Origin of the sequence: Luteimonas rhizosphaerae, assembly GCF_002849595.1 — a bacterium.
GTDB lineage: Bacteria > Pseudomonadota > Gammaproteobacteria > Xanthomonadales > Xanthomonadaceae > Luteimonas > Luteimonas cellulosilyticus.
Window position 1 is genome coordinate 1 of the sequence record NZ_NRQR01000012.1, and the last position, 55533, is coordinate 55533.

The following is a 55533-nucleotide window of genomic DNA, read 5'->3' on the forward strand; positions in this document are numbered from 1 at the left end:
TCTGGTCGCGGCGGGCTTCGACGATTACTACGTCATCGCCGAAGGAGAGGACGCCAACGGCGTCGCCCTCGGCCGCTTCGGCAGCGAGGCCGGCGCGACCTCGCGCGCGACCGCGTTGCGCGCAGCGGGTTTCGACGTGCAGAGCGCGCCGCTCGGCAGCACCGTCGTGCGCCACTGGATCGATCTCGCAGTGGCCGACGATGCCGCGATGGCACCGCTGCGCGCCGCGGCGGGCGCCGCGCGGCTGGCGCCCCGGGACTGCAATGCCTCGGGGGATGCGGGTTAGAATGCGCCGCCGCGGACGCGATCCGCGGTTCCGTGCCGGCATAGCTCAGTTGGTAGAGCAACCGCCTTGTAAGCGGTAGGTCCCCAGTTCGAATCCGGGTGCCGGCACCATCCCGATGCAGCTCCCGCGACCCGCGTCCTGTCGGACGCCTCCCTCGGCCGCCGGATGCCCGCCACTGTCGCGGTGCAGCGGCCCGATGGCCAGCCCGCGCTGCGCGTTCCGTCCTCGCAAGGAGCCTTCATGCAGCAGTCGTATCCCCCCGTGTCGATCTTCGGCGTTCCCACCGATGTGGGCGCCGGTCGCCGTGGCGCGTCGATGGGGCCCGAAGGCCTGCGCGTCGCCGGCCTCGTCGAGGCGCTGGCCGCGCGCGGCGTCGACGTCGTCGATCGTGGCGATCTCAAGGGTCCGAAGAATCCCTGGCAGGGTCCGGATGCCGGCTACCGCCATCTCGACGAAGTCGTCGCCTGGAACACCGCGGTGCTCGAGGCATCGGCCGCGGAACTCGCCCAGGGCCGCATGCCGGTGATGCTCGGCGGCGACCGCCGTGGCCCGCCACTGCCGCGCCCAGGGCAAGACGCTGCGCGTGCTGTGGCTCGATGCGCACACCGATTTCAACACCTCGCAGATCACGCCGTCGGGCAACATCCACGGCATGCCGGTCGCCTGCCTGTGCGGCATCGGTCCGGACGTGCTGACCGGGATCGGCGGGCATGTGCCGGCGATCACGCCGGCGCAGATCCGGCAGATCGGCATCCGGTCGGTCGACCAGGACGAGAAGCGCCTGGTGAAGACGCACGGCATCGACATCTACGACATGCGTTACATCGACGAGGTCGGCATGCGCCAGGTGCTGACCCAGGCGCTCGACGGCATGGACGACAATACCCATCTGCACGTGAGCTTCGATGTCGACATCCTCGACCCCAGCATCGCGCCCGGCACCGGCACGCCCGTGCCCGGCGGCATCAACTACCGCGAAGCGCAGCTGGTGATGGAAATGATCGCGGACACCGGCCGGCTCGGTTCGCTGGACATCGTCGAGGTCAACACCGCACTCGACAACGGCAACGCCACCGCGGAGCTCGCCGTGGACCTGGTCGAAAGCCTGTTCGGCAAGTCCACCCTGATGCGCGACTGAGCGCGGCCACAGGGATGAACAGGGAGGCCTTGCCGCGCGCTGACTGCACGTGGCGTTCACAGCCCTGACTCCTATATTCCTCCCCACGGTTGCGACGCAACCCGTCGACCTGACCTCTGGAGAATCCGTATGAAGCGTTTGACCGCCCTGTTGCTGCTGGCCCTGTTCTCGACCGCCACCCTGAGCGCCTGCAACACCATGAAGGGTGCTGGCCAGGATGTGCAGAAGGTGGGCGAAAAGGTCGAAGACAGTGCGAACAGCACCGGTGGCACGACCACCCGTCCCTGATCCGTCCGGACGCACGCGACATCGAAACGGGCCGGCATTGCCGGCCCGTTTTTTTGTGTCTGCGGATCCCGGACAAGCGGAAATGTCAGCAAGCCGATTCGGGAAAATGGCCGCGCCCGATTGGCGATCACGCGTTTCCGACGAAGGTGAATCCCGGCGCGGATGTGAGCGCGCGCCACATGAAAGTTTGACCTGGCATTGATGCAGGCGCGGCGAGAGTGACAGCACGTTCCAACGCACCCGTTACTGCGGTGCCGACGGCACAACTTCCGCTCGACAACAGGATGCATCCAATGAACAAAGACATCATTTCCGGCAAGTGGACCCAGCTCAAGGGCAAGGCGCAGGCGAAGTGGGGCGATCTGACGGACGACGTCTTCGACGTCGCCGCGGGCGACAGCAAGTACCTCGCCGGCAAGCTGCAGGAGAAGTACGGTTGGGAGCGCGACCGCGCCGAAGACGAAGTGCGCGAGTTCGAGAAGACGCTCTGACGTTCGTCGCGCGTATCGACGCCTTCCGCGTCGCGATGTGATGCCCGGACGGGCCGGCGATTGCCGGCCCGTCTGCATTCGGGCTTCAGTCGTGGCCGGGCGGATCGGGCACGAAGGCAGGCGGAAACGCGTGCGGTACGTGCGGCGATCCCATCGGCGGTTGCTGCGGTCCGATGCCCAGCGCCGCCAGCGCTTCGGGGGCGTCGTAACGCAGCTCGACCACCGCGATCGGCGTGCGATGTGCTCGCACGAATGACGTCTGCGACACGGGGGCCCATTCGCGCGGACCGTGGCCGGTGCCCAGGCGCTGGACGGCGCTCTGGGTGGCGTCGCCTCGTGCGTTGGCATCCGACCCGGGCGCGGCCGATGTCGGCATCGGCGGCGATGCAGCTTCCGCTGCGCGGTCGGTACGGGGCATGGGGCGTACCGGCGGCGGCACGCGTTCCTCGAAGACCGCGATGCCGACGGTGCCGACGTTGTCCGGCCGCCCGGTGCGCGCGGCATAGCTGTCGGGCAAGGCGGTGAAGGTGAAGCCGGCGATGTCCGCGTACGACTTGCGCCAGCCCGCGATGTCGGTGCTCTGCCACGCATCCAGCACATAGCCGGTCTGGGCAACGTCGGCGGTCTCGCCGCTGACGGCGTTGACCCCATCGACCGACAGCACCACCAGCACGCGCGCGCCGGTCGTGTTGGTCAGCCGGATCGCATACGGCCGGCCGGGTGCGCCCGCCACCCAGTGCGTACCGCGATGGGTGTAGCGGGGCAGGGCGGCGCCGCTGGCACGGTCGACGAGTTGCAGGTCGACCGGCGTGGTGCGCGGCGACGCGACGCGCAAGGCGGCCACGGGGGTCGACCACGACAGGGTGGTGGCGAGCAGGCAGGCAGTGGACAGCAGGCAGGCGGTACGGGACATGGCGGTTCTCCGGAAGGGACCGACTGTCGAACGCGCCAGGTCGCGGGTCGGGGTTGCGGCCGTCGCCGCGATGCCAGCGGTTAGACTGGCGATCTGTATTGCAGCCGTCCGCAGCCCATGTCCCAGCGTCCCCTCCGCGTCCTGACCGGCATCACCACGTCGGGCACGCCGCACCTCGGCAACTACGTCGGCGCGGTGCGCCCGGCGATCACCGCCAGCCGCGCGCCGAACACCGAGAGCTTCTATTTCCTCGCCGACCTGCACAGCCTGATCAAGGCCCAGGACCCGGCGCGCACCCAGCGCTCGACGCTGGAGATCGCGGCGACGTGGCTCGCGGCCGGGCTCGACCCGTCGAAGGTGTGGTTCTACCGCCAGAGCGACGTGCCGGAGACGACCGAGCTGATGTGGCTGCTGACCTGCGTGGCCGGCAAAGGCATCCTCAACCGTGCGCACGCCTACAAGGCGGCGGTCGACAAGAACCGCGCCGACGGCGAGGACGACGATGCCGCGGTGACGGCCGGTCTTTTCATGTACCCGGTGTTGATGGCCGCCGACATCCTGATCTTCAACGCCGACCGGGTGCCGGTGGGCCGCGACCAGATCCAGCACATCGAGATGGCGCGCGATTTCGCCCAGCGCTTCAACCACGTCTACGGTCGCGACTGGTTCAACCTGCCGGAAGCGGCGATCGACGACAACGTGGCGACGCTGCCGGGCCTCGACGGCCGCAAGATGAGCAAGAGCTACGACAACACCATTCCGCTGTTCGTGCCGCAGGCGCAGCTGAAGAAGCTGGTGTTCTCGATCCTCACCGATTCGAAGATGCCGGGCGAAGCGAAGTCGACCGACGGCTCGGCGCTGTTCCAGCTCTACCAGGCGTTCGCGACGCCGGACGAGACCGCCGGTTTCTTGGCGGCGTTCGCCGACGGCATCGGCTGGGGCGATGCGAAGCAGCAGCTGTTCGATATCGTCGAACGCGAGATCGCGCCGATGCGCGCGCGCTACGAGGACCTGATCGCGCGGCCGGGCGACATCGAGGACGTGCTGCGCGACGGTGGCCGCCGCCTGCGGGAGCGCTACGCGACGCCGCTGCTGCAGCAGCTGCGCGACGCGGTGGGCCTGCGCGATCTCGGCAAGGTGGCCGTGGCGACCGGCGGGACCACGGACGTGGCGCTCGCCGTGCGGCCGCTGGCGGTGTTCAAGCAGTACCGCGAACCCGACGGCAAGTTCTACTTCAAGCTCGTCGACGGTGAACGCGTGCTGCTGCAGAGCCACGCCTTCGATGCCCCGCGCGATGCGGGCCAGGCGATCGCGCGCCTGCGCCGCGGCGAACTCGCGCTCTCAGAGGCTCCTGCCACGCTCGGCGACGGCGTCGATGCGGCCACGGTGCAGGCCGCGCTCGATGCGCTGGCCGCCGCCGATGCCGAGAAGGCGGCGTCGTGAGCCCGGCGGTCGCGGAGAACCTGGCGCTGCTGTTGTTTCTGCCGTGGTTCCTGATCCTCGCGGTGCTGTTCTGGGTCTTCCCGCGCCAGCCGCGCGGCGTGCGCCGGATGGTGTACGACCTCGCGAGCCTGGCGCTGTCGCTGGTCGCGTTCCTGCTGTCGATCCATTGGGCGCACGCGGTCGCCGATCGCGGCCACGGCACGATGTGGGCGCAGATCCTCGCGACCGCGGTGGGCTACGGCGTGTTCCTCGGTGTGCTCGGCATCGCATTCGCGCTGCGCGGCCCCGTGTTGCGATCGCGCGGTTGAGCGGCGTCGACGCAGGCCGCATGCGACGTCGACACCACACGGCCTAGACTGCCCGTCCTGTCCAACGGGAGACGACCGATGCGCGATCCGGATGCGATCACCATCATCGACACCGGCTACGTCCGGCCGCAGCTGTGCGCGGCCTATCTGGTCGAATCCGGCGGGCGTGCCGCGCTGATCGACTGCGGCACCGCGACCTGCGCCCAGCGCGTGCTCGACGCGATCGACACCGCCGGCGTCGCCCTCGATGCGGTCGACTGGCTGATGGTCACGCACGTGCATCTGGACCATGCCGGCGCGGCCGGTCCGTTGATCCAGGCGCTGCCGAACGCGCGGCTGGTCGTGCATCCGCGCGGCGCGCCGCACATGATCGATCCCACCCGGTTGATCGCCGGCGCCAAGGCGGTCTACGGCGAGGCGATGTTCGAGCGCGATCACGCGGGCATGCTGCCGGTCGCGGAGGACCGCGTGGTGATCGCGGACGACGGGCACGTGGTCGATCTCGCGGGCCGCGCACTGCTGTGCATCGACACGCCGGGGCATGCGCTGCATCACTACAGCGTCTGGGACGCGGCCACGCGCAGCTGGTTCGCCGGCGACACCTTCGGCCTGTCCTACCGCGAGTTCGACACGTCGACCGGTGCTTTCGTGGTGCCGACGACGTCGCCGGTGCAGTTCGATCCGCAGCAGATGCACGCCTCGATCGACACGCTGCTGGCGCGCGCGCCCGAGCGTATCCGCATCGCCCATTACGGCGAAGTCGGCGACTGCGTGCGGCTCGGCGCGGATCTGCACGATCAGATCGATGCGATGGTCGGCATCGCACGTGCCGCGCAGGGCCAGGCCGACCGCCACGCGCGCATCGTCGACGGGCTGTCGCGCCTCTACACCGCCCGTGCGCGCGAGCACGGCGTCGACGACGCGCCGGCGCGCGTGGACGCGGTGCTCGGCAACGACATCGAGATCAACGCCCAGGGTCTGGCGGTGTGGCTGGATCGCGCGTCCCGCTGAGCCGGCGACGGCGTGGCGGGAACGCGACGCGCTGCAGCGGGCTAGTCCCAGTGGTTGGTGTGCGGACCGAATGCGTCGCGCTGTGGCCGGATCACGCAGAAGCGGTGCCCGCTGGGTGCCTGCATGACCCACCAGCGTTTGACGAAGCCGATCCTCGTCGCGCCCAGCGCTTCCAGCCGGTCGGCTTCGGCGTCGACGTCGTCGGCTTCGATATCGAGATGGATGCGCGAGGCGTGGTCGACCTTCTGCAGCAGCAGGATCGGCTCGTCGTCGGCGGTCTCGAGCACGGCGTAACGGCCGTCGCCATCCTCGTCCGCGGACGCGACGGGCTTGCCGAGCGCGCGGCTCCAGAATTCGACGTGCGGGGCGAGGTCGTCGACATCGCAGTCGAGGACGAACGTGGACAGGCGGCTGCGATGCGGCATGGCGGTGCTCCCGGGCGAGAGGCGACGGCAGCGGCCGCCGCGGACCGCCATTACACGCCCAGCGACTGCCCGCCGTCGACCGCGAGGATCTGGCCGGTGATCCAGCGTGCCTGCGGCCCGCACAGGAACAGCGCCGCGGATGCGACATCGTCGACGGCGCCGAAGCCGCCGAAGGGAATCGAATCGCGGATGCGCGCGTACAGGTCGGGATCGCTGTCCGCGCGCCGCGCCCACAGGCCGTCGGGAAACTCGATCGAGCCCGGCGCGATCGCGTTGACCCGGATCCGCTCGCGGGCGAGCTCGGCGGCCAGCGTCGTCGTGGGCCGGCGCACGCGGCGTCGGATTCAGCGCGTTGATCGAACTGATGTGGAGGATCGCCGGCGCCTCGCTGCACCGCAGGTGCGGCAGCGCGGCGCGGTTGCCGCGCACGGCGGCCATCAGATCGACCTCGAACCCGGCCTGCCAGGCGGCGTCGCCCTGCGCATGCGACAGCGCGGAGGCGTTGTGGACGACGACGTCGATGCCGCCGAGCGCGGCCGCGGCGGCGTCGATCCAGGCATCGATCTGCGCGGGATCGGCGAGGTCGCACGCCTGCGGATGCACCGGGTGGCCGTGCGTCGCGAGCGCGTCGGCCGCGCGGGCGAGGGCCGTGGTGTCGCGCGCGCACAGCGACACGGCAGCGCCCGCGCGTGCGAACGCGTCGGCGATCGCGAAGCCGATGCCGCGGCTGCCGCCGGCGACGAGGACCCGGCGGCCGGCGAACGCGCGCGTCGCGTCTGCGATGGGCATCGCGTCAGTTCGGCAGCGCGAGATCGTCGATCAGCGCCTTGAGGAAGCGCGCGGCCTCGCCGCCGGTCGCGGCGCGATGGTCGAACGTGACCGACAACGGAATGACCTTGTGCGATTCGAAGCCGCCGATCACCGGGGTGATCTGGTGGCGGCCGCGGCCCGCGGCGACGATCGCCACGCACGGCGGCACGACGACCGGCGTCGCGTAACGGCCGGCGAACATGCCGAAGTTCGACAGCGAGATCGTGTAGCCGCTCAGTTCGCTGGCCGGAATGCTGCGGTCTTCGACCTGGGCGCGCAGGCGGTTGATGCCCTCGCGCACGCCGCGCGCGTCGAGTACGTCGGCATTGCGCAACGCCGGCACGAACAGGCCGTCATCGGTGTCGACCGCGATGCCGATGTCGACGTGCGGGTGCAGGGTGCGGGTGAGCTTGTCGTCGTCGAACCACGCATTGAGCGCCGGCACTGCGCGCGCGGCGGCGCAGATGCCGCGGATCAGGCGGCCGGTGACGTCGTTGCCCGGCGCCCAGGCGTGGATGTCGGCATCGTCGCTGAGGGTGGTCGGCACGACCTTCGCGTGCGCATCGGCCATGACCCGCGCCATGTTGCGACGCACGCCCTTCAGCGGTTCCGGCTGCCCCGACGCCGTGACCGACGGCGGCTGCGTGCGCATCGGCTTGCCGGATGCGGACAGCGCGGTGCGCTGCGCGGCGTCGCGCGTCTGCGTCGGCGCGGACGCCGCGACAGGCGCGCGGGCGGCTTCCGCGCTGCGCGGGACGGGTGCGCCCGGCGCCGCGCTGCCGTCCGCTGCCGCCTGCTTGACGTCGGCCATGGTCACGACGCCGTCGGCGCCGGTGGCGCGCACGCGCGCGATGTCGACCTTGAGCTTGCGTGCGAGCGCGCGTACCGCGGGCATCGCCTTGACGCCGCCGGCCGAACTCGCCTGTTCGCTGTGGACGGTGTCGGAGGACTGCATCGCGCCGACCACCGTGCCGGTATCGGCGCGCGCGCCGCCGGCGTCGGATTTCGCTTCGGGCTGCGCGTCGTCGCTCTCGACGATGGCGCCGCCTTCGGTCGACGCGACCACCCGGTCGTCCGGCGCCGGATCCTGGCTGCCGACGCTGGTCCCGGCCGCCTTCGGCGGACCGTGGTGATGGCCGGTGTCCTGGCCCTCGGCGCGCTGCGGCAGGCTGGGATCGATCTCGAATTCGGCCAGCACCGCGCCGGTCTCGACGATGTCGCCGGCCTCGCCCGCGAGCTTCAGCACCTTGCCCGAGACCGGCGACGGCACGTCGACGACCGCCTTCGCGGTCTCCATCGACACGAGGGCGTCGTCGAGGCGGATGGTGTCGCCGACCTTGACCGCCCATTCGACGATGGTGGCATCGGGCAGGCCTTCACCGAGGTCGGGAAGGCGGAAGGAAGTCGTGTTGGCCATGGTGTCGTTCCGTAGCGCGGGGCGTGGCCCGCGGTCTGAGGGAGTGCCCGACAGGCGGGGCCTGCCGGTGGACTAGCGCGGACCGGTCGGCGACCGGCGCAACGCCTGTGGTGCGGACGTGCCCGCGCAGCTGCTGCGGGCCGAACGCGGGCGCCGACCGGCGCCGTTGGACCACCCGGCCGCCATCGCCCGCTTGGCCGCGGCGACGATCTTCTCGACGCTCGGCAGGTACTTCATTTCCAGGCGGAACAGCGGGATGTGCGTGTCGTAGCCGGTGACGCGCTCGACCGGCGCGACGAGGTCGTACATCGACTCCTCGGCCAGGCGCGCGGCGATCTCGGCGCCGAAGCCGGCGGTCTTCGGCGCCTCGTGCACGATCACGCAGCGGCCCGTGCGCGAGACCGACTCGGCGATCGTCGCGAAGTCCAGCGGCTTGAGCGTGGCGACGTCGATGACCTCGGCGCTGATGCCGTCCCGGGCGAGCGCCTCGGCCGCTTCCAGCGCTTCCTTGACCTGCGCACCCCAGCTGATCAGCGTGACGTCGGTGCCGTCACGCAGCACGTAGCAGACGTCGAGCGGCAGCGCCTCGCCGTCGTCGGGCACGATCTCCTTGTACTGGCGGTAGATGCGCTTGGGCTCGAAGTAGATCACCGGGTCCGGCTCGCGGATCGCGGCCAGCAGCAGGCCGTAGGCGCGCGCCGGCGACGAGGGCATGACCACGCGCAGGCCGGGCACGTTGGTGAAGATCGATTCGTTGGCCTCGCTGTGGTGCTCCGGCGCGCGGATGCCGCCGCCCCACGGCACGCGTAGCACCATCGGGCAGGTCAGGCGGCCGCGGGTGCGGTACCGGAAGCGCGCGGCGTGGCAGATGATGTGGTCGACCATCGGATACATGAAGCCGTCGAACTGGGCTTCGGCGACCGGCTTCATGCCCATCGCGGCCATGCCGACTGTCAGGCCGGCGATCGTGGTCTCGTCGAGCGGCGTGTCGAGCACGCGCTCGGCGCCGAATTGCGCCTGCAGCCCGGCGGTCGCGCGGAACACGCCGCCGTTGACGCCGACGTCCTCGCCGAGCACGACGACCGACTCGTCGGCACGCAGCTCGTAGGCCAGCGCCTGGGTGATCGCTTCGATCAGGGTGATCGCGACGGGCGCGTCGTTCTTCGCGGCGGCGGCCGTGGTCTTGCTGGCGGCGGCGTTCATGCGCGACCCTCCGCGGCGATCGCCTTCGCGCGCTGTTCCAGCAGGTCCGGCGGCGGGTCGGCGTAGAGGTAATCGAACATCGCTTCGACCGGCTGCACCTTCAGTTCCAGATAGGCGTTGATCTCGACGTCGATGCGCTGCGTGCAATCGGCGATCCAGGCGTTCTCCTGCTCGTCGTCCCACAGGTTCTGCGCGGTGAGATACGTCCGCAGGCGGGTCATCGGATCGCGCGTCCAGGCGTCCTTGACCTCGGCCTCGTCGCGGTAGCGGCGCGCATCGTCGGCGGTGGTGTGGTCGTGCAGGCGATAGGTCATGAACTCGATGACGCTGCCGCCTTCGCCGTTGCGGGCACGCTCGAGCGCGCGGCGCATGCCTTCGAGCACGGCGACCGGATCGTTGCCGTCGACCTGCAGGCAGTGCAGGCCACCGGCGAGGCCCTTCTGCGCCAGCGTCTTGGCGCCGGTCTGCGCGTTGCGCGGCACCGAGATCGCCCAGCCGTTGTTGATGATGCATTGCACGAACGGCAGCGCGTAGGCGCCGGCCGAGTTGATCGCGGCGTAGGTGTCGGTCTTCGAGCTGCCGCCGTCGCCGCAGCAGGTCACCGCGACCCGCGGCTCCTTGCGCAGCTTGAACGACAGCGCGGCGCCGGCGGCGTGCAGGCACTGGGTCGCGATCGGCACGCACCACGGGAAATCGTGCTTCTGGTGCTGGAAGTCGTTGCCGCGCTCGTCGCCGCCCCAGTACATCAGGATCTCGCGCAGCTGCACGCCGCGCATGATCTGCGCGCCGTATTCGCGGTAGCTCGGGGCGAACACGTCCTCGGGGCGCATCGCCGCGCCGATGCCGACATGCGTGGCCTCGTGGCCGAGGCACGCGGCATAGGTGCCCAGCTTGCCGGTGCGCTGCAGGGCGATCGCCTTGCTGTCGAAGGTGCGAACGAACAGCATCTGCTTGAACAGCGGCAGCAGCGCGGACGGATCGGAAAAGGCCTCGGGCAGCTCGGCGACGAGGGTGCCGTCCGGGCCGAGGTACTGCAGGTATTCGATATCGAAAGTCGCGACGACGGTCATCGTGCCAACCGGGGGGAAGATAGTTGCGAATGATAACGGTCGGGTCGTTAAGGCCTGTTGCGCGCTGCGGCATGACGGCGACGGGGCGGATGGCGTAAGGGCGAGGCGCTGCGCGAGCCCAGGTGGGAGGCCGCGCCGGCAGCATCTTGGTTCAGGCAGCGGCGGTGCCGCGCCTTGCACGCAGCGAAGACGCCGCTCCGCAACGAACCGGTCCGTCTGCCCGTGCGAGCCGTAGGCCGCGGTGCTCGAAACGGACTGCGACCGCGTCCCGCAGGGCGGCCACGCACAGGGGAGCGACAGCGCTGGCGACATCGATCCCGCGCCGGCAGGATCCGCAACGCAACACCCCGGCCGGAGCCGGGGTGCAGACGTGCCCCGATGCGGGCGAGCGCGATCGGGGCGTGGGCGGCGTGCCGCCCTGCGGTCAGGGCGTGAAGCTCGCCCGGACCGACGTGCGGGCGAAGGCGCGCTCGCCGGTGACGCGGAGGTACCAGGTGCCCGGCTGCGGGACCGCGATCTGCACGGTCTCGTTGTTACCCGGACGCTGCGAGCGCAGCTGGTAATCCGAGCCGGTCGGCACGGCGTCATGGCTGGCGTACAGGGTCACGTCGCCGCTGCCGCCGGCCGTCAGCAGGCGCAGGTTGCGCGCGCCGGCCGGCACGTCGATGCGGAACAACCGCGATTCGCCGGCCTCGCCCGACAGGCCGCTCAGCAGCACGCCGTTGACCAGCGGGGTCGCGGCCGAGGCCGGATCCTCGACGACGGCGACCGTGGCGACGGCGTTGTCGTTGGCCGGCTCGGGATCGCGGGTCTGCGCGCTCGCGGCGACGGTCAGCGACACCGTGTCGCCCACTGCGTCGTCCGGCGCGGTCGCGGTCAGTGCGAACACCGCCTCGCCGTCGACGGCCAGCGTGTCCGCGCTGCACGACACCGTGGTCGTGTCGGCGTCCATCGTCGGCGCATCGCAGCTCCAGCCGGCGGTGGGCGCGATCGCCAGGTCGTCGACGGCGATGTCGAGCACCGCGCCGAAGCCGGGGAAGGCGGCCGCGTCGGGACCGGCGTTCGTCAGCGTGGCGGTGAACGCCAGCGGCTGGCCCGCGATCACCTCGTCTTCGACCGCGTCCGCGGTGACCGCCAGGTCGGCGTCCGTCACCGGCGTCACGCGCAGCAGCAGCACGGTGGGATCGTGGTCGGACAGCCGGGTCGGCGTCGCCGCGTCGTTGCGCGCGATCTCCGGGAAGTCGGCGTTGATGCGCGCATGGCTCACATCGAGCCCGGCGACCAGCGGCGAATCGACGATCGCCTGGTTCACCAGCACGTGGTCGAGCGACTGCGCCTGGTAGTCGAACACGAACGAATAACGTGCCTCGGCATCCGCTTCCAGCGTCATGTTCAGCAGCGACGGGGCGATCAGCACCGCGCCGTCGCCGTCGACCGCGGTCTCGCCGTCGGGCGAAGGCAGGCCGGTAACCGTGCCCATCGCATCGACGTAACCGTCGTTGAACTCGAACGCGTTGAAGTCGCCGAGCACGACGATGTGGCGCCCGGGATCCGCCTGCTGCATGTCGTCGATGATCTCGGCGAGGAACGCCGCCTGCTTCTGCCGCTTGTCGCGGACGCGCTGGCCGCCGGTCGCCCAGCCGTTGCTCCCGGCCTCGTCGGACTCGATGCCGCTCAGCGAACGCTGGTGCACGACGATCGCGGTCAGCGGGAAGCTGCGGCCATCGGCGAAATGCGCGACGGCATCGAGCACCAGCGGCGGGCGGTCGTTGAGCACGCTGGTCGAGCCGTTCGGATTGACCAGCACGGCGTCGGCGCCGACCTGCTCGACCGCGGACACCGCGATGCGGGCGACGCTGCCGACCGAGGCGGTCCTGACCAGGAAGCCGACGTCGATGCCGCCGACGTCGAAGCCCTCTTCCAGATACGCCACGTAGCCCGGATCCGGTTGCCCGGCCGCGACCGCGTCGGCGTTGACGCGCGTCGCGAGCGCCTGCAGCACCGGCAGGTTCTCGACCTCGGTCACGCCGAGGATGTCGGGCGAGTGCAGGAACGCGCGGATGCCGATCGAGGCCTTGGCCATGCGGCGCTCGAGCGCGTCGGCGGTCAGCGTGGGACCGCTGTTGCCGTCGTTCACCGTGTCGAAGAAGCGCTGCAGGTTGTAGGTCGCGAAGGTCACGTGGTCGGGGCCCGGGGCCATCGACGCCCGCGGCTCGCCGGCCCCGCTGCAGTCGCTGGTCAGCGCGGCATCGGGGTAGATCGTGTAGCGGCGGAAGGTGTAGTCCAGCGGCCCGGTCAGCGAGTCGTCGACGATGCGGCAGCCCGCGGCGAGGTCCGCGGTCGGCGCGCCGATGGTGTTGCTGTTGACGGCGATCAGCTCGGGATTGAAGTCCCAGCGCGGAATCGCCGGGGCACTGCTGCCGAGCGGGTCCGGATCCGGAACCGGGATGCCGGGCTCGCGGAACGGTCGCGCGGTGCCGGTGACGACGACGGCGAGGCGGCCGTTGCTGCTGCCGGTGGCCTGCGCCTCGTTGGTGTTGCCGCCGGTCGGGGCGACGACGGTGAAGCTCGGTGCAGTGACGCGCATGCCTTCCAGATGTTCGAGCTGGTCCAGGCCGTCATCGGCGTTGGGCATGTCGGGCGTCAGCGCGATCGGCGCCGGCAGGGCGTGGCCGGTGGACAGCGCCAGCACCGAGGCGTTGGTCAGCTGGGTCAGCGGCAGCTGCTGCGGGTCGGCGGCCGGGATGTATTCCAGCACCGTGCCCTGCACCAGCACGCGGTTGCCGACCGCGGCGTCCGCCGGCGGCGCGCTGCTGGTGAACACGAACAGGCCTTCGGAGGTCGCGGGGTTGCCGTCATCCTCGCCATCCGGCGTCTGGACGAAGAAGCCGTTGTTCTTGCGGCCGGTGACGATGCCGGTGGTCGCGTGGTGACGTCGTCGTTGACGATGGTGACGGTGGCCTGCGCCCTGGCCAGTTCGGCGCCGCTGACGTCGCTGAGCTCGACGGTGAAGGTCTCGTCGGGCTCGACGGTCTCGTCGCCGACGATGTCGATGCTGAGCGTCAGCTCGCGCTGGCCGGGGTCGAAGGTGATCGTGCCGCTGCGCGCGATGTAGTCGTCGTCGGCGTTGGTCGCGGTGCCGTCGGCGGTCGCGTACTGGAAGCGGACGCCATCGGGGCCGGCCGGCTGGTTGAGGCTGACGGTCAGGAACACCGGCGCGGTGCCGCTGTCGCCCTCGGCGCCGCTGGCGTCGCCGATGCTGAGATACACGATGCCGCCACCGCTGCAGACGTTCGGCACGCTGGCGCCGTTGCGCGGCGCGGGCGCCGCGGCGCTGAAGTCGGCGGCGTTGTCGCGCGTGTCGCTGCAGCCGTCGCCGCCACGGAAGGTCGCGGTGGCATTGGTCAGGGCCGGCGCGGGACCGCTGCCGGCGAAGAAGTTGGCGCCGCCGTAACCGACGAGGTCGGCGATCAGCGCGGTCTGGGCCGGGGTGCACGCGGTGCTGCCACCGTTGCAGCCGAGGCTGGTGGTGGTGTCGGCCAGCGCGACTTTTCCGCTCGCGCCCGCCATGTTGATGGTGCCGCTGGCATCGGGGGTGGGCAGCGGGGCGCCGGTCGCGCCGCCGCCCAGACCGATCAGGAAGTAGCCGCCGGCCGGAATCTCGACCTCCGGCAGCACCACGATCTGGCCCGCGCCGGCGCCGAAATTGCCGGTACCGGTCGCGCTGGCGTACTGCAGCGAACGCCCACCGAGGGGTTCGGGCAGGTCGCCCGCATTGAACAGTTCCACGTAATCGGCGTTGTAGGGCGCGCCGCTGTTGCCGCCCCCGCCGTAGACCTGGCTGATGACGACCTGCGCGGACGCCGTGCCGGCGCCGCAACACAGCAGGAGCGCCGGCAGCAGCCGGCCGATACGACTGGTCATGTGTGTCTCCCCGATCCATCCCCGGGCGGTGCGCCCGGCGTCGATTGTGCCCCGGCTATATCGCAGTTGCATGACGCAAGGCGGCACTTCCTGCCGATCGACGTCACCCGGCCATGCGGTAGGCTGCGCGGATGACGATCGACCGCAACCAGCGCCCGCTCGAAGCGGGCATCCACCGCGACCTGTCGGGGCGCGTGACCTACGCCGGCTACCTGCGCCTGGACCTGTTGCTGGCGGCCCAGCAGCCGCTGTCGGACCCGCCGCATCACGACGAGATGCTGTTCGTCGTCCAGCACCAGGTCTCGGAGCTGTGGCTGAAGCTGATGATCCACGAGCTGCGCGCCGCGCTGGCGCACCTGGACCGCGACGAGGTCTGGCGTTGCCGCAAGGTGCTCGCGCGCTGCAAGCAGGTGCTGCGGCAGCTGACCGAGCAGTGGTCGGTGCTCGAGACGATGACGCCGGCCGAATACATGGAATTCCGCGACGTGCTGGGGCCGTCGTCGGGCTTCCAGTCGCTGCAGTACCGCACGGTCGAATTCCTGCTGGGCAACAAGAACGCGCAGATGCTCGACGTGTTCGCCCACGATCCCGAGGGCCAGGCCGGCCTGCGCGAGGTACTCGACGCGCCGGGCCTCTACGACGCCTTCCTGCGCTACCTCGCGCGCTGGGGCCATCCGGTCGATGCGCGCCACCTGGACCGCGACTGGCGCGCGCCGCACGTGTTCGACGATGCGCTGGTGCCGGTGTTCGAGGCGATCTACGAGAACACCGACCGGCACTGGCGCGAGTACGCGCTGTGCGAGGACCTCGTCGACCTGGAGTCGCAGTTCCAGCTCTGGCGCTTCCGCCACATGCGCACGGTGATGCGCATCATCGGCTTCAAGCGCGGCACCGGCGGCTCGAGCGGCGTCGGCTTCCTGCAGCAGGCCCTGCAGCTGACGTTCTTCCCGGAACTGTTCGAGGTGCGCACGCATGTCGGGCCGGGCCAGGGCAGCGCGGCGCCGCCTCCGCCCTGAATCGCCGGGCAGGCCGCCTCCGGAGTTCCCGGAAGACGGTGCGCGTGGTCGCGCCGCCTGTTCCGCGCGGCGTCGCCCGGTATCGGGCGTGTTGCGAGGCCGTGATCCCTCGCGGGTGCCGCGCGGGGGCCCTTCGGGACGTCGCCCTGCAGCGGTCCAGTCGCCGGTGCGCGCACGGCGCGCGACGCGTGCGGCCGATACGGGCGCACGCCGACTGCCGCGCAGACGCGCGCCGCGCGACTGCTAGGATGCCGGGTCGCATGCCTGCAGGGGAGACCGTCGAATGAGCCAGCCCAGTCCCGAGATCGCCGCGCCGCGCGGTGTCGTTGCCCGTTTCCTCGACGCGGTCGAACGGATCGGCAACAAGCTGCCCGATCCGGCGGTGTTGTTCCTCGGCCTGATGCTGGTGGTGTGGGTGGTGTCGGCGCTGCTGGCGAACGTCAGCTTCGCCGAGATCGATCCGCGCAGTGGCGATCCGATCCAGATCCGCAACCTGCTCGCGGGCACCAGCTTCACCACCTTCATGGCGGACATGGTCCGCACCTTCGTGACCTTCGCGCCGCTGGGCGTGGTGCTGGTGGCGATGCTGGGCCTCGGCGTCGCCGAGCACACCGGCTTCATCAACGCCGCGCTGCGCGCGGTGCTGTCGGTGACGCCGAAGATGCTGCTCACCCCGATGCTGATCGCGGTCGGCATCTTCAGCCACGTCGCGGTCGATGCCGGCTACGTGCTGGTGATCCCGCTGGGCGCGGTGATCTTCTACGCCGCCGGGCGGCACCCGCTGGCCGGTATCGCGGCCGCGTTCGCCGGCGTGTCGGGCGGCTTCTCGGCGACGTTCATTCCCTCGAGCCTCGACCCGCTGCTGTCGGGCCTGACCCAGGAAGCGGCGAACCTCATCGACCCGTCGGTGATCGTCAATCCGCTCAACAACTACTACTTCACCACCGCGTCGACAGCGCTGATCGTGCTGGTCGGCTGGTTCCTGACCGACCGCGTCATCGAGCCGCGGCTGCGCGGCACGCCGGTCGACGGCGACGCCAAGGACATGCCGACGATGGAAGCGCTGACCGCGCGCGAGCGTCGCGGCCTGTGGCTGGCGGTGCTGGCGATGGTCGCGGTCGCGGCTGCCGTCGCCGCGACGGCGATCGGCGCGGGCTCGGCCTGGCGCGCGCCGGCGGATGCGCCCACCGGCGCGGGCGAACTGCTGGTCGCGAACGCGCCGCTGATGCAGTCGATCGTGCCGCTGATCTTCATCCTGTTCGTCGTGCCCGGCATCGTCTACGGCTACGCCTCGGGCGCGGTGAAATCGCACCGCGACATCATCGCCGGCATGAGCAAGGCGATGAGCGGCATGGGCTACTACATCGTCATGGCGTTCTTCGCCGCGCAGTTCATCTATGCGTTCGGCCAGAGCAACCTCGGCGCGCTGCTGGCGATCAAGGGCGCGAACGGCCTGCAGGCGCTGGGCCTGCCGACCGGCGTGACCCTGGTCGGCATCGTGCTGCTGTCGGGCTTCGTCAATCTGCTGGTCGGCTCGGCATCGGCGAAGTGGGCGCTCATCGGCGCGATCATGGTGCCGATGCTGATGCAGCTGGGCATCTCGCCCGACCTCACCCAGGCGGCGTACCGCGTCGGCGATTCGAGCACCAATATCATCACGCCGCTGCTGCCGTACTTCCCGCTGATCGTGGTGTTCTGCCAGCGCTACGTGAAGTCGAGCGGCATCGGCACGCTGCTGGCGTTGATGCTGCCGTTCTCGCTGACGCTGCTGGTCGTGTGGTCGGCGTTCCTGCTCGGCTTCTGGGCGCTGGGCCTGCCGCTGGGCGTCGGCGCGAGCTATGTCTACCCCGCGGGCTGAATGCGCGGATGATCTCGACGGGCCGGCGCGTTGCGACGCGCGTCGGCCTGCCGGGGTAGCAATGGTCACTTTCCATGTGGTCCGGGCGCGGCTAAGTTAGCGCGTCGCCCGGGACCGTCCCGGGGCACTCGATCACCGTCAGGAGTCGCCCTACGTGTCAATGAATCCGTACGCCGCCGAGGAACAGAAGACCATCCTCGGCCATCCGCGCGGCCTGTTCGTGCTGTTCTTCGCCGAAATGTGGGAGCGCTTCTCCTACTACGGCATGCGCGCGCTGCTGATCTTCTATCTCGTGCAGCACTGGATGTTCTCGGATTCCGAGGCCTCGGTGATCTACGGCGCGTACACCGCGCTGGTCTACATCGCACCGGTGATCGGCGGCTACCTGGCCGACCATTACCTCGGGCAGCGCAAGGCCGTGGTGTTCGGCGCGGTGCTGCTGACGTTCGGGCACTTCCTGATGGCGTTCGAAGGCGACGGCGGCCAGACCGCGGCCGAGATCAACATCTTCTGGCTGGCGCTATCCTTCATCATCGTCGGCTCGGGCTTCCTCAAGGCCAACATCTCGGTGATGGTCGGCCAGCTGTATCCGCGCACCGACATCCGCCGCGATCCGGCGTACACGATCTTCTACATCGGCATCAATCTGGGTGCGGCGCTCGGCGCGATCATCGCCGGCTGGCTCGGCCAGACCTACGGCTGGGCCTACGGCTTCGGCGCCGCCGGCATCGGCATGCTGCTGGGCCTGGTGGTGTTCGTGCTCGGCAAGCCGCTGCTGATGGGGCGCGGCGAATCGAAGGATCCCGCGCGACTCGACCGCCCGGTCTTCGGCATCAAGTTCGAGTGGCTGCTGTATCTGGTGAGCTTCGTCGCCGTCGGCGTCGTCTGGCTGCTGATCCAGTACCAGGCGCTGGTCGGGTTCCTGCTGATGGGCACCGGCGCGGCGCTGGTGGCCTACGTGCTGTACCAGTCGGTGTTCAAGCTCGAGCGCGAAGAGCGGCACCGCATCTATGCGGCGCTGTACCTGATCTTCGGTTCGATCCTGTTCTGGTCGCTGTTCGAGCAGGCGGGTTCGTCGCTGAACCTGTTCACCGACCGCTCGGTCGACCGCAACATCTTCGGCTTCGAAGTCCAGGCCTCGGTGTTCCAGTCGATCAATTCGATCTACATCGTGACCCTGGGCCCGCTGTTCGCGATCCTGTGGATGTGGCTCGCCAAGCGCGGCTGGGAACCGTCGACGCCGACCAAGTTCGGCCTCGGCGTGGTCCAGGTCGGCCTCGGCTTCCTGGTGCTGGTGGCCGGCACCGCCGCCGCCGGCCCGGGCGCGCTGACGCCGGTACTCTTCATCTTCCTGATCTACCTGCTGCACACGACCGGCGAGTTGTGCCTGTCGCCGGTGGGCCTCTCGGCGATGAACCGCCTGACCCCGGCGCACATGGCCAGCCTGATCATGGGCACCTGGTTCTTCGCCTCGGCGACCGGCAACTTCGCCGCGGGCCTGATCTCGGCCGCCACCGGCGGTGAAGGCGGCGGCGTGGAGCGGGTCATGGAGGTCTACTCCAACGTCGGCTGGCTCGCGGTCGGCGTCGGCGTGCTGATGGTGCTGATCGCGCCGCTGATCCGTCGCCTGATGCACCTCGACACGCTGCAGGACGATGCGCCGTCGCTTGCCGGCCAGCGCGAGATCGGCGAACCGGTCGCGGCCGGCACGCGCCTCGATGAGGAACGTCGCCCGTAACGGGCTGCGGCGACCGCGGAACGAAAAACAGCGCCCCCGGGCGCTGTTTTTTTTGGGCGGATCGCCCGGTGCGTCAGCCGGACGCGGGCAGCCGCACGCTCAGGTCTGCAGCGGCGAATCCAGTTTCGCCATCAGCCGGTCGAGCAGGGCGCGTTCGTCGTCGTCGAGCGAGGCCAGCACGGCGCGCTGGTAATCCAGCGCCAGCGGCACGACCACGTCGTAGACCGCGTAGCCGGCTTCGCTGAGTTCGAGCACCGAGCGGCGGCGGTCGGCGTCGTGCATCTCGCGGGTCAGCAGGTCGCGCTCGAGCAGGCGCGCGACCGCGCGGCTCACCGCGACCTTGTCCATCGCCGTGCGCTCGGCCACGCCGTTCGCCGACAGGCCCGGATACCGGCCCAGCACCGCGATCACCCGCCACTCCGTCACGCTGATCCCGAACCGCTCCGAATAGATCTCCGCCAGCCCGCGGCTGATGCGGTTGGTCAGGACGCTGAGCCGGTAGGGCAGGAACTGCTCGAGATCGAGCGTCGCGTGGCCATGCCCCTCGTGGCGCGCCCCGGGGCGGCCGGTCGTGGGCAGATCGGATGCAGCGGGCTGGGTCATGGTGCGGTGCGCCTTGCCTGTGGTTGCACTTGTAACTATAAAGGAGGTCTGAAGCCGCGCCTTTCCCGCGCTGCCACATCGCCACGGAGTATCCCATGAGCGCTCACGCACACACCGCCCCCAATCTCGGCATGGAAGTGACCACGTTCGAGAACCCGATGGGCATCGACGGCTTCGAGTTCGTCGAGTTCGCCGCGCCTGCGGGCCAGGCCGACTTCATGCACAGCTACTTCCGCAACATGGGCTTCACCGCAGTGCTCAAGCACAAGACGCGGGCGATCACCGTGTACCGGCAGGGCGGGGTGAACTTCCTGCTCAACGAGGATCCGGATTCCTTCGCTGCGGATTTCGCCAGGGCGCACGGTCCGTCGGCCTGCGGCTTCGCGATCCGCTTCCAGCAGCCCGCCGGCGACGTCTACGGCAAGGTGCTCGGGAACGGCGGCGAAGCGATCGGCGACCGCGAATCGACCAAGGCCGTCGACGCGCCGGTGGTCAAGGGCATCGGCGACTGCATGCTGTATCTGGTCGACCGCTACGGCGGCAACGGCTCGATCTACGGCGACGACTACGTCGCGATCGACGGCGTCGACCAGCACCCGACCGGGTTCGGCCTGACCTTCATCGACCACCTCACGCACAACCTCTACTTCGGCAACATGCAGAAGTGGTCGGACTACTACGAGAAGCTGTTCAACTTCCGCGAGATCCGCTACTTCGACATCAAGGGCGCCAAGACCGGCCTGAAGTCGAAGGCGATGACCGCGCCCGACGGCGTGGTGCGCATTCCGCTCAACGAGTCGAACGATCCGAAGTCGCAGATCAACGAGTACCTCGACGCGTACAAGGGCGAGGGCATCCAGCACATCGCCTGCTTCACCGACGACATCTACGTGACGATCGAGCAGATGCGCGAGAAGGGCATTTCCTTCCTCGACACGCCGGAAACCTACTTCGACGTCATCGACCAGCGCATCCCCGAGCACAACGAGGACGTCGAGCGGCTGCGCCGCAACAAGATCCTGATCGACGCCGATCCGGAGACCAAGCAGCGCAAGCTGCTGCAGATCTTCACGACCAACGCGTTCGGTCCGATCTTCTTCGAGATCATCCAGCGCAAGGGCAACGAGGGCTTCGGCGAAGGCAACTTCCAGGCGCTGTTCGAGAGCATCGAACGCGACCAGATGAAGCGCGGCGTGCTCTGAGTCTGCGACGGCGCCGTCTTCGCGTCGACGTGGCGCGAGCCGGCGCAGGCGGCAGGTCTGCAGCCGTGACCCCGGCGATTGCCGGGATGCACGGCGGAACTTCCATTCGGGTGACACCATGAACGCATCGACGGACGACACGGTGACGGCGCTGCCGCTGGGCGACACGCAACTGCGGCACGCGCGCGGGTACATGTCGGGCTTCGGCAACGAATTTGCGACCGAGGCCGAGCCGGGCACGCTGCCGGTGGGGCGCAACTCGCCGCAGCGCGTGGCGCACGGCCTCTACGCCGAGCAGCTGTCGGGCACGGCCTTCACCGCGCCGCGCGGCGAGAACCGGCGCAGCTGGCTGTACCGCATCCGCCCGGCGGCGATGCACGGCACGTTCTCGCCGTACCAGCAGCCACGCTTCCACGACGGTTTCGATCGTGGCCCGGTCCCGCCGGACCAGATGCGCTGGAGCCCGTTGCCGATTCCGGAGACGCCGGTCGATTTCGTCGACGGCCTGTTCTCGATGGCCGGCACCGGCGGCCCCGGCGCGCACGAGGGCGTGGGCATCCACGTCTATGCCGCGAACGCGTCGATGACCGACCGCTTCTTCTACAGCGCCGACGGCGAACTGCTGCTCGTGCCGCAGCAGGGACGCCTGGTGCTGGCGACCGAGTTCGGCGTGCTCGACGTCGAGCCGCAGGAGATCGCGGTGATCCCGCGTGGCGTGCGCTTCCGCGTCGAACTGCCGGATGGCCCGAGCCGCGGCTACGTGTGCGAAAACCAGGGCCACGCGCTGCGCCTGCCTGATCTCGGTCCGATCGGCGCGAACGGTCTGGCCAATCCACGCGACTTCCTCGCGCCCGTGGCCGCGTACGAAGACATCGAGGGCGACTTCACCCTGATCGCCAAGTTCCAGGGCCATCTGTGGCAGGCGCCGATCGACCACTCACCGCTCGACGTCATCGGGTGGCACGGCAACTACGCGCCGTACAAGTACGACCTGCGCCGCTTCAATGCGATCGGCTCGATCAGCTTCGACCATCCCGACCCGAGCATCTTCACCGTGCTCACCTCGCCGAGCGACACGCGCGGCACGGCGAACATGGATTTCGCGATCTTCCCGCCGCGCTGGCTGGTCGCGCAGGATACGTTCCGCCCGCCGTGGTTCCACCGCAATGTCGCCAGCGAGTTCATGGGCCTGGTGCACGGCCAGTACGACGCCAAGGCCGATGGTTTCTCGCCCGGCGCGTGTTCGCTGCACAACTGCATGAGCGGTCACGGCCCGGACGCGGCGACGTTCGAAAAGGCCAGCGCGGCCGATCTGTCGAAGCCGGATGTCATCAGCGGCACGATGGCCTTCATGTTCGAAACGCGTGCGGTGATCCGGCCGACGCGGCAGGCGCTCGATGCCGTGCACCGGCAGGGCGACTACCAGGATTGCTGGGCCGGCCTGCAGCGCAACTTCGTGCCGCCGCGCGGCTGAGCGATGCGCGGTGGCGTCAGGCCACTGCGTCGGCTTCGCCATCGAGGACCAGCGCGGCCAATGCCGGCAGGTGCGGCTCGGGCAACACTTCCGCCACGCGTTCGCGCACGCGCGCGGCATAGCCGGCCTTGGTGAAGGCCGGCAGGCCTGAAATCGCATCGAGGATCGCGGCGATGGTCGCGTCTTCGTCCGACGTGCCGACGAGGCGCGCGCGCAAGGCCTGCGCGGCCGGCGCGCGCTGCAGTTCCAGCATGTCCTGCACGTAGATGCGCGCCGCGCTCAGCGAGCGGCGCCGCGCGGTCGCGGGCTGCGCCGGCTTCGGCGCCACCGCGGGCGCAGATTCGCGTGCCAGCGGCGCCGCGACGGCGTCGAGTGCTTCGAGATAGCCGAGCGCCTGCAGCTGCAGCAGCAGCGCCGGCGTGTCCGCGCCGAGCATGCGCGTGAGGTCGGCGGTCGTGCGCCGTCCGTCGCAGAGGATCAACGCGCGGCGTTGGCGCAGGTCGAGCGAGGCGCCGTGGGTGGTCAATGCGCGATGTGCGAGTTCGGTCTTGCGGGCGGGCACGGACGGCGATTTCCTGCGACAGGCGTGCAGCATGGGAAGCCACGATGAAACGGCCATGACAGGGCGGGCGCCGCGCGTGGCGAGTGCGGGCCACATCCTGTTCACGCGGCCGCGCTAGGCTCGCGCCGGTCCCCTTCCAGGAGCTGTCGCATGATTCTGTCCCGCACCCTGCCGGCTGTCGCCGTGCTCGCCCTCGCGCTCGCCGCATGCCAGGCCGATGCGCCCGCCGAATCTGCGGCTGCCGCGCCGACGCCGGCGACCGACGCGGCGGCGCCCGTCGATCCCGTCGCCGACCAGCCGGCGGATCCCGTGCCCCCGGCCACCGCGCCCGGCGCGATCGGCAGCAACCGCGCGCCGGTCGCCGACGGCGTGATCACGTTCGCGGGATTCGGTCCCGCCGCGTTCGGCGCGGACCAGGAGCAGGTGCGCATGGCCTGGGGCAACGATCTCGGCGATGCCCAGCCGAGCGAAGCCGGCGGCTGCTACTACCTGATGCCGCAGCCGGTCGGCGCCGACGGCTACCAGCTGGCTTTCATGATGGAAGGCGACCGCTTCGCGCGCATCGACGTGCGCAGCGATGCCCAGACCGCACCCGGTGGCGGCAAGGTCGGGATGACCGCCGACGAGATCGAAGCGCTGTATCCGGGCCGCGTCGAGGTGCAGCCGCACAAGTACGTCGAGGGCGCGAACACGCTGCGGGTCACCGATGCGGACGGGAGCGACCACGCGCTGGTGTTCGAAACCGACGCGACCGGCGCGGTCACCCAGTGGCGCATCGGCGCGCCGCCGCAGGTCGACTACGTCGAAGGCTGCGGCTGAGGCCCGAGGTCCGGCACGGCGTCGTCTGCTGTCGACGCCGCGCCGGACGTCTAGACTCCGCGCATCGGTCCGGCGTCCGGGCCACGGAGATCACCCATGCTCGGATCGACCGGATTCCTGCTCCTCGGTGTGCTGCTGCTGGCGCTGGGCGGCGACTCGCTGCTCAAGGGCGCATCCGGGGTCGCGCAGCGTCTGGGCCTGCCGCCCTTCGTCGCCGGCGTGCTGCTGGTGGCGTTCGGCGCGTCGATGCCCGAGCTCGCCGTCAACCTGCGCGCGGTCGCGCTCGGCGAATCGCATCTGGCGCTCGGCAACGCGGTCGGCAGCAATCTCGTGAACCTGGGGCTGACCCTCGGCGTGGCCGCGCTGGCCGCGCCGCTGCTGCTGCGCATGCGCCTGCTCGCGCCGATGCTGCTCCTGCTGGGCGTCGCGACGCTCGCGCTCATCGGATTCGGACTCGATGGCCGCATCGGCCGGATCGAGGGCGCGGTGCTGCTGCTCGCCGCGGCGGGCCTGGTCGCGCTGCTGCTCGCACGCGCGCGTCGCGAGGTCCCGGACGTGCAGGCGGAGCTGACCGCCTTCGCCGCCACCCGGCCGCTGCTCGGCCTCAACCTGGTGCGCATCGCGATCGCCGCAGCCCTGCTGTTCTACGGTGCCAAGTACGTCGTGCAGGGCGCGCTGGGGCTCGGCGCCGGCTGGGGCCTGTCGCCGCTGCTGGTCGGCCTGCTGCCGGTCGCGATCGCCACCGCGCTGCCCGAGATCGTGGTCGCGGTGCTCGCCGCGCGCCGCGGCCAGGGCGATCTGGTCGCCGGCCACGTGCTCGGGTCCAGCCTGTTCAACCTGCTGGTCATCGTCGGTGGCATGGCCGTGCTGGCGCCGCTGTCGCTGCCGGCGTCGTTCGTGCGACTGGAGCTGCCGGCTGCGCTGGCCGTGGTGCTGGTGCTGGTGCCGATGCTGCGCGGCGACCTGCGCATCAGCCGCGCGGAAGGTGGCGTGCTGGTCGCGGCCTTCGCGCTGTGGGTCGCGCTGGAACTGGCGCTGACGCGCTGAGCGTCAGCCGCGGTCGTCTGGCGCGGGGTCCTGCCGGTCGACAATCTTCGATTCCGCATCCGGCGTGTGGTCGGGATGCGGCGGCCGGTCCTCCATCAGCGACAGCGCCGCGCGCGACATCAGGTGCGCGCTGATCGGCGCGGTCAGGAACAGGAACACGGTGACCAGCAGTTCGCGCGGATGCACGCCGCTGCCGTTGACCCAGTGGTAGATGATCGACGCGAACAGGATGCAGCCGACGCCGAGCGTGCTCGACTTCGACGGGCCGTGGATGCGGCGGAAGAAGTCCGACAGCTTCGCGGTCGCCAGCCCGCCCAGCAGGGTGAAGAAGCAGCCGAAAACCAGCAGCGCGACGATCAGGATCTGGACGACGATGTTCATTCGACGATGTCCCGGCGCATGACGTACTTGCTCAGCACCACGGTGCCGACGAAGCCGAGCATCGCGATCACCAGGGCGGCTTCGAAATAGATCTCGGTGTCGAGCAGCATGCCGAACAGCACCAGCTGCGCGATCGCGCTGACGTAGAGCGTGTCCAGCGCGAGGATGCGGTCGGGTGCGGTCGGGCCGCGCAGCAGGCGGTACAGCGCCAGCAGCATCGCCAGGCCGACCGCGTGCATGCCGCCGATGATGGTGTAGTCGATCATGGGAAAACCTCGCGCAGCGGCGCCTCGTAACGCGACTTGATCTCGGCGATCAGTGCGTCCGGGTCGTCGGTGTTCAGGCAGTGCACCAGCAGGTGTCGGCGGTCCTCCGACAGCTCCGCCGACACCGTACCCGGCGTCAGCGTGATCACGCTGGCCAGCGCGGAGATGCCGTGGATGTTGGTCAGGTCCAGCGGAATCCAGACGAAGCGCGACTGCAGTTTCGATTCGCGCCCCAGCACCTGGCGGGCGACGGTGATGTTGGCGATGACGATGTCCCACAGCAGCCGGCCCATCAGGCGCCACAGGCCGCGCAGGCGCCCGAGCTGGGCGAACTCGCGTTCCAGCCGCGCCGCGAGCATCGGCATCGTCCAGCCCAGCAGCAGGCCCATCAGGATGGTGCCCGGGCCGTAGTCCTCGGCCATCAGCAGCCAGAACGCGAAGACCGTCAGGCTCTGCGGGATCGACGGTAGCAGGCGTCGCTTCATGGCGCGGGCTCCCGGATCACGGACGGCGCATCGCGCAGGTGTCGCACGTAGTCGCCGGTGGACAGCAGCTGTTCGGCTGCCGCATTGGTGTAACGCAGGATCGGGCCCGCGGCGACCGTCATCGCGATGCCGTAGGCGAGCAGCAGCAGCGTCGCGGCGAGCTCGGCGCGACGCACCGGCGGTGCCGGCACGCCATCGGTATCGGCGTCGATCCGCCAGAACAGGCGCGTGCCGATGCGCGACAGGCCGATCACGATCACCAGGCTGGCGCCGAGGATCGCGGGCCACACCCAGGCGATGACCGCCTCGGGCACCGCATTGAGCAGCTGCAGCTTGCCGATGAAGCCCGACAGCGGCGGCAGGCCGCTGACCGACACCGCGGCGACCAGGAACAGGATCGCCGGCACCGTCTTGGCCGGCATCGCGGCGATCGGCACCAGGTAGTCGCCGGTATTGCCGCGATGGCGCTGGATGACGTCGGCCAGCAGGAACATCGCCGCGGTGACGAACACCGAATGCGGCAGATAGTACAGGCCGGCGGAAATCGCACCCGCATTGCCGAGCGAGAACGCAACGAACAGCATGCCCGCCGACAGCAGCACGAGATACGCGACCGAGATCCGCAGCCGCGGCGCGCCGAGCACGCCCAGCGCCGCCAGCACCATCGTCGCCGCGCCGAGCGGCAGCAGCCAGTCCCAGGCGAGGTTTTCCAGCGGGCCCGCATCGGCGCCGAACAGCAGCGTGTAGACGCGCAGCACCGCGTACAGGCCGACCTTGGTCATGATGGTGAACAGCGCCGCGACCGCAGCCGGCGCCCGTGCATAGGCCTCGGGCAGCCAGAGGTACAGCGGCAGCAGCGCGGCCTTGGCGCAGAACACCAGCAGCAGCAGGCCGGCGCCGGCGCGCAGCAGCAGCACGTGCTCGGGCGGCGCGGCGGCGATCCGCGTCGCCATCTCCGCCATGTTCAGGGTGCCGAGCATGCCGTAGAGCAGGCCCAGCGCCAGCAGGAACACGGTCGAGGCGACGACGTTGAACACCACGTAGTGCATGCCCGCCTTGATGCGCGCGCCGCGGCCGCCGCTGAGCAGCAGGCCGTAGGACGCGATCAGCATCACTTCGAAGAACACGAACAGGTTGAACAGGTCGCCGGTCAGGAACGCGCCGTTGAGCCCGGCCAGCTGCATCTGGAACAGCGCGTGGAAATGCAGCGCGCGCTTGTCCCAGCCGGCGCAGGCGTAGAGCAGGCAGGGGATCGCCAGCAGGGTCGTGGTCAGCACCATCATCGCCGACAGCCGGTCGACCATCAGCGCGATGCCCAGCCGCGCCGGCCAGTCGCCGAGCAGGTAGACGAGGATGCCCTCGCGCTGGACCTGCAGCAGCAACGCGATGCTGGTGACCAGCAGCGCGGCCATGCCGATCCACGCCCACGCCCGCTGCACCGACACCCGGTGCTTGCGCTCGAGCAGCAGCAGCAGCGCGCCCGTGACGATGGGCACGAGCACCGGCGCGACGGTCAGATGGTTCATCGCGGCCCCCGGCGCTGGTCGTCGGGCTCTTCGCCGTCGACGTGGTCGGTGCGCAGGTCGGCGTGTTCGCGCATCGCCACGACAACGGCCACGGCGGTCATCGCAAAGGCGATGACGATCGCGGTCAGCGCCAGCGCCTGCGGCACGGGGTCGGAGTAGTTGGCGAGCGTCTGCGCGACGCCGTCGCGCAGCACCGGCGGCTTGCCGACGACCGGACGACCGGACGAGAAGATCAGCACGTTGGTCGCGTACGACAGCAGCGTCAGGCCGAGGATCACGTCGAAGGTGCGCGCGCGCAGCAGCAGGTACACGCCCGAGGCGGTGAGCACGCCGATGGCACTGGCGATTGCGAATTCCATCAGCGTGCCTCCTTGTCGGCCTGTCGATGCTTGACGGTGCCCATCGTCGACAGCATCAGCAGCGTGCCGGCGAAGACCACCACGTAGACGCCGGTGTCGAAGACCAGCGCGCTCGCGATCGGCAGCAGGCCGATCAGCGGCAGCTCCAGATCGATGTGGCCGCTGGTCATGAACGGCACGCCGAACCACCACGAACCGACGCCGCCGAGCACCGCCAGCAGCAGGCCGATGGCGATGCCGCGGATGTAGTCGAAACCGAACGTCGCCTCGACCGCGCGCGCGCCCTGCAGCACGTACTTCACCAGCACCGGCACCGCGAACACGAGGCCGGCGATGAAACCCCCGCCGGGCGCGTTGTGGCCGCGCAGGAACAGGTAGATCGACACCGTCAGCGCCAGCGGGAACAGCAGCTGGGTCAGGTCGGCGGCGATCGGCAGCTGCACCGGCGGACCGGGCATCACCTCGTCGGGCTGCAGCCGCGCCCAGCGCAGCAGCGCGTGCACGACGAGCGCGGCGACGCCGAACACCGTGATCTCGCCGAAGGTGTCGAAGCCGCGGAAGTCGACGAGGGTGACGTTGACGACGTTGCGTCCATAGGCTTCGGGCAACGAGCGCACCAGCAGCTCGCTGGCGATGGTGTCGGGCGGCGCCATCATCATCGCGTAGGCCAGGCAGGCGAGACCGCCGCCGGCGACGATCGAGATCGCGCCGTCGCGCAGCTTGCGCAGCGGCCGGCGCGAGACCTTGGACTGCTTGGGCAGGTAGTTCAGCGCCATCATCATCAGCGCGATCGTCACCATCTCGACCAGCAGCTGGGTCAGCGCGAGATCCGGCGCCGACAGGTAGACGAACACCAGGCTGACCGCGAGGCCGACGCCGCCGATGACGATCAGCGCGGTCAGCCGCTTGCCGTGGACGACGACCGTGCCGACCGTCGCCGCGATGAGCAACGCCCACAGGATCCAGCCCATCGGCGCCATCGGCTGCGGCGGACCGGCCTCGGTCAGCAGCGCGGTCCACTGGCCGATCAGCGGGAAGCCCGCGACCAGCACGCCGACCACCAGCAGGCCGAACAGGCTGCGCTGCAGGCTGCCGTTGGCGACCCGTTCGGTGAAGCGGCGGGCCAGCGCGAACAGCGCCTCGACATTGACGTGGAATACGTTGCGGCCGATCGAGCGCGTCGCCACCGCATGGAAATCCAGCAGCCGGCGCAGGCCGAAGTACAGCGCCACGCCGAACACGAGGCTGGCGATGCTCATCATCAGCGGCAGGTTGAAGCCGTGCCAGACCGACAGGCTGAATTCCGGCGCCGCGTCGCCCAGCGTGCCGCGCACCATCGTGTGCAGCAGCGGGCCGATCGTCAGCGCCGGGATCATGCCGACGATGACGCACAGGATCGCCAGCACGCCGACCGGGATGCGCATCCAGCGCGGCGGCTCGTGCGGCACCACGTCGAGCGCGCGCGGTCCCTTGCCGAAGAAGGTGTCGTGGACGAAGCGCAGGCTGTAGGCGATGCCGAACACGCCGGCCAGCAGCGCCGCGATGCTGATGATCAGACGCATCGTGCCGTGGCCGCCGATCTCCAGCGCCTCGGCGAAGAACATCTCCTTCGACAGGAAGCCGTTGAGCAGCGGAATGCCGGCCATCGCCAGCGACGCGACGATCGCCAGCGCGCTGGTCATCGGCATGGTGCGCCGGAGGTTGCCGAGCCGGCGCATGTCGCGGGTGCCGGTCTCGTGGTCGATGATGCCGGCGGCCATGAACAGCGAGGCCTTGAACGTCGCGTGGTTGAGGATGTGGAACAGCGCCGCGACGACGGCCATGTCGGTCGACAAACCGAACAGCAGCGTGATCAGGCCGAGATGCGAGATCGTCGAATACGCCAGCAGGCCCTTGAGGTCGTGCTGGAAGATCGCGAACCACGCGCCGACCAGCAGGGTGGTCGCGCCCACGCCGCTGACGACGAAGAAGAACAGGTCGGTGCCGGCCAGCGCCGGATGCAGGCGCGCCAGCAGGAACACGCCGGCCTTCACCATCGTCGCCGAATGCAGGTAGGCCGAGACCGGCGTCGGTGCGGCCATCGCGTGCGGCAGCCAGAAGTGGAACGGGAACTGCGCGCTCTTGGTGAAGATGCCCAGCAGCACCAGGCCCAGCGCCCACGGATACAGATGGCTGCCGCGGATCAGGTCGCCGGAGGCCAGCACCACGTCGAGGTCGTAGCTGCCGACGATGCGGCCGAGCAGCAACACGCCGCCGAGCAGGGCCAGGCCGCCCATGCCGGTGATCGTCAGCGCCATGCGCGCGCCCTGGCGCGCATCCTGGCGGTGCGACCAGAAGCCGATCAGCAGGAAGGAGCTGATCGACGTCAGTTCCCAGAACACGGCGAGCAGCAGCAGGTTGCCGGCAGTGACCATGCCGACCATCGCGCCCATGAAGAGCATCAGATAGGTGAAGAAGCGCCGCGGACTGTCCTTCGCCGACAGGTAGTAATGCCCGTACAGCACGACCAGGCCGCCGATGCCGAGCACCAGCAGGCCGAACGTCCAGGCGAGGCCGTCGACGCGCAGGCTGAAATCCAGCCCGGCTTCGGGAATCCATGCGTAGCTCGCCCGGACGATCTCGCCATCGAACACGCTGCCGGCCAACAGTGCCAGGATCGCCAGGCCCAGCAACGGTGCGAGACCGGCGAGCACGGCGATGGTGCGGCGGGAGGCGTTGCGCGACAGCGCAATGACCAGGGCCAGCACGAAGGGCAGGGCCAACAGAAGTTCGAGCATCGGGCTCCTTGTGGAGGTGTGTCGGCAGGCGCCGACGGTCACGCAAGGGCCGGGCAGTTTACCCGATGAATGTGGACGTTGCGTCGCGCCGGCTGGGTATGCTGTGTCCCATGTCGAGTCGATACGTATTAGTGCGCGCACGTTCTGAAGGCACCTGCCGCGACGTGTGCGGAGGATCCGTTTGAGCCGGCATGCGCTGGTGTTCGGTGGCAGCGGGGCGATCGGCGCGGCGCTGATCGCCCGGTTGCAGGCGTCCGGCTGGCAGGTCGATGCACTGTCGCGCGCGCCGCGACCCGCCCAGTCCGGCCTGCGCTGGCTGCCTGGCGAGTTCGCCGCGCTGCCCGCATTGCCCGCGCGCTGCGATGCGGTCTTCAGCTGCGGCCCGCTGGACCTGTTCTCGCACTGGTATGCGGCGGCGTCGATCGCGTGCCCGCGGGTCGTCGCGTTCGGGTCGACCAGCGACGCGACCAAGCGCGACGCGACCGATCCCGGCGAGCGCGAACTCGCCGCCAGGCTGCGCGCATCCGCCGATCGCGTGCTCGCCGCGGCGCGCGCGCGCGGGGCCGCGGCCACCCTGCTGCGGCCGACGCTGGTCTACGGCAGCGGCCGCGACCGCAACCTCAGCCGCATCGTGCAGCTCGCCCGCCGCACCGGCTTCTTCGTGCTGCCGGGCGATGCGGTCGGGCGCCGGCAGCCGGTGCACGTCGAGGATCTCGCCGGCGCGGCGCTGGCCGCGGTCGATGCCGACGCGGCGATGGACCGCGACTTCGCCCTGGCCGGCGGCGAGACCCTGACCTACCGCGCGATGGTAGCGCGCACGCTCGCCGTGCTCGCGCCGCCGCCGCGTCTGGTCGTGGTGCCGTCGCCGGTGTTCGCCGGCGCGTACGCGCTGGCCCGGGCGAGCGGCCGCCTGCGGGGCCTGCCGCCCGGCGCGGTCGCGCGCATGCGCGAGGACCTGGTGTTCGATGTCGCCCCGGCGCGCGAGGCGTTCGGCTACGCGCCGCGCGCGTTCGTGCCCGACGCCGGCATGTTCGCCGCCGGCTGAGCGCCGCTCACGGGCCCGCCATCGGATTCTCGACCAGCCGCCGTGACTTGCGCAGCGCGCGCAGGGCGATCGCCAGCACGCCGCCGAGCACCATCGCCCCGCCGATGTACAGCCGCGGCCCCGGGCGATCGCCCCAGAACGCGATGCCGAGGCCGACCGCGAGCACCGGCACCAGCAGCAGCCACGGCGTCAGCATCGCGACCGGGTAGCGCCGCACCAGCACGTAGTACAGGCCGTGACCGAGCAGCGACGACACGAACGCCGCGTAGACCGCGCCGCTCCAGCCGATCCAGCTCGCCTCCCGCAGCTGCGCGATGCCGCCCGGCTCGAACACCAGGCTCAGGACCAGCAGCGGCAGCACCGCGATCACTGCGGTCCAGCCCTGCATGTTCCAGACGTCGACGCCGCCGAGCGGCTTCATCAGCACGGTGCCGATCGCCAGCAGCAGCGCCGAGGCCAGCATCGTCAGCAACGCGACGGGATTGGCCAGCACGACCGGATCGAAGCCCAGCACCAGCACGCCGCCGAAGCTCACCGCGATCGCCAGGCCGGTGCGCCAGGCGAACCGTTCGCCCAGCACGAGCCACGCCAGCAGGGCGGTCATCGGGATGTAGCTCTGCATGACGATCGCCGGCGACGAGAGGTCGCTCGACAGCCGCAGCGCGAGGAAGCTCAGGCCGAAGTGCAGCACGCCGATGCACAGGCAGACCGCGATCAGCCGCGGCCACTGGCCGGGCGCGGGCGGCCGCAGCAGCCACACCAGCGGCAGCGCCAGCAGCGCGAAGCGCAACGCGGTGAACAGGAAGGGCGGGATCTCGCGCAGCGCGTGCGCCGAGACGAGGAAGTTCAGCGCCCAGGCGATGCAGACGACGAAGACGAGGACAAGATCACGGGGCGACACGGGCGATCCCTGGGGGCGGGCGCGCAAGCATGGCACGCGGGCACGCGGGCACGGCGGCAGCCGCGCCGGCACGCGCGCCGCGTCGCTCAGTAACGCCAGCCGAGCCGCCGGTAGAGCTTCGACAGGACCCAGGCCGGGCCGATCAGCAGATAGACCAGATCGGTCAGGAAGCTCGGCTTCTGGCCTTCGATCTTGTGGCCGACGAACTGCGCGATCCACGCGACGACGAACACGCTGATCGCCACGATCAGCAGCTGGCGCGTGCCCAGCCACTGGTGCAGCGCCCAGGTCGCGACGCCCAGCAGCAGGAACACCGCGAGCATGCCGAAGCCCAGCGGTCGCGACGCGTGCTGGTAGAAGCGCCACGCGGCGAACATCGCCAGACCCGCCCAGATGCCGGGCTTGAAGATCGTGCCGGTGGGAATGCACCACAGCAGCGCGATGACCGTCCACAGGATCGCCGGCACCGCGACGACGTGGATCCACTGGTTGGTGTCGTTGCGATGATCGGCCGAATAGCGGGCGAACCAGCGGTCGATCGATCGCGCGTGCTCGGGCTCGTGGGTCGCGTCCATCCGTCCTCCCGGGATCAGTGCGCGGCGGCCTTGGAGAATAGCTGCAAAACCAGCACCCCGCCGACGATCATGCCGATGCCCAGCACCGCCGGCAGGTCCAGCGGCTGCTTGAACACGAGCCACCCGATCAGCGTGATCAGGGTGACGCCGACGCCGGACCAGATCGCGTAGGCGATGCCGATCGGCACGCTGCGCATCACCAGCGACAGGCAGTAGAAGGCGACGGCGTAGCCGACGACGACCAGCACCGACGGGCCCAGCCGGCTGAAGCCGTCGGAGGCTTTCAGCGCACTGGTCGCGACGACTTCGGCGACGATCGCCAGGCCGAGATAGAGGTAGGCCACGTGCATTGCGCAGCTCCTGGGGTGGGAGGCGCGATGCTAATCCAGCGTGCGGTGAACCCGGCCTGTCCACAGGCCCGCGAACGGGCCTTGCGCGTAGACGCGTGCGGTGCGCACGCCGCGCCGAACCCGCGGTCGCGCTCAGTCGATGGCGATGTCCGCCAGCTTGCGCAGCGCTTCGGCGTAGCGCGCGCGGGTGCGCTCGATGACTTCCGGCGGCAGCGCCGGACCGGGCGCGGTCTTGTTCCAGTCGAGCGTTTCCAGATAGTCGCGGACGATCTGCTTGTCGTAGCTCGGCGGGCTGGTGCCCACCTCGTAGGCGTCCGCCGGCCAGTAGCGCGACGAATCCGGGGTCAGCATCTCGTCCATGACGTAGAGCCGGCCATCGGCGTCGGTGCCGAACTCGAACTTGGTGTCGGCCAGGATGATGCCGCGCTCCGCCGCGTGAGCCGCCGCGAACGCGTACAGCCGCAGCGTCGCATCGCGGACCTGCTCGGCGAGATCGGCGCCGATGCTGTGGACCATCGTGTCGAAGTCGATGTTCTCGTCGTGGTCGCCGACCGCGGCCTTCGTCGACGGGGTGAAGATCGGCTGCGGCAGCTGTTCGCCCTGGCGCAGGCCGCCGGGCAGCGCGATGCCGCTGACGCGACCGGTGCGCTGGTAGTCCTTCCAGCCGCTGCCGATCAGGTAGCCGCGCGCGATCGCCTCGACCGGCACCGGCTTGAGCTTCCTCGTCACCACCGCGCGCTGCGCGTACAGGGCCGGATCGACCCCGGCCGGCAACACGTCGGCGACGTCGATGCCGGTCAGATGGTTGGGCATCAGCGCTTCGGTCTTCTCGAACCAGAAATTGCTGATCTGGCACAGCATCTCGCCCTTGCCCGGGATCGGGTCGGGCAGCACCACGTCGAACGCGCTGAGCCGGTCGGTCGCGACGATCAGCAGATGGTCGCCCTGGCCGCGTGCGCTGGCGGGCAGCTGGGCGTCGGTGAGATCGAACACATCGCGCACCTTGCCGCGATGGCGCAGATGCAGGCCGGGCAGGGTCGCTTCGAGCAGGGTCGTGGACACGGTGGGATCCGAAAGGCGCGCGCAAACGGCCGGCAAGTGTAGTGGCATTGCGGGGGCGTTGCAGGCGGGGTCCGGCGCGCCGCGCAGCCCGCCAGATAATGCGTGCCGGTGGCGGGTCCACCCCCTACACTGCGCGCCATGCATCGATGGTACGGAAAACTGCTGGGGTTCATCGCAGGATGGCTGCTGATGCGCCATCCCGCCGGTGGCGTGATCGGGCTGGTCATCGGCCATGCCTTCGACGCCGGCTGGCTCGCGCCCAGGCGCGACAAGTCCTACCAGGTGCTGGGGCTCGCACCGGGCGCGACCGAGGGCGAGATCGACCAGGCCTACCGGCGGCTGATCTCGCAGTACCACCCCGACAAGGTCGCCGGCGCCGCGCCCGAACTGCGCCAGCAGGCCGAGGCCCGCGCCGCCGAGATCAATGCCGCCTACGACCGCCTGAAGCGGAACAAGGACGGCGGCAAGCGCCGCCGCCGCTGAGCGACGACGGGCGTATCAGGCCCGTGTCCGGCTGGGCGCATGCCACCACGCGTCGTGCAGCGGTGAGCTCCGCAGCCGCGTGTCTGCCTTTCGACCACGACCTCCGCAACCTCAGCGATGCCGCGATGCCGGGACGAACCGGCGCGCGCGGCGTGCATTCCTTCCGATCGTGCCGCCGGAATCCGGACCAAAAAGAAGCCGGCTTGCGCCGGCTTCCAGGTCACGCGATCACGCGGGCGCGATGGATCAGAAGCGCCAGTTGACCGTGGCGCGCGCGGCGCCGTAGTCGAAGTCCTTGTCGCTGCGGCGCATGTCCGTGCCGGTCGGGTTGACGATCAGGAAGGGGTTGGTCGCCGGCGCGGTGCCGGGGCCGGTGCGCACGCGCTGGTCGTCCGCTTCGAGGCTCGTGAACAGGTATTCCAGACCGACCGAGACGTTCTCGCCCAGCTTGCGCTCGTAACCGACGCCGGCCTGCCAGCCGAAGCCGCTCGTGTCGCCATTGCTGGTGAACGAGTTCGCGCCGTTGCTCGTGGTGAATTCGTTGTCGATCTTGGCGTGCGCCATGCCGCCGGTCAGATAGACGAGGTTCGCCGAGTCGGCGCCGAAGGCATAGCCCGAGCGCAGGCGCAGCGCCGCGACGCGATCGACCTTGCGGAACATCGTGTAGTAGGCCGGCGTGGTGCTGAAGGCGCTGACGGCGTCGCGGACGTCGTTCGCGCCGTATTCGCCGACGACGCCGAACACCCAGCTGCCCATCTGCCAGTCGTAACCGCCGCGCACGCCGTAATCGGCGCCGCCCTTGTTCTCGGTGCAACCGCCGGCCGGCGTCGCGCCCTGGGCCGCGCCGTTGCAGAAGCCCGGCGAGAACGCATCGGCGTCGGCGGCCGTGCGGACGGTGTCGGTGTAGCTGCGGTCCAGATCGGTGTCGAACACGAAGCGGTCGCTGCTGTTGTCTTCCGGGCTGTCGACGACGCCGCCGTACAGGCCGAGGTAGCCGCCGGTCCAGGTGTCGCTGGACTGCGCGAACGCGGGGGCGATCGCGAATGCGAGCAGGGCGGCGCCGGTGGACGCGGCGAGGGTGGTCTTGCGCATGGTGTCTCTCCTTGAAGGGGGCCGGCAAACGGGGCGCCGGTGTTCCGGAATGGGCCGGGGGAAGTGCGTCGGTCTCGGACGCGACGCAAGGGATACGCAGGCGTTCGTGAGCCAGATGCATGCGCGCGTCAGCGAGATGAATGAATGGGCGGACACGATTCATGCAGCGCGCCCCGGCGGCCGGCGCGACGACGCCTCGCGGGGCCTGCCCCGGAGCCGATCCCCTAGAATGGCGCCGCGGTCGCGACGACCGTTTCCGCCCCTTCTGGACCCGCCATGCAGCCGCCCGTCATCGCGCCTTCGATCCTCTCCGCCAACTTCGCCAGGCTCGGCGAAGAGGTCGACAACGTCCTCGCCGCCGGCACCGACTGGGTGCATTTCGACGTCATGGACAACCATTACGTACCGAACCTGACGATCGGTCCGCTGGTCTGCGAGGCGCTGCGCAAGCACGGCGTGACCGCGCCGATCGACGTGCACCTGATGGTCGAACCGGTCGACCGGCTGGTGCCCGATTTCGCGAAGGCCGGTGCCACCCTGATCAGCTTCCACCCCGAAGCCAGCCGCCACGTGCACCGGACGATCCAGCTGATCAAGGCCGAAGGCTGCCAGGCGGGCCTGGTGCTGAACCCGGCGACGCCGCTCGAGGTGCTCGACTACGTGCTCGACGAGCTCGACATGGTGCTGCTGATGTCGGTCAACCCCGGCTTCGGCGGCCAGGCCTTCATCCCCTCGACGCTCGACAAGCTGCGCCAGGTGCGCGCGCGCATCGACGCCAGCGGCCGGCCGGTCCGGCTGGAGATCGACGGCGGCGTGAAGCCCGACAACATCGGCGAGATCGCCGCCGCGGGCGCCGACACCTTCGTCGCCGGCTCGGCGATCTTCGGCAAGCCGGACTACCGCGCGGTGGTCGACGCGATGCGCGCCGAGATCGCGCGTGCGACCGGGCTGCGCGCATGAAGACCTGCGACCTCTGCGACGCATTCGCCGACGAGCTGCAGGTGCTCGATCTGCCGCTCAGCGATTTCGGCGGGCAACTCGCCTTCGCCGGCCTCGTCAGCACGGTCATGACGCTGGACGACAATTCGCGCGTCCGCGAGGCGCTTGCCGAAGCCGGCGAGGGGCGGGTGCTGGTCGTCGACGGGGGCGGCTCCACCCGCCGCGCACTGCTCGGCGACATGCTGGCCGCGCAGGCCGTCGCCAACGGCTGGGCCGGCGTGCTGGTCCACGGCGCGATCCGCGACAGCGAGACCGTCGGCGCACTGGCGCTGGGCGTCAAGGCGCTGGGCACCTGCCCGCTGAAGAGCGACAAGCGCGACCAGGGCGTGCGCGACGTGCCGGTCGAAATCGCCGGCCTCGTGATCCGTCCCGGCATGTGGCTGGCCGCGGACGAGGATGGCGTCGTCCTCGCTGCACGCGCCCTCGTCTAAGGGCAGCTGCGGCAGCGCGCCCGGTCGCGGCGCGGACGACGCGCTCGTACAGGCGTCGCTACCCGGGCCGCCACGCTTGGCGCCGTGAGGTGGAAACGCCTTCCTCGCGAGGCGCGCGTCGTGAGGCCCCACGTTGCGGTCGAAAAGGCACACAAAAAAAGGCGCCTCCCGCATGCGGAAGGCGCCCTGGAATATTGGAGGCTGATCCTGCCTCCGCCCGTCGTCCCTGGTATGGCCTTCGATGCTCCGCCCCGTCGATGACACGGTGGTGACAGGCAGGCTGCAGCCCGTGAGGACCGGTTAACGACGGCGCGCCGCGCGTCGGATACGCTGCGCGCCGTCCCCCGCAGCCTTCCGCCCCCATGTCGCAGCCCCACTGGCGTCTGATCCTCAACGGCAAGTCCGCGGGCGACGACGACGTGCGCGAGGCGGTGCATGCGCTGCGCGCGCAGGGCCGCACCGTCGACGTGCGCGTGACCTGGGAATCTGGCGATGCCGCGCGGCATGTCGACGTCGCGGTCACGGAGGGCGTCGATGTCCTCATCGCCGGCGGCGGCGACGGCACCCTGAAGGAAGTCGCCGCGGCGCTCGCCGCGCATGCCGCCGAAGCGCAGGCGCTGCCGTCGCTGGGCCTGCTGCCGCTGGGCACCGCCAACGACTTCGCGACGGCCGCGGGCCTTCCCGACGAACCGCTGCCGGCGCTGGAGCTCCTCGCGGCGCGCGCGCCGGTGCCGGTCGATCTGATCCGCGTCGCGTCCGACGACGGCGTGCACTGGTGCGTGAATCTCGGCACCGGCGGCTTCGGCACCCAGGTCACCGTCGAGACCCACGAAGGCCTGAAGAAGGTGCTCGGCGGGCTGGCCTACTTCATCACCGGCCTGTCGCGGATCGGCACGATCGAGCCGATCCAGGCGCGCATCACCGGCGACGGCTTCGAATGGGACGGCGGTTTCATCGCGCTGGGGGTCGGCAACGGACGCCAGGCTGGGGGCGGGCAGGCGTTGTGCCCGGATGCGCTGATCGACGACGGCCTGCTCGACATCACCGTCGTGCGCGAACTCGAAGGCGAGCTGGTCGCCACCCTGCGCACCGCCCTGACCGAAGGCAAGGTCGCCGCCCTCGACCAGGTCGCGGTGCGCACGCGACTGCCGGCGGTGACGATCGACGCGGCGGCACCGATGACGCTCAACCTCGACGGCGAGCCGGTGACGTCGCGCCGTTTCGAGATCCGCTGCGTCCCGGCGCGGCTGCGCATGCACCTGCCGGCCGGCTGCGTGCTGCTGTCGGCCACGCCGGTCGCCGTCGACGCCTGATGCTGCGGTCGCGCAATCGCCGGCGAGCCGCTACAGTAGCCGCCATGCGCGCGACCGCACCCCTGCATTTCCGTTCCGCCGGCACCGGCTGGCGATGGTGGCCCTCGGCTGCACTCGCCCCTGTCTGCCTGCTTTCGAAGGAAATGCCGCGTGATCCCGCAACCCGACTTCCAGCGCTACGCCACTGACGGCTACACCCGCGTCCCCGTGGTCCGCGAGGTGCTGTCCGACCTCGACACGCCGCTCTCGGTCTACCTGAAACTCGCCGACGGCCCGCACACCTACCTGTTCGAATCGGTGGAGGGCGGTGAACGCTTCGGCCGCCATTCCATCATCGGCCTGCCGGCCTCGCGGGTGTACGCCTTCGACGGCCACACGCTGACGGTCAGCGAACACGGCGAGACCCTGGAGACGCGCGAGGTCGCCGATCCCTTCGCCGAAGTCGAACGCCTGCGCAGCGAACACCGGGTGCCGCAGATCGACGGTCTGCCGGCCTTCACCGGCGGCCTGGTCGGCTGGTTCGGTTTCGAGTGCATCGAGTACATCGAACCGCGCTTGCGCGACGGCGTGCGCGCCGACGTCCGCGACGAACTCGGCACGCCCGACATCCTGCTGATGCGCAGCGAGGAAGTCGCGGTGTTCGACAACCTCAAGGGCCGCCTGTACCTGATCGTGCACGCCGATCCCCGCGAGCCGCAGGCGCTGGCGCGCGCCAACCGCCGGCTCGATGCGCTCACGCATCGCCTGCGCCAGGGCGGCACGGGCTATCCGGAAACCCTGCAGCCCGCCGCGCTTGACGAGTCCGACTTCGTGTCCGGTTTCACCCGCGAAGGCTTCATCGATGCCGTCGCGACCACCAAGGAGTTCATCGCCGCCGGCGACGCCTTCCAGGTCGTGCTGTCGCAGCGCATGTCGGTGCCGTTCCACGCGCGGCCGGTCGATGTCTACCGGGCGCTGCGCGCACTCAATCCCTCGCCCTACATGTACTTCCTCGATGTCGGCGGCACCCAGGTCGTGGGTTCGTCGCCGGAGATCCTCGTGCGGCTCCAGCACACCGGCGACGGCGGCGGCGAGGTCACGGTGCGTCCGATCGCCGGCACCCGCCCGCGCGGCGCGACGCCGGCCGAGGATCTCGCGCTCGAGGCCGAACTGCTGGCCGATCCCAAGGAACGCGCCGAACACCTGATGCTGATCGACCTGGGCCGCAACGACGTCGGCCACGTGTCGGCGCCGGGCACCGTCGAGGTCGGCGAGCGCTTCGTCATCGAGCGCTACAGCCACGTCATGCACATCGTCAGCGAGGTCACCGGCCGGCTGAAGGAGGGCCTGAGCTACGCCGACGTGCTGCGCGCGACGTTTCCCGCGGGCACCGTCAGTGGCGCGCCCAAGGTGCGCGCGCTGGAGATCATCCGCAGCCTCGAGCCGGTCAAGCGCAACGTCTATTCCGGCGCGGTCGGCTGGCTCGGCTGGCACGGCGACGCCGATACCGCGATCGCGATCCGCACCGCGGTGATCCAGGACGGCCGCCTCTACGTGCAGGCCGGCGCCGGCATCGTCCACGACTCCGATCCCGGCAAGGAATGGGACGAGACGATGAACAAGGGACGCGCGCTGTTCCGCGCGGTCGCCGAAGCGGCCAAGGGCCTGTGAGCACGTCGACGAGCTGCCCGGGACGCCGCCTGCGTGACCGGCGCGGCGCATCAAAAGCGCGGCTCGACTGTGTTTCCTTCTTTCCCTACGCAAGCGATCGCGGAACCTCCCCATGCTGTTGATGCTCGACAACTACGACAGCTTCACCTGGAACCTCGTGCAGTACCTGCAGACGCTGGGCGCCGAGGTGCGGGTGGAGCGCAACGATGCGCTGACCGTCGACGAGATCGCCAGGCTCGCACCCGAGCGCATCGTGATCTCGCCGGGGCCGTGTACGCCGAACGAGGCCGGCGTGTCGCTGGAGGTGATCGAGCGGCTCGGCGCGACGACGCCGATCCTCGGCGTGTGCCTCGGCCACCAGGGCATCGGCCAGGCCTACGGCGGCAGGGTGGTCCGCGCCGGCCGGATCATGCACGGCAAGACGTCGGCGATCCGCCACGCAGGCACGGGCGTGTTCGCCGGTCTGCCGGACGGGTACGAGGCCACGCGCTACCACTCGCTGGTGGTCGAGCAGGCTTCGCTGCCGGACTGCCTCGAAGTCACGGCGTGGACCGAGCACGACGACGGCAGCCGCGAGGAGATCATGGGCCTGCGGCATCGCACGCATCCGGTCGAAGGCGTGCAGTTCCATCCCGAGTCGATCCTCACCGAGCACGGGCACGCGCTGTTGAAGAACTTCCTGGAGCGTTGAGGCTTCGGCAGTCCGTCCCGTGAAAGCGGGGCGTTCCACAGCCGAATGTCCGGTCATCCAGCGACGCCTTTCCTCGGTTCGCGTGGCCAGACCCGAAGCGCGCGTTCTTGGATCGGCCCGTTCGCGGGAACGACGGGAACGAAACGAGACGTTTCACGAATCACGAATCAATGGCTTTCAACGGACGAACGTCCGGTCATCACGAATCACGAATCCAGAGCCACGCCATGCCCATCACGCCCCACGAAGCCCTGCAACGCACCATCGAGCACCGCGAGATCTTCCGCGACGAGATGGTCGAGCTGATGCGCCAGATCATGCGCGGCGAGGTGTCGCCGTTGATGACCGCGGCGATCCTGTCCGGTCTGCGGGTCAAGAAGGAGACCGTCGACGAGATCGCCGGTGCGGCCCAGGTCATGCGCGAGTTCGCGCTGCCCGTGCCCGTCGCCGACGCCGATCGCGCGCATCTGGTCGACATCGTCGGTACCGGCGGCGATGGCGCGCACACCTTCAACATCTCCACCGCCAGCATGTTCGTCGTGGCCGCGGCCGGGGCGAAGGTCGCCAAGCACGGCAACCGCAGCGTGTCGTCGAAGTCGGGCAGCGCCGACGTGCTCGAAGCGCTCGAGGCGCACATCGAACTGCAGCCCGACCAGGTCGCGCGCTGCATCGCGCAGACCGGCATCGGCTTCATGTACGCGCCGGTCCACCATCCGGCGATGAAGGCGGTCGCGCCGGTGCGCCGCGAGATGGGCGTGCGCACGATCTTCAACATCCTCGGGCCGCTGACCAATCCGGCCGGCGCGCCGAACATCCTGATGGGCGTGTTCCATCCCGACCTTGTCGGCATCCAGGTGCGCGTGCTGCGCGAACTCGGCGCCGAGCGCGCGCTGGTGGTCTGGGGGCGCGACGGCATGGACGAGATCTCGCTCGGCGCCGGCACCCTGGTCGGCGAGCTGCGCGACGGCGAGGTCCGCGAATACGAGATCCATCCCGAGGATTTCGGCATCGCGATGGCCGCCAGCCGCAACCTGCGGGTGGCGGATGCCGCCGAGTCGAAGGCGATGGTGCTCGAGGCGTTGTCGGGCACCGGCGGTCTGCCGCGCGACATCGTGACGCTGAACGCCGGCGCCGCGCTGTACGTCGCCGGCGTCGCCGAATCGATCGCCGATGGCGTGGTCCGCGCGCGCGCGGCGATCGACGAGGGCGAGGCGATGCGACGCCTGCAGGCCTTCGTCGCGGCGACGCGCGCACTGGCCGCCTGAGCCCACATCCACCCGCGGTGCCGCGTGCTACGGTGCCGCCCTGTTTTTCCGGTCGTCGACCGGTCGAGGAAGCGCCCGCATGCCCAGCAAGACCCCCGAAGGCGCCCAGCGCGGCTGGATCGTCCCCATCGGCGGCGCCGAGGACAAGGAACGCGGCGCGAAGATCCTGCGGCGGTTCCTCGCGATCTGCGGCGGCGAGGGCGCGAAGCTCGTCGTGATCCCGACCGCGAGCCGCCTGGTCGAGACCGGCGAGCGCTACGAGGAACTGTTCCTGGCGATGGGCGCGGGCGAGGTCACGGTGCTCGATTTCGACACCCGCCGCGATGCGCAGGAACCGAGTCGCGTCGCCGCGATCGAGGCCGCCGACGGCATTTTCATCACCGGCGGGAACCAGCTGCGGCTGTCGACGATCCTCGGCGGCACGCCGGTCGCACAGGCGATCCGCGCGGCGAACGCGTCGGGCACGCCCGTCGGCGGCACCAGCGCCGGCGCCGGCATCCTGTGCGAGCACATGATCGCCGGCGGCGATGGCGACAGCGGTGCGCCGCGCGCCGACAGCGTGCGCCTGGCGCCGGGCCTCGGCCTGACCAACCGCGTCGTCATCGACCAGCATTTTCGCCAGCGCGACCGGGTCGGCCGCCTGCTCGCGGCGCTGGCCTACAACCCGTTCGCGATTGGCCTCGGCGTCGACGAGGACACCGCGGCCTTCATCGGCCCCGACGGCGGCATCGAAGTCGAGGGCAGCGGCACGGTCACGGTCATCGATGCCAACGACCTGCAGTTCTCGTCGATGGCCCAGGTCGGCGGCGATTCCCCGGTCTGCATGCTCGGCCTGCAGGTCCACATCCTGACCGCCGGCGCGACCTTCAACATCGAGACCCGGCGCGCCGCGGCGGGCACGCTGTCGCCAGCGAAAACCTGATACAACCATCGCCCATCACAGGAGAGCCGGCATGCGCATACTCGAACGTTCCATCTTCGTGGGACCGTCGCAGTTCGCGCACTTTCCGGTCATCCGGCTGGTGCTCGACCTCGAAGCGCTCGAAGCCTGGCCGACCGGCCGGCTGGGCGCCGGATTCGTCGACGGCCTGGTCGCGGCGCTGCCCGGCCTCGCCGAGCACGGCTGCTCCTACCGCGAGCCCGGCGGCTTCATGCGCCGCATGCGCGAGGGCGAAGGCACGTGGCTGGGCCACGTCATGGAACACGTCGCGATCGAACTGCAGAACATCGCCGGCGAGGACGTGACCTTCGGCCGCACGCGCAGCATCGGCGACGACCGTCCCGGTGTGTATTCGGTCGTCTACGAATACGCGCAGCGCGAGGAAGGCATCGCCGCCGGCGAGCTCGCGATCCGGCTGCTCGCGTCGCTGCTGCCCGAGGCGATCCGCCCGGCCAACAGCGTGCCGGACGACTTCGACTGGAACCACGCGCGCGACGACTTCATCCGCTACGCGCAGAAGCGCGCGCTGGGCCCGTCGACCGCGTCGCTGGTGCGCGCCGCCGTCGACCGCGGCATCCCGTGGCTGCGCCTCAACCAGCAGTCGCTGATCCAGTTCGGCCACGGCAAGTACCAGCAGCGCATCCAGGCGACGATCACCGGACGCACGCCCTACATCGCCGTCGAACTCGCCAGCGACAAGGAAGAGACCAACAAGATCCTCGCGTCGCTCGGCATCCCGGTGCCGCGGCAGCAGCTCGTCAACAGCCAGGTCGATGCGCTGAAGGCCGCGCGCCGGCTCGGCGGGTCGGTTGTGCTCAAGCCCTACAACGGCAACCACGGCCGCGGCATCACCATCGACATCCGCGAGGACGACGAGATCCGCGAGGCCTTCGTCGCCGCGCAGGCACACTCGCGCTCGGTCATCGTCGAGACCTTCCAGCCCGGCGACGACCATCGCCTGCTGGTCATCAACGGCGAGCTGATCGCCGCGACCCGGCGCACGCCCGGCCACGTCGTCGGCGACGGCGCGAAGACGATCGCCGAGCTGGTCGACGAGGTGAACCAGGATCCGCGCCGCGGCGTCGGCCACGAGAAGGTGCTGACCCGGCTCGAGCTCGACGCCCAGGCGATGCTGATGATGGAGCGGGTCGGCTGCACCGCGGCGTCGGTGCCGAAGCCGGGCGAGGTCGTCTTCCTGCGCTCGACCGCGAACCTGTCGACCGGCGGCACCGCGACCGACGTCACCGACATCATCCACCCCGACAACCGCGACATGGCCGTGCGCGCGGTGCGCGCGATCGGCCTCGACGTCGGCGGCGTCGACTTCATCACCCCGAACATCGCCGAGAGCTACAAGGACATCGGCGGCGCGATCTGCGAGGTCAACGCCGCGCCCGGCTTCCGCATGCACGTCGCGCCGAGCGAGGGCACGCCGCGCGATGCCGCCGGTCCGGTCATCGACATGCTGTTTCCGCCGGGCTCGCCGTCGCGCGTGCCGATCGCCGCGGTCACCGGCACCAACGGCAAGACCACGACCGCGCGCATGCTCGCCCACATCACCAAGATGGCCGGCCTCACCCCGGGCCTGACGACGACCGATGGTGTCTACATCGACGGCCAGCGCACCGTGGAAGGCGACATGACCGGGCCGGTGTCGGCGCGCATGGTGCTGTCGGATCCGCACATCGACGTCGCCGTGCTCGAGACCGCGCGCGGCGGCCTGCTGCGCGCCGGCATGGGCGTGCCCGAGGTCGATGTCGGCGCCGTGCTCAACGTGCAGTCCGACCACCTGGGCCTCAAGGGCATCGATACGCTGGAGCAGCTGGCCGAGATCAAGCGCATCGTTGTCGAGGTTGCGCGCGACTGCGCGGTACTCAACGCCGACGACCACAACGTGCTGCGGATGTCGGCCTACACCGATGCGAAGACCATCTGCTACGTGACGATGAATCCCTCGCACGCGCTGGTGCGCGAGCATATCCGTGCCGGCGGCCGCGCCTGTGCGCTGGAGGCCGGTGTCAACGGCCACATGATCACGCTCTACGACAAGGGCGGCCACATCCCGTTGATGTGGACCCACCTGGTGCCGGCGACGATGGAAGGCCGCGCGCTGCACAACGTGCAGAACGCGATGTTCGCCGCGGCGATGGCGTTCTCGCTGGGTATCAAGCTCGATGCGATCCGCCAGGGCCTGCGCACGTTCGACACCACGTTCTTCCAGGCGCCAGGACGCATGAACGTGTTCGACGAGCATCCCTTCAAGGTGATCATGGATTACGCGCACAACGCGCACGCGGTCGGCGTCATGGCCGAGCTCGCGCAGCGGCTCGACGTGACCGGCCGGCGCATCGTCGTCGTCGCCGCGCCGGGCGACCGTCGCGACGAGGACCTGCAGGCGATCGCCGCCGCGGTCGAGGGCAAGTTCGACCACTACATCGTGCGCCGCGACGATGCGCTGCGTGGCCGCGACGGCGACGAGGTACCGCGGATCATCGGCAAGGCGCTCCAGGCCGCAGGCGTGGCGGCGGACGCGATCAGCCTGGTGCCCGACGAGCAGGACGCCATCGAGCGGGCGCTGCAGATGGGCCGCCCGGGCGATCTGATCGTCGTCTTCGCCGACGTGCTGGCACGTTCGTGGAAGCAGATCATCAAGTTCAACGCCGACGGCGACACCCCGCGCACGCCGCGCGTCGAACTGCCGTCGGGCGAGCCGGCCCACAGCGCCGACGAGGCCGCGGTCGCGGCGATGGAAGGCGTGGTCCGCGACGAACGCGGGCTGGTGTTCGAGCGCGAGGAAAGCGACTGACGATGTCCGCCGAACCGTTCGAGGAATCGCGCCGGCTGACCGGCACCAACGTGTATTTCGCCGGCACCGGCGCCGCGCTGGAGACCGCCGTCGGCGTGCCGGTCGCGGCGACGTGGCTGGCCGCGTGGCAGCACCGCATCGACGCCGTGCGCACCGCGCTGCACTGGCGCGAGGACGCCGTGGTGGTGCGTCCGCACCGCAGCGGCGTGTCGCTCGCATTCGCCGCGCCATCGGACCAGCTCTATGCGGCGACCGAGATCGCCGAGTGGGCTTGGTGGTCGGTGGTGCTGGAACTGGCCGACGCCGACGCCGGCGCCGGCGCCGCGTTCGCGCACGACCTGCCGCATGCCCCCGGCCACGCCGACGTGCGCGATGCCGGCACCGCGCTGCACACGCTGATCCGCGTCGCCCGCGCCGAATCGGTGCCCGGCCTGCTGGCCTTGCGCGACGCCGCCGCGGCGCACGGGCTGCCGTTCCTCGCCGACGACGACGCGGTGTCGATCGGTGAGGGCACCGGGGCGCGCGTGTGGCCGGCCGACGCGCTGCCCGAGGTCGACGCGGTGCCGTGGCCCGCGCTGCACGCGATCCCGACCGCACTGGTGACCGGCTCCAACGGCAAGACCACGACGGTGCGCCTGCTCGCCGCGATGACCCGCGCGAACGGCTGGCCGACCGCGCACAGCTGCACCGACGGGGTGTTCTTCGATGGCGCGGAACTCGAGGCCGGCGATTTCTCCGGCCCGACCGGCGCGCGCACCGCGCTGCGGCAGCCGCAGGCGCAGGCCGCGATCCTCGAGACCGCGCGCGGCGGCATGCTCCGCCGCGGGCTCGCGGTGCAGCGTGCCGATGTCGCCGTCGTCACCAACATCAGCGTCGATCATTTCGGCGAGTACGGCATCCACGATCTCGACGACCTGGCCGCGGTGAAGCTGACGGTGGCGCGCGCGGTCGCCGATGACGGAGTGCTGGTGCTCAATGCGGACGATCCGGTCATCGCGCGGCAGTCGCGACTGTTCGACGCGCAGCGGCTGGGCTGGTTCGCCGGCGACGAGACGCATCCCGTGCTCGCCGCGCATCGCGCGCGTGGCGGCGCGATCTGCGGCGTGGCCGCCGGGCGCATGCGCCTGAGCCTCGATGGCGCCCTGCACGATCTCGGTGCGATCGCCGACATGCCGCTGACGCTCGGCGGCAGCGCGGTCTACAACATCGCCAACGCCGCCGCTGCCGCGCTCGCCGCGAGCGGGCTCGGCATCGCGCCCGCCATCATCGCGGACGTGCTCGCGCGGTTCGGCAATGCGCGCGGCGACAACCCCGGTCGTCTGCAGCGCTGGCAGATCGGCGGCGTCGAGGTGGTCGTCGATTACGCCCACAATCCCGACGGCCTGCGCGGCCTGCTGCGGGCGATCGGCGCGGATGCGCGACGCGGCCGTCTCGGCATCGTCGTCGGCCACGCCGGCAACCGCGAGGAAGCCGACCTGCGCGCGGTCGCCGCGACGGCCGCGGAATTCGCGCCCGAACGCGTGGTGCTGAAGAACGCCGAAGGGTATCTGCGTGGCCGCGCGCCAGACGAGATCCCGCGGATCATGCGCGATGAACTGATGCGCCGCGGCATGGGCGAACATGACGCGGTGATCGAGCTCGACGAGGTCGACGCGGCGCGCCACCTGCTGGCATGGGCGCGCGCCGGCGATCTCGTCGTCGCCCCGATCTTCGATGCCGCGCCGCGCGCGCGACTGCAGGTCCTGCTCGATGCGATGCAGGCGGCCGGCTGGCAGGCGGGCGATCCGCTGCCGCCCCGAGACGAGAATTCCGATGACGCACCAGGACAACCGACGTGAGTGACGTGCTGCAGCAGATCGTGCGCCGCAAGCACGAGGAGATCATCGCGCGCCGCGCCACTACGCCGCTGCAGGAACTGATCGCGCGTGCGGCCGACGCCTCGCCCGTGCGGGGCTTCGCCGCGGCGATCGAAGCGAAGATCGCCGCCGGCGATGCCGCGGTGATCGCCGAGGTCAAGAAGGCCAGCCCGTCGAAAGGCGTGATCCGGCCGGACTTCCAGCCTGCGGCGATCGCGCGCAGTTACGAAGCCGGCGGCGCGGCGTGCCTGTCGGTGCTGACCGACATCGATTTCTTCCAGGGCGCCGACGCCTACCTCGTCGAAGCGCGCGCCGCGTGCGCGCTGCCGGTCCTGCGCAAGGACTTCATGCTCGACGCCTACCAGGTCTACGAGGCGCGCGCGCTCGGCGCCGACTGCATCCTGCTGATCGTCGCCGCGCTCGAAGACCGCCAGCTGATCGAACTGGGCGAGCTGGCGATGTCGCTCGGCATGGACGTACTGGTCGAAGTGCACGACATCGACGAGCTCGAGCGCGCCCTGCAACTGCCGGCGCCGCTGCTAGGCGTCAACAACCGCAGTCTGCGCACCTTCGAGGTGTCGCTCGACACGACGCTGTCGCTGCAGGCCGCGGTGCCGCGCGACCGGCGGCTGGTCACCGAAAGCGGGATCCACGGACGCGACGATGTCGCCCGCATGCGCGCGGCGGGCATCGACGCGTTCCTCGTCGGGGAGTCCTTCATGCGCGCGCCCGATCCGGGTGAGGCCTTGCGCCGGATGTTCGCGGGCGATACCACGCCGCCTGCGACCCGAGATGTGCCGGTGCCCGCCGCACCGGTGGCCGTCCCGGCGCCGTCGGGCCTGTCGGCGATCGCGATCGCCAGTGCGACCGCCACGCCCGTGGCAGCGTCGGCGCAAGCGGCGTCGGCCGGTGACTCAGCACCCGTAGTCGCCCACCTGCTGCGTGCCGACGGCGCCCCGGGCCTGGCGAAGACCGTCGTCTTCGATTTCGATCACACGCTCTACGACGGCGACTCGGGCACGCATCTGTTCAAGTGGCTGATCCAGCGCCGCTGGTGGCGGGTGGCGCTGGCCGTGCTGGTCACGCCGGTGTTCGGCCTGATGACGGCGTTCCTGCCGACCCGCCGCTACGGCATCTCGGCCTACGTCTGGATCGGCACCGTCGGCCTGCACAGCCGCGGCTCGCTGGATGCGCTGATCGATCGCTACGTCGCGACCAACGCCGACCGGATCCGTCCGCGCCTGCTGCCGGTCGCGCTCGACGTGCTGCACGCGCACCGCGAGGCCGGCGATCGCGTGGTCATCGCGACCGGCGCGCCGCCGGAGCTGGCCCGCGCGATCCTCGCGTTCGTCGCCCACGAGACCGTGCCGGTGATCGGCACCCTCGTCGGCCCCAAGTTCGGCGCGGTGACCGCGACCCGGCACTGCCATGCCGAGGAGAAGATGCGGATGCTGCGCGAGGGCGGCTACGGCGACATCGACGTCTGCTATTCGGATTCGTCGGCCGACCTGCCGCTGCTGCGGGCCGCGACGACGCCGGTCGTCGTCAATCCCAAGCACGGCCTGGTCGACATGTTCCGCCGCGTGCTGCCGCCGGGCACGCCGATCCTCAACTGGGGTTGCGCCGACCGCGGCGGCGCGCCGGTGGCGTCACTCGAATAGCGTCGTGCCGATCTGGTAGAGGCTGATGCCCATCACCAGCACGCCGACCGCGAGCAGCACCCAGCGCTCGCGGACATGGCGCACGAACACGGCGGCGAGGGGCGCGGCGATCATGCCGCCGACCAGCAGGCCCAGCACGATCTCCAGATGCTGCAGGCCCATCGACAGGAAGAACGTCACCGAGATTTGACGGTGCCGATCGTGGTCCGGGCGACGCCGCCGCGCGCGAGCAGCGTCGAGGTGGCCACCGGCCCCCAGCCGCCGCCGCCGCTGGCATCGAGCAGGCCCGCGACGAAACCCAGCAACGGGACGCGGCGCACCTCCTGCTTCGGCATCAGCCGGCCGGCGGCGCGCAGCAGGATCAGCAGCGACAGCAGCAACAGGTAGGCGTAGACGAACGGGCGGATGACGTCGCCCGGCAGCCGGGTCAGCACGTAGGCGCCGATGACGCCGCCGACCATGCCCGGAATCGCCAGGCGCAGGAACAGGCGCCGGTCGACATTGCGCATCGCCAGGTGCGATGCACCGGACGCGCCGGTCGTGAACACCTCGGCCGTGTGCACGCTGGCGCTGACCGCCGCCGGCGGCAGGCCCATGCCCAGCAGCACCGACGACGACACCAGCCCGAAGGCCATGCCGAGCGCACCGTCGACGAGCTGCGCGCCCAGTCCGACGAGCACGAAGAACAGAAACTGGTCACCGAGTTCCACAGGGCACCATCCACGCGGCAGGGGAGCGCAGGCGCAGCATAGGCATATCGGGGCGTTACGGACGTGTCGGCGACGCGGTCGCGTTCTTTAAGCGTCGCCGAGTCGCTTGATGAAGCGCAGCGTGCCGTCGCTGAAGCCGCAGGCCTTGTAGAACGCATGCGCGTCCGCGCGCTGCGAGCCGCTGGTGAGTTCCAGCCGCGCCGCACCGCCGAAGCGCGCGCGCCGTTCGGCTTCCTTGAGCAGCTGGCGGCCGAGGCCGCAGCCCTGCTCGGCCTCGGTGACGATCAGCGCCGTGATGCGGCAGGTCGTCGTGCCCAGCGGCAGGTAGTACATGAAGTCCAGCGCGATCAGCCCGCAGACCCGGCCGCCGCTGCGGGCCAGCACCAGCGCCTGGCGATCGTTGGCGGTGATCGTGACGATGCGTTCGCGGGCCTCGTCGACGCTGCAGGGGTAGCCCATCTCCGACAGCAGGCGGGCGACGTCGTCGGCGTCGATCGGCGAGGCGCTGCGGACATCGGCGTCCGGCAGGTCGCCGCGGGGTCCGAAGTGTCCGAGTGTCATCGGCCGCTCAGCGGGTGCCGAACAGGACGATGGTCTTGCCGCGCGCCGTCAGCTTGTTGTCGGCCTGCAGCTTCTTCAGCACGCGTCCGGCCATCTCGCGCGAGCAGCCGACCAGCCGCGCCAGCTCCTGCCGCGAGATCCGCAGCTGGGTGCCCTGCGGGTGGGTCATGGCTTCCGGCTCACGGGTCAGATCGTGCAGGGTGCGGATGATCCGGTCGGTGACGTCGAGGAAGGCGAGGCGGCCGGCCTTGCGGCTGGTGTCGAGCAGCCGCCGCGACAGCTGCGCGCCGATCGCGTACATGATCAGCGGCGCGTCGTTGGCCAGGGTGCCTTCGAACAGCTGGTACAGGCGCTCGTAGCTGATCTCGGCCAGTTCGCACTGGGTGCGGGTGCGCAGGATGACTTCGCGCACGTCCGATTCGATGAACAGCCCCATCTCGCCGACCATCTCGCCGGGGCCGAAGTAGCCCAGTATCAACTCCCGGCCGTCGTCTTCCTCGGTGATGATGCTGACCGAGCCGCTGACGACGAAATAGAGCGTGCCGGCCGGATCGCCCGGTCGGAACACGTCGCTGCGCGGCGGATACCGGCGCCGGTGGCAATGTGCGAGGAAACGCTCGATCGTCGCGGCGGTGGGCGCCAGCGGGTTTTGGGAACGGATCAGGTTCGGCATCACGGCCACGGAGATTGGCTTCATGTCGCTGCGAGGCAGGAGAATCCGAGAGAGTAGGGCGTCGACGCCGCGGGGGCAAACCCGTGACGGCGTCGAGGTCGCGGCACGCGGTCGCTTTGCCGCATAATCGCGCTTTCGCCCAACCCCCGAGGGTCGACCGCTGTGGTCAAACCGCTGCCCCGCCTGAAGCTTCAGGGTTTCAACAACCTGACGAAGGCCCTGTCGTTCAACATCTACGATGTCTGCTATGCCGCGTCGGAAGACGAGCGGCAGCGCTACATCGCCTACATCGACGAGGCCTACAACGCGGACCGTCTGACGCAGATCCTGACGGATGTGGCCGAGATCATCGGCGCCAACATCCTCAACATCGCGCGCCAGGACTACGACCCCCAGGGCGCGTCGGTGACGATCCTCATCTCCGAGGAGCCGGTGGTCGACCGCAAGGACGCCAAGGGCGTGATCTCCGATGCCGTCGTCGCGCATCTCGACAAGTCGCACATCACGGTGCACACGTACCCCGAGACGCATCCGGACAACGGCATCGCGACGTTCCGCGCCGACATCGACGTGGCGACCTGCGGCGTGATCTCGCCGCTGAAGGCGCTGAACTACCTGATCGAGAGCCTCGAGTCCGACATCGTGGTGATGGACTACCGGGTGCGCGGGTTCACCCGCGACGTGAAGGGCAAGAAGCACTACATCGACCACAAGATCAATTCGATCCAGGATTACCTGGCCAAGAACATCAAGTCGCGCTACGACGCGCTCGACGTGAACGTCTACCAGGAAAACATCTTCCACACGAAGATGCACCTGAAGGAGTTCGACCTCGACCAGTATCTGTTCGAGGAGAAGGCCCGCAATCTCTCGTTCAAGGACCGGATGAAGATCGAGGCGCGCCTCCGTCGCGAGATCGAAGAGCTCTACCACGGCCGCAACCTCGCCGACTGATTGCACCGGCGACGTGCGGGACCAGAAAAAAGGCCGGCATTGCCGGCCTTTTTCCATGCCCGGGCGCCGTGCACCCGGCGGGCGTCGACGTCTGTCGCACCCTCAAAGCCGGTAGGCGACCGCCTTCATCAGGCTCGACGCGGTGGCCATCAGCCTGGGGATCGGCTGCGGCAGGATCCGCGCGCCGGCCTCCTCGGCATGCGCCGCGTGGCGGGCTTCGTCCTCCTTCATCTTGCGCAGGATCTCGCGGCTGCGCTGGTCGGCCTCGGGCAAGGTCTGCAGGTGTTCGTCGAGATGCGCCTCGACCTGGCGCTCGGTCTCGACCACGAAGCCGAGGTTCCAGCCGTCGCCGCGCAGGCCGGCCGCGGCGCCGAGGGCATAGCTGCCGGCGTACCACAGCGGATTGAACAGGCTGGGCCGGCTGTCGAGTTCGCGCAGGCGCTGGGCGCACCAGGCCAGGTGATCGGTCTCTTCCTGCGCCGCTTCCAGCAGGTGGGCACGGGTGCCGGCCTCGCGCGCGACCGCCGCCTGCCCGAAGTAAAGACCCTGCGCGCAGATCTCGCCGACGTGGTTGATCCGCATCAGGCCGGCCGCGTGGCGCCGTTCCTGCTCGTTGAGCGCGATGTCGGGGGTGTCGGCGGCCGGATTGGGGCGGGTCGCGGGCGGATTGCCGAATACGGTATCGAGCGCGCGCTGGGTTTCGATCAGCAGCTGGTCGAGGGGATTCTGGTGTCGCAGCCGGGGGGCGGCCATCGGAGACTCCGGGAAGCGGGGCCTGCCCGGCAGCCGGGCAGGCGTGGCGTATGATTCTCGGCCCTTGCCGGGGCGGGCGCCACCCGCAGGACCGCGACGCACGCGGCGGCTTGCAGGGTCCGGGGATGCCCGCTATCATTCCGCCTCTTTCGTTCCGCGAAAGCCCGTCTTTCGTGGAACCTGCTTCGACAACGCGTGGCAAAGTTCCGCCGGCACCGCTGGCGCAATCCGCCCGACCAGTCACCCATCGAGTATCGAATTCCGTCATGAAGACTTTCACCGCCAAGTCCGAGACCGTCCAGCGCGACTGGTATCTCGTCGACGCCACCGGCAAGACCCTGGGCCGCCTCAGCGCGGAAATCGCCAGCCGTCTGCGCGGCAAGCACAAGCCCGTCTACACCCCGCACGTCGACACCGGCGACTACATCATCGTGGTCAATGCCGAGAAGATCGCCGTGACCGGCAAGAAGATGACGGACAAGCTCTATCACCGCTTCACGGGTTATATCGGCAACCTGAAGACCGAGTCGCTGGGCCAGGCGCTGGAGCGCCACCCCGAGCGCGTCATCGAGATCGCCGTCAAGGGCATGCTGCCGAAGAATCCGCTCGGCCGTGCCATGTACCGCAAGCTCAAGGTCTACAAGGGCTCGGAGCATCCGCATTCCGCCCAGCAGCCGCAGCCCCTGGAACTCTAAGTCATGGCAATCACCCAGAATTACGGCACCGGCCGTCGCAAGTCCTCCATCGCCCGCGTGTTCCTGCGCAAGGGCAGTGGCAACATCACCGTCAACGACCGTCCGCTCGACGAGTTCTTCGGTCGTGAGACCGCGCGCATGATCGTGCGCCAGCCGCTCGAGCTGACGCAGAACACCGAGACCTTCGACGTGCTGGTCACGACCACCGGCGGCGGCACCACCGGCCAGGCCGGCGCGATCCGCCTCGGCATCGCCCGCGCGCTGGTCGAGTACGACGAGACGCTGAAGATCGAACTGCGCAAGGCGGGCTTCATGACCCGTGACGCGCGTGAAGTCGAGCGCAAGAAGGTCGGCCTGCACAAGGCACGTCGCGCGACCCAGTTCTCGAAGCGCTGATGTGTGTCGTCCGGGTCCACGCGATGCGTGGATCCGGCAACGCCGAAGCGCGACGATTCGCGTGTTCGGCGTTACAATCGCTCCATAGCCCCGTCGCCAAGCGGTAAGGCACCTGACTCTGACTCAGGCATTCGGAGGTTCGAATCCTTCCGGGGCTGCCATACAAACGAAAAAGCCCGCCAATGGCGGGCTTTTTCGTGTCCGGGTGCCGTCGGATCGCGACTCGCGATACATCGGGCCCGGCGCGCATTTAGAATTCCGCGATGAATGCCTATCCGCCGCCATACTCCAGCGCTTCCGACGTCGTCTCCGATCTGCGCGCGCGTGGCGAGGCGGTCGTGGCGCCCGACGACGTCGCCACGCTGTGCGGTCTGGCGTTGCAGGACCTCGACGCGCTTCGAAGCAGCTGGGACGACCTGCCGGAAGACGGCTATCTGAAGGATGGCGGGCGGTACCGGCGCCGGCGCCACTCCTGCTTCGTGCACGACGGCGCGACCCTGGAGCAGGTGCCGCATCGCGCGCACTGGCAGTCCGAGGACTACAACGCCCTGCATGGCGGCATGCATCGCTGGTTCGAGCCGGTGCTGCCGGCGGTCGTCGCATCGCCGGCGTGGACCGCCCTGCTGACCGGACTTGGCGCGGTCTTCGCCCAGGTCCAGCCGCGTGCGCCGTGGCACGTGGAAGCGCACCAGTTCCGCATCGACACCACCGACGGCATCGGCCGGCCGACCCCCGAAGGCGCGCATCGCGATGGCGTGGACTTCGTCGCCGTGCTGCTGGTCGCGCGGCAGGGTATCAAGGGCGGCGAAACCCGCGTCTTCGATGCCGACG

50 protein-coding genes, 2 tRNA genes and 6 pseudogenes (1 of these 58 only partly in view) are annotated in these 55533 nt (G+C 70.0%); 33 read left to right on the top strand and 25 right to left on the bottom strand.

Annotated features, from left to right (window positions below; translation table 11 throughout):
- The 5 genes and pseudogenes from CJ022_RS17030 to CJ022_RS05045 form a co-directional block, all read left to right on the top strand.
- Positions 1 to 286: pseudogene (locus CJ022_RS17030) on the top strand (SPOR domain-containing protein); the annotation flags it as partial.
- Between the two features lie 34 nt (positions 287 to 320).
- Positions 321 to 396: transfer RNA gene (locus CJ022_RS05030), tRNA-Thr, on the top strand.
- A 130-nt stretch (positions 397 to 526) separates the two neighbouring features.
- A pseudogene (gene rocF, locus CJ022_RS05035) lies at positions 527 to 1424 on the top strand (arginase).
- 129 nt (positions 1425 to 1553) lie between these two features.
- Entirely contained in the window at positions 1554 to 1712 is a 159-nt protein-coding gene (locus CJ022_RS05040) for an entericidin A/B family lipoprotein (RefSeq protein ID WP_101925589.1), read from the top strand.
- A gap of 293 nt (positions 1713 to 2005) precedes the next feature.
- Positions 2006 to 2203 (top strand): CsbD family protein, encoded by a 198-nt coding sequence (locus CJ022_RS05045; RefSeq protein WP_101925590.1) that lies wholly within the window; start codon positions 2006 to 2008, stop codon positions 2201 to 2203.
- Positions 2204 to 2288: 85 nt separating this feature from the next.
- Here the strand turns inward: CJ022_RS05045 and CJ022_RS05050 are convergent, their stop codons facing one another.
- Positions 2289 to 3116 (bottom strand): hypothetical protein, encoded by an 828-nt coding sequence (locus tag CJ022_RS05050; RefSeq protein WP_233198615.1) that lies wholly within the window; start codon positions 3114 to 3116, stop codon positions 2289 to 2291.
- Between the two features lie 117 nt (positions 3117 to 3233).
- Here CJ022_RS05050 and CJ022_RS05055 point away from each other — a divergent pair, with 117 nt between their 5' ends.
- The 3 genes from CJ022_RS05055 (at position 3234) to CJ022_RS05065 (ending at position 5878) form a co-directional block, all read left to right on the top strand.
- Complete coding sequence (locus tag CJ022_RS05055; RefSeq protein WP_101925591.1) at positions 3234 to 4559, top strand: tryptophan--tRNA ligase; 1326 nt, start codon at positions 3234 to 3236, stop codon at positions 4557 to 4559.
- Positions 4556 to 4867: a hypothetical protein gene (locus tag CJ022_RS05060; protein ID WP_101925592.1), complete on the top strand. Its 312-nt coding sequence runs from the start codon at positions 4556 to 4558 to the stop codon at positions 4865 to 4867. The genes CJ022_RS05055 and CJ022_RS05060 overlap by 4 nt, the downstream gene beginning before the upstream one ends.
- Before the next feature lie 78 nt (positions 4868 to 4945).
- Complete coding sequence (locus tag CJ022_RS05065) at positions 4946 to 5878, top strand: MBL fold metallo-hydrolase (protein WP_101925593.1); 933 nt, start codon at positions 4946 to 4948, stop codon at positions 5876 to 5878.
- A gap of 41 nt (positions 5879 to 5919) precedes the next feature.
- Here CJ022_RS05065 and CJ022_RS05070 read toward each other — a convergent pair whose 3' ends face one another.
- From CJ022_RS05070 to CJ022_RS05100, 7 genes and pseudogenes are all read right to left on the bottom strand, one after another.
- Positions 5920 to 6303, bottom strand: a complete 384-nt coding sequence (locus CJ022_RS05070) for a VOC family protein (RefSeq protein ID WP_101925744.1) — start codon at positions 6301 to 6303, stop codon at positions 5920 to 5922.
- A gap of 50 nt (positions 6304 to 6353) precedes the next feature.
- Positions 6354 to 7092, bottom strand: a pseudogene (locus CJ022_RS05075) (SDR family NAD(P)-dependent oxidoreductase).
- Positions 7093 to 7096: 4 nt separating this feature from the next.
- The gene (locus tag CJ022_RS05080; protein ID WP_101925594.1) at positions 7097 to 8530 is read right to left on the bottom strand and encodes a dihydrolipoamide acetyltransferase family protein; all 1434 of its coding nucleotides are present in this window, start codon (positions 8528 to 8530) and stop codon (positions 7097 to 7099) included.
- A gap of 174 nt (positions 8531 to 8704) precedes the next feature.
- Positions 8705 to 9733 (bottom strand): annotated as a pseudogene (locus CJ022_RS05085) (alpha-ketoacid dehydrogenase subunit beta); the annotation flags it as partial.
- Positions 9730 to 10803 (bottom strand): pyruvate dehydrogenase (acetyl-transferring) E1 component subunit alpha, encoded by a 1074-nt coding sequence (gene pdhA / locus CJ022_RS05090; RefSeq protein ID WP_101925596.1) that lies wholly within the window; start codon positions 10801 to 10803, stop codon positions 9730 to 9732. The pseudogene CJ022_RS05085 and the gene pdhA, both read right to left, overlap by 4 nt.
- Positions 10804 to 11227: 424 nt before the next feature.
- Positions 11228 to 13627 (bottom strand): pre-peptidase C-terminal domain-containing protein, encoded by a 2400-nt coding sequence (locus tag CJ022_RS05095; RefSeq protein ID WP_101925597.1) that lies wholly within the window; start codon positions 13625 to 13627, stop codon positions 11228 to 11230.
- Entirely contained in the window at positions 13516 to 14727 is a 1212-nt protein-coding gene (locus tag CJ022_RS05100) for a Calx-beta domain-containing protein (protein ID WP_101925598.1), read from the bottom strand. Before CJ022_RS05100 ends, CJ022_RS05095 begins: the two co-directional genes overlap by 112 nt.
- A gap of 131 nt (positions 14728 to 14858) precedes the next feature.
- Between CJ022_RS05100 and CJ022_RS05105 the strand changes: the two genes are divergently transcribed.
- The 3 genes from CJ022_RS05105 to CJ022_RS05115 all read left to right on the top strand — a co-directional run bounded on the left by CJ022_RS05105 (position 14859) and on the right by CJ022_RS05115 (position 19339).
- Positions 14859 to 15743, top strand: coding sequence for a tryptophan 2,3-dioxygenase (locus CJ022_RS05105; protein ID WP_101925599.1), 885 nt, complete (start codon positions 14859 to 14861; stop codon positions 15741 to 15743).
- Between the two features lie 283 nt (positions 15744 to 16026).
- A complete protein-coding gene (locus CJ022_RS05110; protein WP_101925600.1) occupies positions 16027 to 17601 on the top strand; it encodes an AbgT family transporter in 1575 nt (524 codons plus the stop codon).
- A 160-nt stretch (positions 17602 to 17761) separates the two neighbouring features.
- Complete coding sequence (locus tag CJ022_RS05115) at positions 17762 to 19339, top strand: peptide MFS transporter (protein ID WP_101925601.1); 1578 nt, start codon at positions 17762 to 17764, stop codon at positions 19337 to 19339.
- A 99-nt stretch (positions 19340 to 19438) separates the two neighbouring features.
- Here the strand turns inward: CJ022_RS05115 and CJ022_RS05120 are convergent, their stop codons facing one another.
- A complete protein-coding gene (locus tag CJ022_RS05120; protein ID WP_101925602.1) occupies positions 19439 to 19942 on the bottom strand; it encodes a MarR family winged helix-turn-helix transcriptional regulator in 504 nt (167 codons plus the stop codon).
- 95 nt (positions 19943 to 20037) lie between these two features.
- Between CJ022_RS05120 and hppD the strand changes: the two genes are divergently transcribed.
- On the top strand, positions 20038 to 21144 hold the full coding sequence (gene hppD / locus CJ022_RS05125; RefSeq protein WP_199171433.1) for a 4-hydroxyphenylpyruvate dioxygenase: 1107 nt from the start codon (positions 20038 to 20040) through the stop codon (positions 21142 to 21144).
- 193 nt (positions 21145 to 21337) lie between these two features.
- Positions 21338 to 22618 carry a homogentisate 1,2-dioxygenase gene (gene hmgA, locus CJ022_RS05130; protein WP_199171435.1) on the top strand — a complete coding sequence of 427 codons (1281 nt, stop codon included), beginning with the start codon at positions 21338 to 21340 and terminating at the stop codon, positions 22616 to 22618.
- Positions 22619 to 22634: 16 nt separating this feature from the next.
- Here the strand turns inward: hmgA and CJ022_RS05135 are convergent, their stop codons facing one another.
- Positions 22635 to 23180 carry a hypothetical protein gene (locus CJ022_RS05135; protein WP_233198616.1) on the bottom strand — a complete coding sequence of 182 codons (546 nt, stop codon included), beginning with the start codon at positions 23178 to 23180 and terminating at the stop codon, positions 22635 to 22637.
- A gap of 150 nt (positions 23181 to 23330) precedes the next feature.
- On the opposite strand from CJ022_RS05135, the gene CJ022_RS05140 reads away from it, so the two are divergent.
- Both CJ022_RS05140 and CJ022_RS05145 read left to right on the top strand, forming a co-directional pair.
- Positions 23331 to 23999: a lectin gene (locus CJ022_RS05140; RefSeq protein WP_101925605.1), complete on the top strand. Its 669-nt coding sequence runs from the start codon at positions 23331 to 23333 to the stop codon at positions 23997 to 23999.
- 96 nt (positions 24000 to 24095) lie between these two features.
- Complete coding sequence (locus tag CJ022_RS05145; protein WP_101925606.1) at positions 24096 to 25046, top strand: sodium:calcium antiporter; 951 nt, start codon at positions 24096 to 24098, stop codon at positions 25044 to 25046.
- A 3-nt stretch (positions 25047 to 25049) separates the two neighbouring features.
- On the opposite strand, the gene CJ022_RS05150 is transcribed toward CJ022_RS05145, so the two are convergent.
- From CJ022_RS05150 to CJ022_RS05175, 6 genes are read right to left on the bottom strand one after another with little or no spacing between them, the layout of a single operon-like run.
- The gene (locus tag CJ022_RS05150) at positions 25050 to 25427 is read right to left on the bottom strand and encodes a Na+/H+ antiporter subunit G (protein WP_101925607.1); all 378 of its coding nucleotides are present in this window, start codon (positions 25425 to 25427) and stop codon (positions 25050 to 25052) included.
- Entirely contained in the window at positions 25424 to 25693 is a 270-nt protein-coding gene (locus tag CJ022_RS05155; protein WP_101925608.1) for a K+/H+ antiporter subunit F, read from the bottom strand. The genes CJ022_RS05150 and CJ022_RS05155 overlap by 4 nt, the downstream gene beginning before the upstream one ends.
- Positions 25690 to 26178: a Na+/H+ antiporter subunit E gene (locus CJ022_RS05160; RefSeq protein WP_101925609.1), complete on the bottom strand. Its 489-nt coding sequence runs from the start codon at positions 26176 to 26178 to the stop codon at positions 25690 to 25692. Before CJ022_RS05160 ends, CJ022_RS05155 begins: the two co-directional genes overlap by 4 nt.
- Positions 26175 to 27704 carry a monovalent cation/H+ antiporter subunit D gene (locus CJ022_RS05165; RefSeq protein ID WP_101925610.1) on the bottom strand — a complete coding sequence of 510 codons (1530 nt, stop codon included), beginning with the start codon at positions 27702 to 27704 and terminating at the stop codon, positions 26175 to 26177. The genes CJ022_RS05160 and CJ022_RS05165 overlap by 4 nt, the downstream gene beginning before the upstream one ends.
- Positions 27701 to 28063 carry a Na+/H+ antiporter subunit C gene (locus tag CJ022_RS05170; protein WP_101925611.1) on the bottom strand — a complete coding sequence of 121 codons (363 nt, stop codon included), beginning with the start codon at positions 28061 to 28063 and terminating at the stop codon, positions 27701 to 27703. The genes CJ022_RS05165 and CJ022_RS05170 overlap by 4 nt, the downstream gene beginning before the upstream one ends.
- Positions 28063 to 30840, bottom strand: coding sequence for a monovalent cation/H+ antiporter subunit A (locus CJ022_RS05175; RefSeq protein ID WP_101925612.1), 2778 nt, complete (start codon positions 30838 to 30840; stop codon positions 28063 to 28065). The genes CJ022_RS05170 and CJ022_RS05175 overlap by 1 nt, the downstream gene beginning before the upstream one ends.
- Positions 30841 to 31015: 175 nt before the next feature.
- Between CJ022_RS05175 and CJ022_RS05180 the strand changes: the two genes are divergently transcribed.
- The gene (locus CJ022_RS05180) at positions 31016 to 31885 is read left to right on the top strand and encodes an NAD-dependent epimerase/dehydratase family protein (RefSeq protein ID WP_143703896.1); all 870 of its coding nucleotides are present in this window, start codon (positions 31016 to 31018) and stop codon (positions 31883 to 31885) included.
- 7 nt (positions 31886 to 31892) lie between these two features.
- Here CJ022_RS05180 and CJ022_RS05185 read toward each other — a convergent pair whose 3' ends face one another.
- The 4 genes from CJ022_RS05185 to CJ022_RS05200 all read right to left on the bottom strand — a co-directional run bounded on the left by CJ022_RS05185 (position 31893) and on the right by CJ022_RS05200 (position 34773).
- The gene (locus tag CJ022_RS05185) at positions 31893 to 32786 is read right to left on the bottom strand and encodes a DMT family transporter (protein WP_158238353.1); all 894 of its coding nucleotides are present in this window, start codon (positions 32784 to 32786) and stop codon (positions 31893 to 31895) included.
- Between the two features lie 86 nt (positions 32787 to 32872).
- Positions 32873 to 33361: an Mpo1 family 2-hydroxy fatty acid dioxygenase gene (locus CJ022_RS05190; RefSeq protein ID WP_101925615.1), complete on the bottom strand. Its 489-nt coding sequence runs from the start codon at positions 33359 to 33361 to the stop codon at positions 32873 to 32875.
- A 14-nt stretch (positions 33362 to 33375) separates the two neighbouring features.
- Positions 33376 to 33711 carry an SMR family transporter gene (locus CJ022_RS05195; protein WP_101925616.1) on the bottom strand — a complete coding sequence of 112 codons (336 nt, stop codon included), beginning with the start codon at positions 33709 to 33711 and terminating at the stop codon, positions 33376 to 33378.
- Positions 33712 to 33843: 132 nt separating this feature from the next.
- Positions 33844 to 34773: a phosphoribosylaminoimidazolesuccinocarboxamide synthase gene (locus CJ022_RS05200; RefSeq protein WP_101925617.1), complete on the bottom strand. Its 930-nt coding sequence runs from the start codon at positions 34771 to 34773 to the stop codon at positions 33844 to 33846.
- A 138-nt stretch (positions 34774 to 34911) separates the two neighbouring features.
- Between CJ022_RS05200 and CJ022_RS05205 the strand changes: the two genes are divergently transcribed.
- On the top strand, positions 34912 to 35256 hold the full coding sequence (locus tag CJ022_RS05205) for a J domain-containing protein (RefSeq protein WP_101925618.1): 345 nt from the start codon (positions 34912 to 34914) through the stop codon (positions 35254 to 35256).
- 246 nt (positions 35257 to 35502) lie between these two features.
- Here the strand turns inward: CJ022_RS05205 and CJ022_RS05210 are convergent, their stop codons facing one another.
- Positions 35503 to 36348, bottom strand: a complete 846-nt coding sequence (locus CJ022_RS05210) for an outer membrane protein (RefSeq protein ID WP_101925619.1) — start codon at positions 36346 to 36348, stop codon at positions 35503 to 35505.
- A gap of 276 nt (positions 36349 to 36624) precedes the next feature.
- On the opposite strand from CJ022_RS05210, the gene rpe reads away from it, so the two are divergent.
- From rpe to CJ022_RS05260, 11 genes and pseudogenes are all read left to right on the top strand, one after another.
- On the top strand, positions 36625 to 37308 hold the full coding sequence (gene rpe / locus CJ022_RS05215) for a ribulose-phosphate 3-epimerase (protein ID WP_101925620.1): 684 nt from the start codon (positions 36625 to 36627) through the stop codon (positions 37306 to 37308).
- The gene (gene rraA, locus CJ022_RS05220) at positions 37305 to 37778 is read left to right on the top strand and encodes a ribonuclease E activity regulator RraA (RefSeq protein WP_101925621.1); all 474 of its coding nucleotides are present in this window, start codon (positions 37305 to 37307) and stop codon (positions 37776 to 37778) included. The genes rpe and rraA overlap by 4 nt, the downstream gene beginning before the upstream one ends.
- 362 nt (positions 37779 to 38140) lie before the next feature.
- Positions 38141 to 39091 carry a lipid kinase YegS gene (gene yegS / locus CJ022_RS05225; RefSeq protein WP_101925622.1) on the top strand — a complete coding sequence of 317 codons (951 nt, stop codon included), beginning with the start codon at positions 38141 to 38143 and terminating at the stop codon, positions 39089 to 39091.
- 150 nt (positions 39092 to 39241) lie between these two features.
- On the top strand, positions 39242 to 40741 hold the full coding sequence (trpE, locus tag CJ022_RS05230; RefSeq protein ID WP_101925623.1) for an anthranilate synthase component I: 1500 nt from the start codon (positions 39242 to 39244) through the stop codon (positions 40739 to 40741).
- Positions 40742 to 40853: 112 nt separating this feature from the next.
- A complete protein-coding gene (locus CJ022_RS05235) occupies positions 40854 to 41432 on the top strand; it encodes an anthranilate synthase component II (protein WP_101925624.1) in 579 nt (192 codons plus the stop codon).
- Between the two features lie 227 nt (positions 41433 to 41659).
- Positions 41660 to 42697 carry an anthranilate phosphoribosyltransferase gene (gene trpD / locus CJ022_RS05240; RefSeq protein WP_101925625.1) on the top strand — a complete coding sequence of 346 codons (1038 nt, stop codon included), beginning with the start codon at positions 41660 to 41662 and terminating at the stop codon, positions 42695 to 42697.
- A gap of 79 nt (positions 42698 to 42776) precedes the next feature.
- Positions 42777 to 43619 carry a cyanophycinase gene (locus CJ022_RS05245; RefSeq protein WP_101925626.1) on the top strand — a complete coding sequence of 281 codons (843 nt, stop codon included), beginning with the start codon at positions 42777 to 42779 and terminating at the stop codon, positions 43617 to 43619.
- A gap of 31 nt (positions 43620 to 43650) precedes the next feature.
- Entirely contained in the window at positions 43651 to 46443 is a 2793-nt protein-coding gene (gene cphA / locus CJ022_RS05250) for a cyanophycin synthetase (RefSeq protein ID WP_101925627.1), read from the top strand.
- Positions 46444 to 46445: 2 nt separating this feature from the next.
- Complete coding sequence (locus tag CJ022_RS05255; protein WP_101925628.1) at positions 46446 to 48281, top strand: Mur ligase family protein; 1836 nt, start codon at positions 46446 to 46448, stop codon at positions 48279 to 48281.
- Positions 48278 to 49060: pseudogene (trpC, locus tag CJ022_RS17220) on the top strand (indole-3-glycerol phosphate synthase TrpC); the annotation flags it as partial. The gene CJ022_RS05255 and the pseudogene trpC, both read left to right, overlap by 4 nt.
- A 174-nt stretch (positions 49061 to 49234) precedes the next feature.
- On the top strand, positions 49235 to 49960 hold the full coding sequence (locus CJ022_RS05260; RefSeq protein WP_233198627.1) for a haloacid dehalogenase-like hydrolase: 726 nt from the start codon (positions 49235 to 49237) through the stop codon (positions 49958 to 49960).
- Here the strand turns inward: CJ022_RS05260 and CJ022_RS05265 are convergent.
- From CJ022_RS05265 to crp, 3 genes and pseudogenes are all read right to left on the bottom strand, one after another.
- Positions 49949 to 50670 (bottom strand): annotated as a pseudogene (locus tag CJ022_RS05265) (sulfite exporter TauE/SafE family protein). The gene CJ022_RS05260 and the pseudogene CJ022_RS05265 overlap by 12 nt on opposite strands.
- An 87-nt stretch (positions 50671 to 50757) precedes the next feature.
- Positions 50758 to 51231 (bottom strand): GNAT family N-acetyltransferase, encoded by a 474-nt coding sequence (locus CJ022_RS05270; protein WP_101925629.1) that lies wholly within the window; start codon positions 51229 to 51231, stop codon positions 50758 to 50760.
- Between the two features lie 7 nt (positions 51232 to 51238).
- On the bottom strand, positions 51239 to 51904 hold the full coding sequence (crp, locus tag CJ022_RS05275; RefSeq protein WP_101925746.1) for a cAMP-activated global transcriptional regulator CRP: 666 nt from the start codon (positions 51902 to 51904) through the stop codon (positions 51239 to 51241).
- Positions 51905 to 52066: 162 nt separating this feature from the next.
- On the opposite strand from crp, the gene speD reads away from it, so the two are divergent.
- On the top strand, positions 52067 to 52858 hold the full coding sequence (gene speD / locus CJ022_RS05280; protein ID WP_101925630.1) for an adenosylmethionine decarboxylase: 792 nt from the start codon (positions 52067 to 52069) through the stop codon (positions 52856 to 52858).
- A gap of 102 nt (positions 52859 to 52960) precedes the next feature.
- Here the strand turns inward: speD and coq7 are convergent, their stop codons facing one another.
- Positions 52961 to 53611 carry a 2-polyprenyl-3-methyl-6-methoxy-1,4-benzoquinone monooxygenase gene (gene coq7 / locus CJ022_RS05285; RefSeq protein WP_101925631.1) on the bottom strand — a complete coding sequence of 217 codons (651 nt, stop codon included), beginning with the start codon at positions 53609 to 53611 and terminating at the stop codon, positions 52961 to 52963.
- Positions 53612 to 53877: 266 nt separating this feature from the next.
- On the opposite strand from coq7, the gene rplM reads away from it, so the two are divergent.
- The 4 genes from rplM to CJ022_RS05305 all read left to right on the top strand — a co-directional run.
- Complete coding sequence (gene rplM / locus CJ022_RS05290; RefSeq protein WP_101925632.1) at positions 53878 to 54306, top strand: 50S ribosomal protein L13; 429 nt, start codon at positions 53878 to 53880, stop codon at positions 54304 to 54306.
- A gap of 3 nt (positions 54307 to 54309) precedes the next feature.
- The gene (rpsI, locus tag CJ022_RS05295; RefSeq protein WP_101925633.1) at positions 54310 to 54702 is read left to right on the top strand and encodes a 30S ribosomal protein S9; all 393 of its coding nucleotides are present in this window, start codon (positions 54310 to 54312) and stop codon (positions 54700 to 54702) included.
- 86 nt (positions 54703 to 54788) lie between these two features.
- Positions 54789 to 54863, top strand: a tRNA-Gln gene (locus CJ022_RS05300).
- Between the two features lie 102 nt (positions 54864 to 54965).
- On the top strand, positions 54966 to 55533 hold the 5' portion of the coding sequence (locus CJ022_RS05305; RefSeq protein WP_101925634.1) for a 2OG-Fe dioxygenase family protein. 167 nt of this gene lie beyond the right edge of the window; only the first 568 of its 735 coding nucleotides appear in the window; its start codon is at positions 54966 to 54968; its stop codon lies beyond the right edge, outside the window.

What these genes read in the sequence shown, in the direction of transcription:
- CJ022_RS05040 (WP_101925589.1), top strand. Translation starts at nt 1,554, where the DNA reads ATGAAGCGTTTGACCGCCCTGTTGCTGCTGGCCCTGTTCTCGACCGCC.
- CJ022_RS05045 (WP_101925590.1), top strand. Translation starts at nt 2,006, where the DNA reads ATGAACAAAGACATCATTTCCGGCAAGTGGACCCAGCTCAAGGGCAAG.
- CJ022_RS05050 (WP_233198615.1), bottom strand. Translation starts at nt 3,116, where the DNA reads ATGTCCCGTACCGCCTGCCTGCTGTCCACTGCCTGCCTGCTCGCCACC.
- CJ022_RS05055 (WP_101925591.1), top strand. Translation starts at nt 3,234, where the DNA reads ATGTCCCAGCGTCCCCTCCGCGTCCTGACCGGCATCACCACGTCGGGC.
- CJ022_RS05065 (WP_101925593.1), top strand. Translation starts at nt 4,946, where the DNA reads ATGCGCGATCCGGATGCGATCACCATCATCGACACCGGCTACGTCCGG.
- CJ022_RS05070 (WP_101925744.1), bottom strand. Translation starts at nt 6,303, where the DNA reads ATGCCGCATCGCAGCCGCCTGTCCACGTTCGTCCTCGACTGCGATGTC.
- CJ022_RS05080 (WP_101925594.1), bottom strand. Translation starts at nt 8,530, where the DNA reads ATGGCCAACACGACTTCCTTCCGCCTTCCCGACCTCGGTGAAGGCCTG.
- pdhA (WP_101925596.1), bottom strand. Translation starts at nt 10,803, where the DNA reads ATGACCGTCGTCGCGACTTTCGATATCGAATACCTGCAGTACCTCGGC.
- CJ022_RS05100 (WP_101925598.1), bottom strand. Translation starts at nt 14,727, where the DNA reads ATGACCAGTCGTATCGGCCGGCTGCTGCCGGCGCTCCTGCTGTGTTGC.
- CJ022_RS05105 (WP_101925599.1), top strand. Translation starts at nt 14,859, where the DNA reads ATGACGATCGACCGCAACCAGCGCCCGCTCGAAGCGGGCATCCACCGC.
- CJ022_RS05110 (WP_101925600.1), top strand. Translation starts at nt 16,027, where the DNA reads ATGAGCCAGCCCAGTCCCGAGATCGCCGCGCCGCGCGGTGTCGTTGCC.
- CJ022_RS05115 (WP_101925601.1), top strand. Translation starts at nt 17,762, where the DNA reads ATGAATCCGTACGCCGCCGAGGAACAGAAGACCATCCTCGGCCATCCG.
- CJ022_RS05120 (WP_101925602.1), bottom strand. Translation starts at nt 19,942, where the DNA reads ATGACCCAGCCCGCTGCATCCGATCTGCCCACGACCGGCCGCCCCGGG.
- hppD (WP_199171433.1), top strand. Translation starts at nt 20,038, where the DNA reads ATGAGCGCTCACGCACACACCGCCCCCAATCTCGGCATGGAAGTGACC.
- hmgA (WP_199171435.1), top strand. Translation starts at nt 21,338, where the DNA reads ATGTCGGGCTTCGGCAACGAATTTGCGACCGAGGCCGAGCCGGGCACG.
- CJ022_RS05140 (WP_101925605.1), top strand. Translation starts at nt 23,331, where the DNA reads ATGATTCTGTCCCGCACCCTGCCGGCTGTCGCCGTGCTCGCCCTCGCG.
- CJ022_RS05145 (WP_101925606.1), top strand. Translation starts at nt 24,096, where the DNA reads ATGCTCGGATCGACCGGATTCCTGCTCCTCGGTGTGCTGCTGCTGGCG.
- CJ022_RS05150 (WP_101925607.1), bottom strand. Translation starts at nt 25,427, where the DNA reads ATGAACATCGTCGTCCAGATCCTGATCGTCGCGCTGCTGGTTTTCGGC.
- CJ022_RS05155 (WP_101925608.1), bottom strand. Translation starts at nt 25,693, where the DNA reads ATGATCGACTACACCATCATCGGCGGCATGCACGCGGTCGGCCTGGCG.
- CJ022_RS05160 (WP_101925609.1), bottom strand. Translation starts at nt 26,178, where the DNA reads ATGAAGCGACGCCTGCTACCGTCGATCCCGCAGAGCCTGACGGTCTTC.
- CJ022_RS05165 (WP_101925610.1), bottom strand. Translation starts at nt 27,704, where the DNA reads ATGAACCATCTGACCGTCGCGCCGGTGCTCGTGCCCATCGTCACGGGC.
- CJ022_RS05170 (WP_101925611.1), bottom strand. Translation starts at nt 28,063, where the DNA reads ATGGAATTCGCAATCGCCAGTGCCATCGGCGTGCTCACCGCCTCGGGC.
- CJ022_RS05175 (WP_101925612.1), bottom strand. Translation starts at nt 30,840, where the DNA reads ATGCTCGAACTTCTGTTGGCCCTGCCCTTCGTGCTGGCCCTGGTCATT.
- CJ022_RS05190 (WP_101925615.1), bottom strand. Translation starts at nt 33,361, where the DNA reads ATGGACGCGACCCACGAGCCCGAGCACGCGCGATCGATCGACCGCTGG.
- CJ022_RS05195 (WP_101925616.1), bottom strand. Translation starts at nt 33,711, where the DNA reads ATGCACGTGGCCTACCTCTATCTCGGCCTGGCGATCGTCGCCGAAGTC.
- CJ022_RS05205 (WP_101925618.1), top strand. Translation starts at nt 34,912, where the DNA reads ATGCATCGATGGTACGGAAAACTGCTGGGGTTCATCGCAGGATGGCTG.
- CJ022_RS05210 (WP_101925619.1), bottom strand. Translation starts at nt 36,348, where the DNA reads ATGCGCAAGACCACCCTCGCCGCGTCCACCGGCGCCGCCCTGCTCGCA.
- rpe (WP_101925620.1), top strand. Translation starts at nt 36,625, where the DNA reads ATGCAGCCGCCCGTCATCGCGCCTTCGATCCTCTCCGCCAACTTCGCC.
- rraA (WP_101925621.1), top strand. Translation starts at nt 37,305, where the DNA reads ATGAAGACCTGCGACCTCTGCGACGCATTCGCCGACGAGCTGCAGGTG.
- yegS (WP_101925622.1), top strand. Translation starts at nt 38,141, where the DNA reads ATGTCGCAGCCCCACTGGCGTCTGATCCTCAACGGCAAGTCCGCGGGC.
- CJ022_RS05235 (WP_101925624.1), top strand. Translation starts at nt 40,854, where the DNA reads ATGCTGTTGATGCTCGACAACTACGACAGCTTCACCTGGAACCTCGTG.
- trpD (WP_101925625.1), top strand. Translation starts at nt 41,660, where the DNA reads ATGCCCATCACGCCCCACGAAGCCCTGCAACGCACCATCGAGCACCGC.
- CJ022_RS05245 (WP_101925626.1), top strand. Translation starts at nt 42,777, where the DNA reads ATGCCCAGCAAGACCCCCGAAGGCGCCCAGCGCGGCTGGATCGTCCCC.
- cphA (WP_101925627.1), top strand. Translation starts at nt 43,651, where the DNA reads ATGCGCATACTCGAACGTTCCATCTTCGTGGGACCGTCGCAGTTCGCG.
- CJ022_RS05255 (WP_101925628.1), top strand. Translation starts at nt 46,446, where the DNA reads ATGTCCGCCGAACCGTTCGAGGAATCGCGCCGGCTGACCGGCACCAAC.
- CJ022_RS05270 (WP_101925629.1), bottom strand. Translation starts at nt 51,231, where the DNA reads ATGACACTCGGACACTTCGGACCCCGCGGCGACCTGCCGGACGCCGAT.
- crp (WP_101925746.1), bottom strand. Translation starts at nt 51,904, where the DNA reads ATGCCGAACCTGATCCGTTCCCAAAACCCGCTGGCGCCCACCGCCGCG.
- coq7 (WP_101925631.1), bottom strand. Translation starts at nt 53,611, where the DNA reads ATGGCCGCCCCCCGGCTGCGACACCAGAATCCCCTCGACCAGCTGCTG.
- rplM (WP_101925632.1), top strand. Translation starts at nt 53,878, where the DNA reads ATGAAGACTTTCACCGCCAAGTCCGAGACCGTCCAGCGCGACTGGTAT.
- rpsI (WP_101925633.1), top strand. Translation starts at nt 54,310, where the DNA reads ATGGCAATCACCCAGAATTACGGCACCGGCCGTCGCAAGTCCTCCATC.